We start from the raw sequence: 57671 nt of genomic DNA on the forward strand, positions 1-57671 counted from the left end.
ACTCTTTCCAGAATTATCAATGAACCCCAGTACATGTTATCATTAATTTTCGAAATACTTAACAATTTGAAATTCAAATTTTCAATTATAAGATATTTATTTTCTTCTTTGACATTATCTGAATTGAGTAATTTTTCAATTGACTCTCCCTCTTCATTTCCACCATCTAAATGTAATAAAACTCGTTCAATATACTCATTTATATTTTCTTCAATATTTTCTTTTAACGAAGTACAATCAGATTTATTAATAAAGCTATAAGAGGGACTTATTGAAGTAGAACTATCCATCTTGTTTCCGTCATATTTCTCTAGAAATAGAGATATATTAGACTTGTTAATTTGATACAAGTTATTAGTCATAATTTGATAAATCCAATCATGTAAATGAGTCTTATATTCAATTTTATTAAACATAATCCCTAATGATTTTAACTTATTAAAAACTTCAGTTTTATCTTCACTATTAAAATTCCTAAGTACAAAATCTTCATAATCAACAAGGAAATTTTTAATCTTCTCAGTTTTATTTAAAGATTTAAGTTTCTGTACATTACTATTTTTAAATAAAATATCAAAAATTCTTTTTTTCTCTTCTAAATTAAATTCATCTTTTATATAAATCAATTCCCAGAAGCCATCCCATTGTGAAGAAAAACTATCAATAAATACATAATCTTTACCTTCATCTCTTGAATATATTATATATCTATTTATAAAATCGACTGACTTATCTTTAGTATTAGATATGGTTTTTATGAACTCATTAAATTTATTTTCTACAACTTTGTTATTTCTATAATTTTTTATTAAATAATCGAGAATGTAAAAATTTAAGATTGATTCTTTTTTAAAATTATCAACGACAATCTCTGCAATAAAGTTTTTTGGTCTGTCAATTTTTTCATCGAAAAACGTCTCATTGTTACCAATAATTCTAACCTTCAAATCATTATCCTTTTCAGTTATTGATTCTGGATAAAACAAAGATATATACGTAGAATAATTCTCATCTAAATAACCATTTATAATTAATACTTTAAGAAGATTATAATTTTGGGTTAACTTCGATATTACAGAGTCAATACTTTTCTGCTTGTCTATATCATCTTTAAACTCATCTTTTGAATTCTCTACCACTCCTTCAGCAATATTTTTTATTGCCTTTGAAAAATATTTTTCAGTTTCCTCATTACCTGCCTCAATAATAAGGTCATTCAATGACGAGTTTTTTAAGTTGCTTAATTTGTTTTGAATATTTTTAATTTCAGAATCTATAGATATAATTTTATCATTTTGCTTATCCAAAATTCTCCTCTCCCTATCTCTATAATTAGTTTTTGAATCAATTACATTTTCAATTTCTGTAAAATCAAGACTTTTTGATTTGTAATCTTTAGTATATGATAGTTTACCATTTTCAACAATTTTTGTGAAAATTTCATCTTTAATAAATTCATTAAGCATCACATTTTCATTTTCTAAATAATAGTGTGTAGCTCCAAACGTTTGAATGGAAATTTCAGAAATGTAGATTCGTCGTAATTCGATAATATTTTGCTGTCTTTCAGACGCAATATTTTCTTTATCAGCTCTCAAAAAGCCTAATTCTATTATTAAATTTGTTTCAGTCTCCTTATAAAACTCATTTTTTTTATCAAAAATTTCATAAACAAATCCAACTTTGTTTTGCAAATCTTTGAAATCAATTGGATAAATATTTTTTAAAACAATTAAAGAAAATAGTTTATTAAAATCTATTTTATCATTTTCTTTGTTTTTGATTTTATAGTAGGTTTTAAATTCATTAATAATATTGATTAAGCTCCTCATATCATTTACGAATGGAGAAATATTATATATAATATCTTCTATTAGAATATTTTTATCAATAAAATCACTTTTAAGTCTCTTAATAAATTGAGTGTTAGAATTACTGTAATCAACTACAGGAATAATGGGAATAATTAAATCAAAAAACTTTGTTTTTTCATTGTTCTTACTAAATAATTCGTCTTTTACTGCGTATACAAAAGTTACTTTTTGAAGAATATCTTTTGAATTATTTATTATAATGTTTAATTCTCTTAATTTTATAAAAACCTCTACAGCATCTTCAAACCTATCAATATCTTCAATAAAGACGACCGAAGTTTTTGTTTTTTCAAAAAAGTATATTAATTCATCTACATGTTTGTTTATAATTGAAATATCATTTTCTTTAGGAACAAATTCAGCATCACTAAAACTGATTTTACTTACTTTCAATTTGAAAATTTGTCTAAATAACTTTTTAGCAATAAAGAAAACACCTATTATAAATGTAAACTTCATTAAGTATATGTAATATGAAGTTTCACTCTTGTTTATAAAATAAACCTTTTCGTATATCTTATCAAAAAATAGATAGAGAATTGAAAATACCCAAAATATAAAAAAAACAACTTTGAAAAAGATAAACTTATCGTAATTAATTCTTTCAAACCTCGAATCTCTCAAGTTTTTCTTTTTTTCAAAATAAAGTATTTGCTGAACTATGCTTGTTTCAATATCAACTTCAGTTTGTTTATTTTTTTCTTCAAATTTTCCCAGATTAATATCTAACACTTTAAATTCAGGATTCTTTTTCTTGAATAGATTTAAAATGGTGCTTTTTCCTGTACCAAACGAGCCTGAAACAGCTATATTTTTAACATTTTGATTTAATATTCCCCACTCTAATGATCCAAGATAAGTTTGTAAATTATAATTTTCTTCCTCTTTTTCAGAAATGTAAGGTGTGAGGTCTTCTAAATTATTAATGTTTTTATTGTTTTTTATTAAAAGATTAATTTTCTTAGAGCCAAGAAAAAATATTATCCCTGATAAAAAATTCAAATAATAGTTATTAATTAATGCTTTTAGGTCAATATACTTCTCTTTTAGAATGTTTAATAATTCCTTCATTGTACTAGTTTGATGGCAAATTACAATTTTCAAACTAAAAAAAAAAAAATATAACAATGAACTTCTAGCATTAAATTATAATTTGTTATTACTAGAATTAATATAAATGATTAGAACATCAGAGAATCCAAAGGTTACTCTTGATTGATTTGGCTTTTTCTATATGATTTGAAGAAAACCGCTATCTTCAAAATTGAAAATAGTAGAAACAACATTACTTTTAAGACTGCTATTTTATTTCCAGTGTTGATATAATACTTCCTCCTGAAGCAGATATATTTTCTTGTTGTTTATCTGTTACTATAATATTGTCAATTAATTTTTGAATAGATTGATACTCAATTAATATAACAAAAAGACAGAACTTAATTAATTTCCAAATTGGCAAACATTACGACCATAAAGCTGTTAAGCTCCTATAAACAATATTAATAATACTATTAATTTAATTCAGAATAGGAAGTATCTTTTAATATATATAGCACTTATATATTTAGTTCAGCTACCTATATGAACAACACTCCCCCCTTTTAAATCTAATTTTTAGGTATCCCCCCTGAAAATATCTCTTTATTTATAAGCAATCAAACTGATTAGATAGTTTTGAAATTTATTCTTCATTATACTAAAAAAGCCTTTCTTATAATTTTAAGAAAAGCTTTTAATTTTAATATAAAAAATATTACTTTATGGTATCCGCCCAAGCTTTGTTTAATTCATCAATGGAGTCATCATCAGCAAATTTTACATACCCTTTAAAAACACTGAAATCCTCATGACCTGTAATTTGCATGATTTGAAGGGGTTGCATTCCTCTTTTCAAACATTCAATAATGAAATACCTCCTACCATAATGAAAAGTAATCCATTCATACAATGGTTTCGTAACTGAAACTATATTACCCCTATAATCCTTCTCATTGATAAGAACGTCACTATCTACCTCAGCTTTTATGAGAATTTTTGTTAGATGTTTATTACTCGTTTGGTTGGTGTAACCTTTGCCAATATCATAAAGCTCGTTGTATTGTTTAATATAAGCAACAGCATCTGCTGATAATAAGAGTATATCAGGTCTATTCTTTTTGGTATTTTTAAAATGATACTTACCATCCTTCATATTCTTATAATTTATGTCTAGAACATCCGAATGCCTTAATCCAGTAAGGCAGCTAATACAAAACAATCTACGTGTTATATCTAAATGACCACGATCACTAAGGTCGAGATTAAGTATTTTTTTAAAATCTTTTTCTATAAAATCTACAAACTGCCCCTTTTCATGCTCTCTTTCTAATTTTTCAAAAATTTTATTAGTATGGTGGTTTCTATCATACATAAATTTTAGAAAGGATTTAATATTCTTAATTTGCTTTGACCTTGTATTGGTTTTCTGCTTACAAGTCATTTGCAAATAGTTTATAAAACCATCAAAAAAACTAATATCTAAGTCATCAAACAACAAATCCTTTTTACTCATGGTAACCGAATAAGCCTTTAGATGATTTCTGAGCGTTGTATATGCCTTGACCGTCCCTTCTTTAAGGTTTGATTTTCGTATTTCTAAAAACTTCTCAAATCCTTTGTCTACCGTCAAATTAGTTTCAGAATTTTCAAATTTCCCAGATAGATACTTTCTAACCTCATCAAAAAATTTACCTGTCTCAGACTTATCCTTCTCTATGAAGTTTTTCGTATGTAAATCCAGAATCTTAGATTGAATAGTATTAAGTATTTTATTAAAATTTAATGCGTTTGGAACATTCGATTTAATTCTCTGATTATTTACATTCCAATATTTCGGGTTGATTTTTTGTGTAGTGGAAAATTTTGACCTTTTTCCATTCAGACTAACAGTAACTAAGATTAATGACTCTTTTGTTGAGTTTGGTTCTTTTAAATAGAAATTAATTTTCATAATAATTACATTTAGGGACACTTTGATTTACACTGGGGACACTAAAAGAGACATTATTTTATGAATATAATTGAACAATCTTGAAAGTGAATATACAAAAAAACCCTCGTATTACTTATGAATACAAGGATTTTATGTTTAACTGTGTTCAGTTGTTTTTAACTGATTTCAGTCGTTCGTGGTCCCACCTGGGCTCGAACCAGGGACCACCTGATTATGAGTCAGGTGCTCTAACCAACTGAGCTATAGGACCTCAAAATTTGGTTAAATTTTGTGTTTGCAAAAATAGTAAAATTTATTGCATTACAAAATTTTTTATGCTTTTTCTTGGCAAAGTTCTACCAGTACCCCATTCGTGGACTTGGGATGAAGAAAGACAACTAATTTATTATCAGCACCTTCTTTCAGCTCTTCTGAAATAAATTCGAAACCTTCTTTTTTTAATCTTTTTATTTCTTCAAGGATATTGTCTACCCCAAACGCTAAATGATGGATTCCCTCTCCTCTTTTCTCAATGAATTTAGAGATTGGGCTTTCCGCAGTACTGGCTTCCAGTAGTTCAATCTTGCTTTCGCCCGTCTCATAAAAAGAGGTGGTAACCCCTTCCCTTTCAACGGTTTCATTTTTATAGGATTTTTTCCCTAAAAGCTTTTCAAAAAGTTCGTCAGAAAAACCCAAAGTCTTTACTGCAATGCCGATATGTTCCAGTTTCATAGATAGAATATTGTTTTTAACAGGCCGCTGATCTCAAAGAACCACTCCTTTTTCTCTCAAAAAAAATTGGGCTGCCGGTGATTTCAGGATGCTTTTTGCTTATTTAAGCGTAAATTTGACCGTTTCGTTTATTTTCAAATAAGCAATTCAAACAAAAATAGTAAATTTGCAGAACTTATGGAAAGTAACAGACAAAGAAAAGTAGCACAGATTATACAGGAAGATTTCGCAGAATTGTTCCGCAAGCAATCCGCAGAAAGCAAACAGAGTTTTCTGGTTTCGGTTTCTGATGTGAAAATATCACCGGATCTGGGTGTGGCAAAAATTTATTTAAGCATCTTCCCACAGGAATTCAGAGCGTCAATCATGAAAGAGATTGAGATCAACAAGGCACAGTACAGAAATTTCCTCGGTCAGAAAATGGCGAAGCAGGTGCGTGTGATCCCTCAGCTTAACTTCTACCTTGATACCGCCCTTGACGATGTGGAAAAACTTGAAAAAGAACTCAGAGGCGAAGGCGACAATCCCGTATTGTAATCGATCTTGAAAAACATTGCATTTTACATAGCATCACGCTACCTTCTTTCAAAAAAAGGCAGTACTGCGGTTACGTTCATTACCTGGCTGGCCGTCGGGGCGATGACCGTTGCTGTTGCGGCAATGTTTGTGATCATCTCCGTGTTTTCCGGTCTGGAGGTTTTTAACCAGAATCTTATTTCGAACCTTCATGCTGACCTGACCATCAAAAGCACCTCCGGGAAAACCCTCAGTAACTTTGATAAGATCAAAGGGATTCTGAAAAAAAATCCCGAGATCCGGAACTTCTCCCGGGTGATCGAGGAAAAAGTCTACCTCAATTACAACGGAAAAGGAGACATCGGTTATCTGAGAGGCGTAGATTCCTCTTATACGAAAGTCAATCCGATCGATTCCACGATCTTCTTCGGTAAATATCCCAGCTTCCAGTATTCCAATGAAGTGATCATGGAGCATTCGCTTGAGATGCGGCTGTCGATTCCCGTGGATACCCTGAATAATTTTGCAACGGTTTTCATGCCCAAATCAGGTACAGGAATCATCAATAAGGAAGAAGACATCTATAATAAAAAGAACATCCTGGTCACCGGAATTTTCCCCGGCAATGACCAGCTGAACAATTACATCATCGCACCGATCGAACTGTCCGAAGAACTTCTGAACCTTCCAAAAAATTCAGCGTACCAGATCGTCATCAAACTTAAAAACCCTGATAAAATCGACCAGGTAAAAAAGGATCTGCTTGCCTCCATCGGCAAAGGAATCGAGGTGAAAACCAAACAGGAAGAAAATGCAGCTTTCTGGAAGATGATCAATACAGAAAAACTTTTCATTTATTTAATATTTGCGCTCGTTATTTTTATTACGACCTTCAACCTCGCAGGAGCCATTATCATTCTGCAGCTGGACAAAAAACAGCAGGCAAAATCTTTGATCTCACTGGGGTTCCCTTTAAGCCATTTAAGAAGAACCTACTTCTACACCGGAATCTTAATTGTGGTCTTAGGCGTGATCACAGGGCTGATCCTGGGGACCGCACTCTGTTTCTTCCAGCTGAAAACCGAATTTTTCAAAGCTGTGGAAACCTTACCTTTCCCCGTAAAAATCGTAGCGGAAAATTACCTGATTGTCGCAGCGACGGCATCCCTTTTCGGGATTTCGATCTCCTGGTTTTTCTCAAAGATCAGCAAAGACTATATTACTAAAAGTTAACATAATACATCTCTGTTTTTTTGTAGTTTTGCCTTCCAATTAAAAAAAAATGAAGCGTATTCTACTATCATTTGCATTCAGTATTTTTTTCATTAATGCTTTTGCACAGGCTCCGGCTAATTACTATAACGGTACGGCGGGATTGACAGGGGCGGCTCTTAAAAGCCAGCTCAAAACGATTATTACCAACGGTCATACAGACAATGGCTATGGAGGTTTATGGACAGGTTACCAGACCACAGACCGTGATTATTACTATGAAAACGACGGAACAGTTTTAGATATCTACTCTGAAAAACCAAATGGTCCGGATCCTTACAATTTCACCATCACCTCCAATCAGTGCGGCTCCAGCGGATATGCAAACGAAGGAGACTGCTACAACAGGGAGCACATCGTTCCGCAGAGTTTATTCAACGAAGCTTCTCCGATGAAAAATGACATTCATTTCATCAGGGCTACCGACGGTAAGGTCAACGGAATGAGATCCAATTTTCCTTTCGGAGTAGTAGGAAATGCAACTTATACTTCATTGAACGGATCTAAACTGGGAACTTCAGTTTCTGCAGGGTATTCCGGGACAGTATTCGAACCGATTGATGCCTTTAAAGGAGATGTTGCCAGAATGATCTTTTATTTTGTAACACGATACGAAACTCAGCTTTCCGGTTTTTCTTCCGGTAATATGCTTGGCGGATCTGCTTTCCCCGGATTGCAGACGTGGGAACTTAACCAGTTGCTGGCATGGCACAACGCCGACCCGGTATCTGCCGAAGAAATCGGAAGAAACAATGCCTCTTATGCTTACCAGAACAACAGAAATCCATACATCGACAATCCTTCTTTCGTAGGACAGATCTGGGGAACACCGGTGGTTGACAACCAGCCTCCTACTGCTGCCACGAATCTTGTAGCGAGTAACCCTACCATCAATTCAATCGCTCTGAGCTGGACGGCTGCAACAGACAATACAGCCGTAGCGGTGTACGACATCTACGCTAACGGAGCTTTGAAAACTTCAGTAACGACAACATCGACAACGGTATCAGGCCTAAACCCTGCAACCTTCTATTCTTTTTATGTGATCGCCAAAGACGGTTCAGGAAATTCATCACCTCAGAGTAATGTAGCAAGTGCAACCACCCTTTCAGCACCTGTCGGAGGCGGAGGAAGCTGCGGTTCTGAAGATTTTTCAAACATTCCTGCTCCGGGCACTCCTGCTTACGGAACAAGAACATGGACCAACAACAGCATCACCTGGACCGCAACCGATGCGAGAGTTGATGAAACCATCACCGGCAAAGCCATCACCATCAGAAACGGAAACCTGTCGAGCTCTTCTGTTTCAGGAGGAATCCAGAGTCTTACGGTGACCACTCAGCTGAAATACAGCGGAACAGCCAGCAATCTGGTACTTGAAATCAACGGAGTGAACGTAGGGACGATCCCTTACAGTGATGCAGTAACCACGACAACAATCAGCAACATCAATGTTGCCGGAAACTTCACGATCAAAATCTCTAACCCTGTGAGTGGAAACAGAATTGCCATTGATGATCTGAGCTGGTCTTGTTTAGGTTCTCTAAGCATCAATGAAAATGCAAAAGAAAAATCATTCAGCATCTACCCTAACCCGGTAAGAAACAGTGAGCTTTTTGTAAAAGGGGAAAACGTAAGCAAAATTTCCAAAGCTGAAATTTATGACCTTTCCGGAAAACTGATCAGATCGATCGCCAATCCTTTTAAAACTTCCGGCAGGATCAGTCTTCACGGAATGGCAAAAGGAGTTTATATCCTGAAAACAGACCGTACTTCGTCAAAATTCATCATTGAATAAGTAAACAAAATATAATTCAACTTAAAGACCGATATTTTCGGTCTTTTTTTTATTTTTGATCTATGGATTCCAATAAAAAGCTAGGTCTCATCGGGAGAAACATTTCCTATTCATTTTCAAAGAAATTCTTTGAAGAAAAATTTCAGAAGCAGATGCTTCCCCATCTTACTTACCATATTTTTGACCTTCAGGAAATCGATGAGGTTGAAAACCTTTTTAAAGACCCCGAACTGTCAGGGTTTAATGTGACCATTCCCTACAAAGAAAAAATCATCGCCTACCTGGATGACCTGAGTGATGAAGCCAGAGCCATCGGCGCCGTCAACTGTGTTTTGATTCAAGATGGAAAGAAAACAGGATACAATACCGATGCTTACGGTTTTGAAAAGACCCTGAAAATCCACCGGAAAGCCCATCAGGACACCGCACTGATCTTAGGAAACGGCGGTGCTGCGAAAGCCGTACAGTATGTGCTCGCTCAGAACGGGATTTCATTCAAAACAGTCTCAAGGAATTCTGACCTGAATTTTGAAAATTTAGACCGAGAAACCGTACGGGATCACAAAATCATTGTACAGTGCACCCCTGTCGGAACATTCCCCAATATAGATGCCTGCCTCGACTTCCCCTTTGACGGTCTCTCAAAAGACCACCTGGTTATTGACCTCATTTACAATCCCAATTACTCAAAGTTCATCATCAGATCAGCTGAAAACGGAGCTAAAACCGTGAACGGATATTACATGCTTGAACAACAGGCAGAAAAAGCCTGGGAAATTTGGAATAATAAAAAAAAATAACATAAATTAGTACTTTGTTAGGCTTTTACTACATTTAAGAAATAACGCCACTCACATAAAAGATTTGCTATGACTACAGAAAACAACCTTTCTGAAAACGAAGAAAATAAAATTTCTACGGAGGAAAACCAGCCGGATAAACCGGAAATTACTGTTTCTTCCGAGGAAACTCCCCATGAAGAGGAAGCTGAACATGCAGAAGAACATGTGGATACCGATATTTCTCTGGCCGATGCCCTCAAAGAAATGGAAAGGATCATCAATTCGAAAGATGCAGGAGAAAACTTCAGACAGTTTAATACACTGAAAGAAAAAGCAAATCACGCCATCCATGATGAGATCGAAGACAAAAAGCACGAATATGCCGATGCCGGAAACGCTCCCGAAAATTTCAGCTACGAGCATCCTGCACAGTCTAAACTCTCTGCACTGATCCATATCTATAAAGAAAAACATGACGCTTTCCAGAAAGGTCAGGAAGAAGAGCAGAAAAAAAACCTTGACCACCGTCAGGAACTGATCGACAGGCTGAAGAACCTGTATACCAATTCTGAACCCGGAGTAAATCTTTTCAAGTCAATCCGTGAGATCAAAGAAGAATGGTCGAAAGCAGGACAGGTAGCAAAATCCGAATTTAAGATCCTCAACAATAATTATTTCCACCATCTAAATCAGTTTTATCAGATGCTGGATCTCAACAAAGAATTTCTTGAGCAGGAATACACGCACAATCTTGAAAAAAGACAGCACATTATTGCCCGCGCCAGAGAACTGGAAAATGAGCCGGTGGTACAGAAAGCACTCAACGAACTGCAGTACCTGCACAAACTGTGGAAAGAGGAAGCAGAACCGGTAGCTGAAGAATTCCGTGAAAAGACCTGGGACGAGTTCAAAGAAATTTCGAATAAAATACACGAAAGAAAGTCTGAACTTTCTGCAGCGATCGAAACTGAGCAGAATGCCAATCTGGAAAAGAAAAATGAAATCATCGCAGAGATCAAAAAACTTTCTGAGCCTGCAGACACTCCCAACCACAGCTATTGGCAGAATTCCATCAAAAAAGTGGAAGAACTCCGTTCTGAATTTCTGAAAACAGGAAGCGTACCGAGAAAACTGTCCAATAACAACTGGAATGATTTTAAATCAACCCTCAGAAATTTCAATACAACAAAAAACAATTATTATAAATCCCTCAAAGGGTCTCAGCAGGAAAATCTGGATGAAAAATTAAAGCTGATCCAGACGGCAAAAGACAATATGCTTTCCGAAGACTGGGACATTGCCGTTGCCCTTTTCAAAAAACTCCAGGAAGACTGGAAAAAGATCGGTCACGTTCCCAAAAGTATGACCAATAAGATCTGGGATGAGTTCCGTGAAGCATGTAATACCTTTTTTAATAATTACAGGGAAAAAAGCAGCGCTTCCACCGACAACTGGAAAGAAAATTACAAGCAGAAGAAAGAAATTCTTGAAGAGCTTAAGATCATTTCTGACGAAGAAGGAAGTATTGAGAAGATCGAAAACATCAAGACCTCATGGAATAACATCGGGAAAGTTCCGAGAGATAAGATCGCCATCAATGCTGAATTTAATAAAACCCTGAGAGAAAAGCTGAAGCTAAATAAGATCAACGAGTTTGAACTAAAAGAAGAAGGCTTATCTGAAAACCAGCTGACTGACAAAGCAAGAAAAATCAAGAGCCAGATCTCTGATCTTGAAGCTGAAATCGTCAAACTTGAAAACAATCTTGCATTCTTTAAAAAACCATCAAGAGAAAACCCGATGCTTACCGAAACGTACAATACGATTGACAGTAAAAAGAGTCATCTGGAGAGCTTAAAACAGAATCTTCACACGATTATTTCAGGAGATCAATAAGTAAGAAATTCTTTCCTCAAATCTGTGAAGGAGAAAATTATTTAAAACAATCAATAAAAATAAAGGCGAAGCAAAGAAATTTGTCTTCGCTTTTTTCATATAATGCAGGACGAAATTTATATCAGAAGATGTATCGAACTGGCTTTAAAAGCCCAGGGAGACACTTACCCCAATCCTTTGGTGGGAAGCGTGATTGTGCACAACGGGAAAATCATCGGCGAAGGATATCACCATAAAACAGGTGAAAACCACGCAGAGATCAATGCCATCAATTCCGTTACAGATAAAAGCCTCATTCCGGAATCGACCATTTACGTATCACTCGAACCGTGTGCCCATTATGGAAAAACACCTCCCTGTGCCCTGAAAATCGGTGAATCGGGGTTCAGAAAAGTCGTGATCGGTGCCATGGATGCTCACGATAAGGTCAACGGCAAAGGCAAAAAAATCATTCAGGAGGCAGGGATCGAAGTCATTTCAGGGATCCTCGAAAAAGAATGCACTGAACTGAACAGACGGTTTTTCACCTATCATGAAAAGAAACGTCCTTATATTGTTTTAAAATGGGCTCAATCCGGAAACGGATTTATAGACAGAGATTTTAAACCGACCCAAATCAGCAATTCATTGACGAAACAGTACGTGCATGAACTGAGAAACAATGAACATGCAATTCTCATAGGTACGATGACCGCCCTGCGCGACAATCCGAGTCTGACGACAAGAGAAATGACCGGCAGAAACCCTGTCCGTATTTTGATCGATATCGACCTGAAAGTTCCGGTTCACTATCATATTTATAATGATGAAGCAGAAACTCTAGTATTTAATTCTGTAAAAAATTCTGAAGAAGGCAACATCAGGTTCATCAAAACAGAAAGAGAAGGATTTATTGAAAAACTGATGAAAAAACTGCATGAATTACAGATCCAGTCAGTAATCGTTGAGGGCGGGAACCTGGTTTTACAACAGTTCATTGATTCCGGTCTGTGGGACGAAACAATAGTCATTAAAAACCAAGAACTGATGATAGAAAACGGAACAAAAGCCCCTAAATTCCTCAACAATCCTTCCGCCATTCAAAAATTCAGGGATAATGTGATGGAGTTTCACAAAAACACAAATTAGAGACCGAGCATGCTGCACGAATATAAGACCATAGACCAACCGGTTGAAAATACACTTCTCAAAGAAAAAGGAAGCAAATTTATAGGTTTCGCATTTCCGGTCAATAACGAAAACGAACTTAAAAATGCTCTGGAAAAAGTAAGATCAGAACATCCGAAAGCTACGCATCACTGCTATGCCTTCCGGATGGGACTGAACGGAGAGAACTACCGTGCCAATGACGACGGAGAACCTTCAGGGAGTGCAGGGCTGCCTATCTACAATCAGCTTCTGGCCAACGAAATCACGAACGTCCTGGTCATCAGTGTGCGCTACTATGGCGGAACAAAACTGGGAGTTTCAGGTTTAGTAAAAGCCTATAAAGAATCAGCGAAAATCACTCTGGAAGAATCCCGGATCATTACCCGGGAGCTTGAAACTGAAATTGAAATCAGGTTTCAGTTTAATCAGCAGAACATTATTTTCACTCTCCTTTCAAAGTTTGATGCCAAAGTCCTTCATTTTGATGCCGATGAAAACTGTATCCTGAACGCTTCCCTGAAAACAGCACAAAAAGAAAGCATCTCAGAAAAACTTTCTGAGATGCAGTATATTTCATTTGATTTTAAAGACTGACTACCGTCTGCTGCTCATCAGCACAGATACCCAGTATAATAATTGAGCCAGAGAGCCCAGTGCCGCTACCAGATAGGTTCTTGCCGCCCACGTGAGGCTGTCTTTTACTCCGACAAATTCCTCAGATGTGACGGTTCCTGAATCTTTCAGCCATTTCATCGCCCTGTTGCTGGCATCATATTCCACAGGAAGCGTGATAAAAGCAAACAGTGTCGTTAAAGCAAACATAATAACTCCGATCGTCAAAACCAGCGTATTTCCGTTAGGATTTTCAGTTGATCTTGAAGCAATCATGATCCCGATCCCTGCAATGAGTACAAACTGCATCAGATTTGAACTGATGCTTACCACAGGAACAAGCTTTGATCTTAACTGCAACATAGAATACCCTACAGCATGCTGTACGGCATGCCCGCATTCATGAGCCGCTACTGCCGCAGCAGCCGCATTTCTCTGCATATAAACCCCTTCTGAAAGGTTCACTGTTTTATCGGAAGGATTATAATGGTCTGTGAGCTGTCCCGGAACTGATATCACCTGTACATCATTGATTCCGTTATCTCTCAACATTTTTTCCGCTACTTCCTTCCCTGAAAGTCCGTTTCTTAAATGGACATTTGAATAATACTCGAATTTAGATTTCAATCTTGAGGAAACCAGCCAGCTGACCAGCATCGAGATCCCTATGATAAGATAATAACCTGTCATTTTTTTTATTTTTTTTAGGTAACAATTCACCTACTAGATGTAATAATTGTGCCAAAGTATTGACAATTATTAATTATATTTGTACTGAAATTACCCTAAAATACTATGTCAGAAGTTTCAATTCTTGAAGTAAAAACACCTAACGAATTAAAACAGTTTGTGAAATTCCCGATGGATCTTTACAGAAATAATCCTTATTATGTCCCGTCATTTATCAAAGACGAATTAAATGTATGGAACCCTCAGGAAAACCCTGCCCTGCAGTATTCCGAGGCAAAACAGTATCTGGCATTGAAAGATCAGAAGGTAGTAGGGAGAATTGCAGTGATCATCAATCACAAAGAAGAGAAAGAATTGGGCATCAGGAAAGTACGTTTCGGATGGATTGATTTTATTGACGACCGTGAAGTGTCAAAGGCACTGATTGATACGGTGATCAGCTATGCAAAACAGCAAGGAATTGACAAAATTGAAGGACCGATGGGCTTCACCAACCTTGACAAAGCAGGAATGCTGACTTTCGGATTTGAGAAGATCGCCACTATGATCGGGATCTACAACCACGAATATTACCCTCAGCATATCGAAGACCTTGGGCTTACAAAAGAAAAGGAATGGGTGGAATTTGAAATGAATTTCCCAAAAGTCCTTCCTCCGAAAGTCGAAAAATTCAGCAAGCTGATTGCTGAAAAGTACAATCTGAGAGTTTTAGAGTTCCGGAACAAAGAAGAAATTTTACCGTATGTAAAACCGATGTTCAAACTGCTTGACGAAACGTATAAACATCTTTCTACCTACACCCCGATCTCAGAGGAGCAGATCAAAACGTACAAAGAAAAGTTCTTCCCGATGATTGCCAAAAACTATGTGATCTGTGTCGTTGACGAACATGATGAGCTGGTTTCTTTTGCGGTAACCATGCCGTCCTATTCCAAAGCACTGCAGAAAGCCAAAGGAAAACTTTTTCCTTTCGGATGGTGGCATTTCATGCAGGCACAGAAGAAGAACGACCGCGCCAATTTTTACCTGATCGGAATCCATCCCGAATATCAGCGGAGAGGGGTAACAGCTATTATTTTTAAAGAAATCTTTGTCCGTTTCAACAATATGGGAATCGATTTTGCAGAGACCAATCCGGAACTTGAAGAAAACAAAAGTGTACAGGTACTGTGGCAGGATTACAACCCTGTAAACCATAAAAGAAGAAGAACCTATTCCCTCACATTCTGATATGAAAATACATCTTATCGTTTTCGCCGTTCTCATTGCCGGATTCATCGCTTACAACCTGTTTTTAAAAACAGAAGACGACCGGACCAATACCATCATCAACATTTTGTACGCAAGTATACTTTTCGCCTATATCTCTTTCATGGCATTTTCTCTTCTTAAAAAAATGAAGAAATAATACTATTTTTATTGATTCTAAATTATCGGTTTTTCTCAATTTCATCAGACTTTTAAGTTGATTAATTTCATGCTTTATTGTTTATTGCCTAAATTTGCAACTTGAGATAATAATGTAAAAATGAATTTACCTGAAAGTTATATTCCAATACTCATACAAGCCGGTGTAGCCATTGGTTTTGTTGCCATTTCTTTGCTGGGCGCTCATTTTTTGGGTCCACAACAGAAAAAAGGGGATTCTGTAAAGAACTCAAGCTGGGAATGTGGTGTTCCTGTTGAAGGGAATGCAAGAACTCCGTTCTCCATTAAATATTTCTTAACAGCGGTACTTTTTGTACTGTTCGATATCGAAATCGTATTCTTTTATCCTTACGCAGTCAACTTCAGAGAATTCGGAGTTGAAGGTTTTTTTGCAGTACTGATGTTTGTCGCAATTTTCTTCCTTGCATTTTTCTATGTATGGAAACGGGGCGCACTGGACTGGGATAAATAATCAATCATAATTTTAAATAAGAGATTTAGATAAACACGATTAAATTAAAGTTAACATTAACAGCGATTTAGAATCTAAATTAAAATCTTAAAATCAATCAAATGTCAGATCAAAAACCAATTATAAGAACAGATGCACCCGCTCCCGAAGGATTTGAAGGAGAAGGTTTTTTTGCAACAAAACTGAGCAGCGTAATCGGAATGGCGAGAAAGTTTTCACTTTGGCCTTTACCCTTTGCAACGTCTTGTTGCGGTATCGAATTCATGGCTACGCTTAACCCCACTTATGATGCCTCAAGATTCGGAATGGAAAGAAACTCTTTCTCACCGAGACAGGCAGATATGCTGATGGTATGCGGAACTATTTCTAAAAAATTAGGGCCTGTTTTAAAAGAAGTATACACGCAGATGGCTGAACCGAAATGGGTCGTTGCTGTCGGAGCATGTGCTTCCAGCGGAGGTATTTTTGATACGTATTCTGTTTTACAGGGAATAGACAAAATCATTCCGGTTGATGTGTACGTTCCTGGATGCCCTCCAAGACCTGAGCAGATCATCGAAGGCGTCATGCAGGTTCAGGCACTGGCGGAAAGCGAAAGCATCAGAAGAAGAGACACCCCTGAATATCAGCATTTGTTAGATTCTTACAATATAAGCAACTAAGGAAATGACGAACGAATTTGTACTAGAAGCTTTAACGAGGGAGTTTCCTGAAACAGTAATTTCAAGTTCAGAACCTTATGGGATGCTGACCGTTGAAATAAAAAAAGAAGACATCAAAAAGGTGATCCATTACCTTAAAGATTCATCTCTGGAAATCAACTTCCTTACCGATGTATGCGGAATTCATTATCCTGAATTTCCTGATAAGGAAATAGGTGTGGTTTATCATCTTCAGAACATGGTGACCAATTTCAGATTACGCCTTAAGATTTTCATGTCCAGAGAAAATATTGAAGTTGACTCCCTGACTGAATTATATGCAGGAGCCAACTGGATGGAAAGAGAAACTTTTGATTTCTACGGAATTAAATTTAAGGGACATCCGGATCTCAGACCTATTCTGAATATGGAAGACCTCGGATACCACCCTATGCTGAAAGAATATCGTCTTGAAGACGGCACCAGAACAGACAAGGACGACGCAATGTTCGGAAGATAAAAAAATATAAATGATTAATGATGATTGATGTATGATCAATTATCTTCTATCAATTATCAATTATATATTATGAAAGATAACTCATTATCTAATATACTTAACCAACACGAAAGTAAAGAACAGATTGACGGGCAGTTATATACCCTGAATCTGGGACCTACCCACCCTGCAACACATGGTATTTTCCAGAATGTGCTGACAATGGATGGAGAAAGAATTCTTCATGCTGAGCAGACCGTTGGTTATATCCACAGAGCTTTTGAGAAAATTTCTGAAAGAAGAAACTATTCTCAGATCACGACCCTTACAGACCGTATGAATTACTGTTCTGCCCCTATCAACAATATAGGATGGCACATGACAGTTGAAAAACTGATCGGTATCAAAGTTCCTAAACGCGTGGATTACATGCGTGTTATTTTAATGGAACTGGCAAGGATCGGAGATCACCTGATCTGTAACGGGGTAACCGGAATGGATGCAGGTGCGATTACAGGTCTTACCTATATGTTCATCGAAAGAGAACGTATTTACGATATGTACGAGCAGATCTGTGGAGCAAGAATGACAACAAATATGGGAAGAATCGGAGGTTTTGAAAGAGATTTCACTCCAAAATTCCATGAGCTGCTGAAAGATTTCTTAAAAACATTCCCTGCAAGATTTGCCGAATTCGGCCAGTTACTGGAGAGAAACAGAATCTTTATGGACAGAACCATCGGAGCAGGTGCTATCTCAGCTGAGCGTGCACTGAGCTATGGATTTACAGGTCCCAATCTTCGCGCAGCCGGTGTTGACTATGATGTGAGAGTGGCTGAACCTTATTCTTCCTACGAAGATTTTGATTTCATCATTCCTGTAGGAACTGCAGGAGATACGTACGATAGATTTATGGTTCGCCAGCAGGAAATCTGGGAATCACTGAAGATAATCAACCAGGCATACGATAATCTTCCGGAAGGACCTTTCCACGCAGACGTCCCTGATTTCTATCTTCCTGAAAAGGCAGATGTTTACCAGAAAATGGAAGCGCTGATCTATCACTTCAAAATTGTCATGGGAGAAACCGATGTTCCGAAAGGAGAAGTTTACCACGCTGTTGAAGGAGGAAACGGAGAATTAGGATTCTACCTGGTCAGTGATGGTGGAAGAACTCCTTACAGACTGCATTTCAGAAGACCGTGTTTCATTTATTATCAGGCTTATCCTGAAATGATTACAGGTTCTGTGATTTCTGATGCCATCGTTACGATGTGCAGTATGAACATTATAGCAGGAGAATTAGACGCATAAAAAAGAAGATGTCAGATATCAGATCCCAAGATGTCAGACTCTTCGCTTTATATATAAATTTAAAATCTGATGTCTGAAATATGGCATCTGAAATCTTAGATAAAAATGAGCGAAACAATAGCTTTTAAACCGGAAAGTTTACAGCAGGTCCATAAAATCATGGCAAGATACCCTGAAGGAAGACAAAAATCTGCTCTTCTTCCTGTGCTGCATCTGGCACAGAAGGAATTCGGAGGCTGGTTAGACGTTCCTGTGATGGATTATGTTGCTGAATTATTAAGTATCAAACCCATTGAAGTATATGAAGTGGCAACCTTCTATACCATGTTTAATATGAAGCCGGTAGGTAAATATGTTTTGGAAGTATGCAGAACCGGACCTTGCATGGTTCGCGGAAGCGAAAAAATATTAGACCACATCAGAACTAAGCTGAACATCAAAGACGGTGAAACAACTGCAGACGGAATGTTTACATTAAAACCAGCAGAATGTCTCGGTGCTTGTGGATACGCTCCGATGTTGCAGCTAGGAAAGTTTTATCACGAGAATTTAACCATCGAGAAAGTAGACGAAATCCTTGATCTCTGCAGAGAAGGACAGGTTGATTTGGGCTAAAATAATTTTAAAATAACTTAAAAAAAGCACAAAGCTGTCACACTGAGCTTGTCGAAGTGTAAGAGCCATACGCTAAAAGCATATAAAAATGAGTAAAAAACTTTTACTTAAAGACGCACACGTAGAAGGCATCCGCTACTATGAAACTTACCGCAGACAGGGAGGTTACACCGCAGCAGAAAAAGCCCTGAAAATGGCCCCTGAAGAAATCCTTGAAGAAGTAAAAGTTTCAGGTCTCCGTGGTCGTGGTGGTGCAGGTTTCCCTACGGGAATGAAGTGGAGCTTTCTGGCAAAACCGGAAGGTGTACCAAGACACCTGGTGGTCAATGCAGACGAATCTGAACCGGGAACATTCAAAGACAGATATTTAATGGAATTTCTTCCTCATCTTTTGATTGAGGGAATGCTTATTTCTTCTTTCGTTCTTGGTTCAAATGTTTCTTATATCTATATCCGTGGAGAATATTCATGGATTCCTGATATTCTGGAAGAAGCCATTGAAGAAGCTAAAGCTGCAGGGTTTTTAGGTAAAAACATCTTAGGAACAGGTTTCGACTGTGAAATTTATGTTCAGAGAGGAGGTGGAGCTTACATTTGCGGTGAAGAAACAGCATTGCTTGAATCTCTTGAAGGAAAAAGAGGAAACCCAAGATTAAAACCGCCTTTCCCGGCTGTAAAAGGACTTTGGGAAAGACCAACCGTAGTTAACAACGTTGAATCTATTGCAGCAGTCGTTCCAATTATTGAAATTGGTGGTGCTGAATATGCTAAAATCGGAGTAGGAAGATCTACAGGGACAAAATTAATTTCTGCTTGTGGAAACATCAATAAACCCGGAGTTTACGAAATTGACATGACCATTACGGTGGAAGAATTCATTTACTCTGACGAATATTGTGGTGGAATTCCAAACGGTAAAAAGCTGAAGGCCTGTATTCCGGGTGGAAGTTCAGTACCTATCGTTCCTGCAAATTTATTATTGAAAACAGTAAATGGCGAGCCAAGATATATGAACTACGAATCTCTCGCTGACGGTGGTTTTGCTACCGGAACGATGATGGGTTCAGGAGGTTTCATTGTTTTGGATGAAGACCAGTGTGTTGTAGAACATACCATGACTTTGGCGAGATTTTATCATCACGAAAGTTGCGGACAGTGTACTCCATGCCGTGAAGGAACGGGTTGGATGCACAAGATTTTAAAGAAAATAGAAAAAGGAGAAGGAACAATGGAAGATATCGATCTGCTTTGGGACATCCAGAGAAAAATCGAAGGCAACACCATCTGTCCTTTGGGTGATGCGGCAGCATGGCCTGTGGCAGCAGCGATTCGACATTTCAGAGATGAATTTGAATGGCATGTTAAAAATCCTGAATTAAGTCAAACTCAAAACTACGGATTGGCCAATTATGCAGACCCTATCCCAGTTGCGGCAAGTAATTAATAGAGTCTAAAAAATTGAAAAATACAATCGTTCTTTGGTTACTAATCGGATTCAGTTCCATTAATGTAAAAGGACAACAACAGGAGGAAAACAGCAGGGTTTTCAAAAAAGGAAGCTTTTTGGTGTTTTGGGGATGGAACAATGCAAAATATTCAAAATCAGACATTCGTTTTAAAGGGGATGGATATGATTTTCAATTGGATAATGTAAAGGCCAGTGACCGACAGACTAAATTTGACTGGGGAACCTATTTTAATCCGGGAAGCATAACGATCCCTCAGGTTAATTACAGGATTACCTACTTCCCGAAAGATAATTTTGGAATTACCTTAGGGATGGATCACATGAAATATGTGATGGATCAGAACCAAACCGTCAATATGAAAGGATACATCAATGATCCTGAATATGCAGGAATGGTGAATAATGGACAGGTAGACCTGAACAGTGGAGAATTTTTAACATTCGAACATACAGACGGTCTGAACTATATCAATATCGGAGCTCAGAAATATCACAATGTTTTAGATAAAAAACATATTGCTATTTTTGCCAGTTATGGAGGTGGATTAGGTGCATTACTACCAAAATCTAACGTTCAGTTGATGGGAAATGAAAGAAGCGACAGATTCCACTTGGCAGGATTTGGATTGGATGCGAGAGCAGCGTTGAGTGTTGTAATAATTAAACATATTGTACTTCAGGCAGAAGGAAAGTTTGGATACATCAATATGCCGGACATTAAAACTACCCTGAACAACAAGCCGGATAAAGCTTCTCAGGACTTTGTATATGCCCAGTTCAATTTTGGAATCGGATATACTTTTAACACGACAAAAAGATCAGAGTAATCTGATTTTAATTAATAAAAAGAAACTATTGCTTAGCGCATTATAAAGCGAAAGAATATGAGCGAAGAGGTTAAGAAATTTAAAATAACGATAGACGGACAGACTGCTGAAGTTTTGCCTGGAACTTCTATTTTGGAAGCAGCAAGACAGATCGGCGGAAAATCTGTACCACCAGCCATGTGCTATTACAGCAAACTGGAAACCAGTGGAGGAAGATGCAGAACATGTCTGGTAGAAGTTTCCAAAGGTTCGGAAGCAGATCCGCGTCCGATGCCGAAACTGGTTGCGAGCTGCAGAACAAATGTGATGGACGGAATGGAAGTAAAAAACCTTTCTTCTGAAAAAGCACAGGAAGGACGTAAAGCAGTTACCGAATTTCTTTTGGTAAATCACCCGCTGGATTGCCCGGTTTGTGATCAGGCCGGAGAATGTCATCTTCAGGATTTGGGTTACGAACATGGAAATCTTGAAACCAGAACAGAGTTTAAAAGAAATACGTATGATGCTGATGATTTAGGTCCACACATCAAACTGAATATGAACCGCTGTATCTTGTGTGCAAGATGCGTTTTGGCAGCAAACCAGTTAACAGGTGAGCGTGAGCACGGAATTTTATTCAGAGGAGATCATGCTGAGATTTCCACTTACTTAAACAAAGCTTTGGATAATGACTTCATCGGAAACGTTATCGATGTCTGCCCGGTTGGAGCATTAACAGACAGAACAGCACGTTTTGCAAGCAGAGTTTGGTTTACAAAACCGATGAATGCTTCTTGTAAATGTGATAAGTGTTCAGGAAAAGCTACTGTCTACATGAAAGGAGACGAGATTGTAAGAGTGACCGCAAGAAAAGACCAGTGGGGAGAGGTGGAAGAATTTATCTGCGATACCTGTCGTTTCGAAAGAAAGAATTTATCAGACTGGAACATTGAAGGTCCAAGAAATATTGACAGACATTCAGTTATTTCATTAAACCATTACGAAAAGCCTAAAGACGAATTAAGAGTTTTAGACAATCCGATGGCAAAAGAAATCAGCGAAAAAGACGAAAAATAATTTTTAAAGACGTAAGATTTCAGACATCAGACCTCAGATTTTAAATCTGATATCTGGCATCTGATATCTATTATCTAAATAAATAAAAAATGGATTTACTTACATTTAAATTGATACTTGTACTGGCGCTTTTCCTGCTTTCGCTGACGATCGCAGCCTACTCTACCTGGGCAGAAAGAAAAGTGGCAGCTATTATGCAGGACAGAATCGGACCGAACAGATCAGGACCATTCGGTTTGCTGCAGCCTCTTGCCGATGGTGGTAAATTTTTCTTTAAGGAAGATTTTACCCCACAAAATGCAGAAAGATTTCTCTTTGTACTGGGACCAGCACTGGTGATGTTTATTTCACTGATTACCGGAGCGGTAATTCCGTGGGGTAAAACATTGAATATTGGTGGTGAATCTTTCGATTTACAAGTTGCTAATATTGATGTAGGGGTATTGTTCATTATTGGTATGGCTTCTATCGGAGTTTACGGAATTATGATCGGAGGCTGGGCTTCCAACAACAAATATTCATTACTGGGTGCAATCCGTGCTTCTTCACAGATGATTTCTTATGAATTGGCGATGGGTCTTGCTCTACTTTCTATCATTATGATGACAGGAAGTTTAGATTTAAAAGTGATTACCGAAACTCAGACTTCAGGAAAAATCTGGGGACTTTTTGAGATAGACGGTTTAAACTGGAATATACTCTACCAGCCTTTGGCGTTTTTAATTTTCTTTGTGTCAGCTTTGGCAGAAACCAACCGTCACCCTTTCGATTTACCGGAATGCGAATCGGAACTGGTAACAGGATATTCTACAGAATATTCCTCAATGAAGTTGGGACTATATATGTTTGGTGAATATGTAAACATGTTTATTTCAAACGCTTTTATCGTGGTTCTTTTCTTCGGAGGTTATAACTATCCGGGAATCGAATGGGTAACTCAGAACTGGGGAGAAAATGCAGCGGGAATTTTAAGTATTGTAGCATTTTTAACGAAAACGGTTGTCGGGATTCTGATCTTCATGTGGATCAGATGGACGCTTCCGAGATTCAGATATGACCAGTTGATGCACCTGGGATGGAAAACATTAATTCCATTGGCATTGGTTAACCTGATGATTACAGGAGCTGTAATTTTAGCTTTTGCAAATTAATAAATTGAATATAAATTAAGATAAAAGGCAGGATTGGTCTAAAATCTAATGTCTAACATCTAATATCTATAAATAAATGAAACTTACAAACAGATCAAAAGTTGTTTCGAATAAAGAGATGACCCTTGCTGAGAAAATCTACCTTCCGGCGATTTTCAAAGGAATGGGGATTACTTTTAAGCATGCTGTGAGAACCGTTGTAAAACGCGCTCCCAATGTTTATTCTTATCCGGAAGTACAAAAACCGAGAGCCGATATCTGGAGAGGTCAGCACGTTCTGAAAAGAGATGAGGAAGGCAGAGAAAGATGTACAGCTTGTGGTTTGTGTGCTGTAGCCTGTCCTGCTGAAGCGATTACCATGACGGCTTCTGAAAGAACAAGGGAGGAAAAAGATCTCTACAGAGAAGAAAAATATGCATCCGTCTATGAAATCAATATGCTGAGATGTATCTTCTGCGGAATGTGTGAAGAAGCGTGCCCGAAATCTGCCATTTATCTTACAGACCGTTTGGTGGATGTAGAAACCAACAGAGGTTCTTTCATCTATGGAAAGGATAAATTAGTGGAAAAAATAAATGAAAGGATTGATATTACAGAAAGACAGTCCGAGAAACAAAAAAATGCGGTAAAATAATGGATCAGTTTTTATTTTTCTTGGTGGCGTTTTTAGCAGTGTCAAGTGCAGTTTACTTTGTATTTGCGAGAAATCCTCTCTACGCTATCCTGTCATTAATTGTTACAATGTTTTCAATTGCCGGAATGTACATTCTTCTGAATGCCCAGTTTCTGGCAATCATTCAGATCATCGTTTACGCTGGTGCGATCATGGTTTTATTCCTATACATTTTAATGATGCTTAACCTTAATAAGGAAGACGAAAGTAAGAAGAACAATACTTTAAAGTTTGTCGGTGTTTTTACAGCAGGTCTTTTATTAATTGGGGTTTTGGGCGTTTTCAGAGGTGTTCAGGAACAGCATGTCGTTGTAGAAAACGTAGATAAAGGTGTTGGTCTTACAAAAAATCTGGGAAGACTTTTATTCAACGAATATGTTTTGCCGTTTGAGCTTGCTTCTATCCTGATTTTAGCAGGTATTGTAGGTGCGGTATTAATCGGTAAAAAAGATTTATAAAATTATGGGAGAAGTAAATACTTTTATGCAAAGTGTCCCTCTGGAATATTTCATTATCCTGTCGTCAGTTTTGTTCTGTCTAGGGGTACTGGGAGTATTGCTGAGAAAAAACGCGATTGTAATTCTGGGTTGTGTGGAGCTTATGCTGAATTCTGTAAACCTTCTGTTAGCTGCGTTTTCAGCATACAACGGGAACAGTGACGGACAACTTTTAGTTTTCTTCATTATGGTGGTGGCTGCAGCAGAAGTTGCTGTAGGTCTGGCAATTATTGCGATGCTCTACAGAAATACCCGTTCTGTAGATGTGAGTATATTTAATAAATTAAGAGGATAAAGAATGGAGAATTTAGTCTATGCAATAATACTTTTACCACTTTTAGGTTTTCTCATTAACGGTTTATTCGGAAAAAATCTTCCAAAAATAGTTGTTGGAAGCTTAGCTACCATTGCTGTTTTCGGATCTTTCTGTATTGCGGTCAGCTTATTCCTGAATTTCGATTCTGAAAGCCAGCCCGTCATCGTAAAGGCTTTTGAGTGGTTCAGAGTCAACGGAATTCAGATTAATTTCGGTTTCCAGATCGATCAGCTGTCTTTAATGATGGTAATGGTCATCACAGGAATCGGTTCTCTGATTCACCTCTACTCTATAGGATATATGAGTCATGATAAAGGTTTCTATAAGTTTTTCACTTATTTAAATTTATTTATTTTCTCAATGTTACTGTTGGTCATGGGAAGCAACTACCTGATCTTATTCATCGGATGGGAAGGAGTTGGTTTATGTTCGTACTTATTAATCGGTTTCTGGTACACCAACGAAGAATATGGCAAAGCAGCAAGAAAAGCTTTCATCATGAACAGAATTGGTGACCTTGCATTATTGATCGGAATCTTTATGATCGCCTCTCAGACCAATGCAGTTGATTACTTAACAGTCGCTCAGAACGCAGGGAAATTTGAACTGGACGGCACAATAATCATCTTTATCACAGCAAGTTTATTTATCGGTGCTACCGGAAAATCTGCACAGGTTCCTTTATATACCTGGCTACCGGATGCAATGGCTGGTCCTACTCCTGTTTCTGCATTGATTCACGCTGCCACCATGGTAACGGCAGGAATCTATTTGGTGGTAAGATCTAACTTCTTATTTACGTTGGCTCCTACCGTTCAGGACGGTATTTTATTAATCGGATTCTTAACCGCAGCATTGGCCGGCTTCTATGCACTTCGTCAGAACGACATCAAAAAAGTACTGGCCTATTCTACAGTTTCACAATTAGGTTTCATGTTTATCGCTTTAGGTTTGGGAGCTTATACTACAGCCATGTTCCACGTAATGACGCATGCTTTCTTTAAAGCTCTGTTATTCCTGGGTGCTGGTTCTGTAATCCACGCCATGAGCAACGAACAGGATATGCGTTTCATGGGAGGTCTGAAAAAGTACATTCCAATTACCCACGCAACTTTCCTGATCGGAACGTTAGCCATTTCAGGATTCCCTTTATTATCAGGGATGATCTCAAAAGACGAAATTTTAGTCGCTGCTTATGCTAAAAACCCGGTTTACTGGGTGATGCTCTTCATCTTAGCAGCAGTTACTGCAACATACATGTTCAGACTGTATTACCTGACTTTCCACGGAGATTTCAGAGGTACGGAAGACCAGAAACATCATTTACATGAAAGCCCGCTGAACATGACTTTACCGTTAATCGTTCTGGCAGTACTTTCAGTAGTCGGAGGTTTTATCAACCTTCCTCACTTTATCGGTCACGGTCATTATGCTAAATTAATGGAGTGGCTGAAACCTGTACTGACAGAAGAAAGCTACAACCAAATGGAAACTACGCTTTCAGGAGTTGATTTCAATACTGAAATGATCCTTTTGGGAGCAACAGTTCTGATGTTCTTCTCAGTCTGGTTTATCGTGAAAAACACTTATGTAAATAAGAAAAAGAGAGCTATCGCTGAAGACGATTATACAGGATGGGAAAAACTATCTGCTAAGAAACTGTACGTTGACGAACTTTACAATGCTTTGATTGTAAAAACTGTCGAAGGACTGGGACGTGGCGGAAAAATGTTTGACAAAGGCGTCCTTGACCGTTTTGTGGACTACGTGGGAGAAGGCGCTGAAGACAGCGGAAGATCAATGAAGCGTATACAGAACGGAAATGTAGAAAACTACATTCTGATCATGTCTTTAGCTGTGGGAATTATACTGATTGTTAACTTTATATTACAATAATGTCTTATTTACTATTAACATTATTACTTTTACCTCTAGTAGGTTCGGGATTGGTTTTTGCATGGAAGAATACTTCCAGCAGATACCTGGCGTTGGGAATTGCTTTGATTCAGATGCTGCTTACATTTTACGTTGTATCGGATTTTGATTTTAATCTGACCGTAGACAGTAAACTGCAGTACGAAATCACCTATCCCTGGTCACAATTTATAAAAAGTACACTTCATTTCGGCATTGACGGGATGAGCCTGCTTCTCCTATTGTTGACCAATATTTTGATGCCGATCATTATTCTTTCATCTTTTAATGAAAATGTAAGCTATAAAAATTCTTTCTACGGTCTGATTTTGCTGATGCAGTTCGGATTAGTTGGAGTTTTCACCGCTTTAGACGGTTTACTGTTCTATATTTTCTGGGAAGTAACTCTGATTCCGATCTGGTTTATTGCCGCTCTTTGGGGACAGGAAAACAAAAGACTGGAGTTCACCACAAAATTCTTTGTGTACACCTTCGTAGGATCTCTGTTTATGCTGGCAGGTTTGATTTATGTATACAATCATTCAGCTTCATTTGCTTTAACTGATTTATACAATGCAAATCTTGGTGAAACTCAGCAGATCGTTGTTTTCTGGTTTATTTTCTTTGCCTTTGCAGTTAAACTTCCGGTTTTCCCGTTCCACACCTGGCAGCCGGACACCTATACGTACTCTCCAACTCAGGGATCGATGTTGTTATCAGGGATTATGCTTAAGATGGCAATCTACGGTGTGCTTCGTTATCTGATCCCGATCACGCCGACCGCAATTTTCGGAATTTCCGGACAGATTGTAATCATCCTGGCGATTGTTGGAATTGTTCACGGAGCATTAATCGCAATCATCCAGACCGATATGAAGCGAATTATCGCCTATTCATCTTTCTCACACGTTGGATTGATGGTAGCAGGTATTTTCTCATCAGCAGTTCTTACTTTAAGAGGAACATTTACGATTGAAGGAGCAGAGGGTGCTTTGGTACAGACATTTGCTCACGGGATCAACGTGGCAGGTTTATTTTTCTGTGCTGATATTTTATACAAAAGATTCAAATCAAGAGACATCAGACAGATGGGAGGTTTAGCGAAAGTGGCTCCGAAGTTTGCTGTGCTCTTTTTGATTATCATATTAGGTTCAATGGGTGTTCCTTTGACCAATGGTTTCATCGGAGAATTTATCCTGATCAAATCGGTCTTTGACTTTAATGTTCTGGCATCCGTAATCGCCGGTCTTACTGTTATTCTCTGTGCAGTGTATCTATTGAGATTCTATGGAAAAGCAATGTTCGGACAGGGAGATGAAGCGGTATTGAGTACAGCAAAAGATTTATCAGCAGTAGAATTTTCGGTATTGGCAAGTATTGCCGTTTTTGTGATTGTATTGGGTATTTTCCCGCAGCCGGTAATCGATATGGTAAGTAGTTCATTGCAGTTCATCTATACTTCAATGATCAATTAAGATTTAAAAATTTAAAGATTAAAAGATTTAAAAATTGAGAAATTAGAAATGAGAAATTAGAAGTACAATTTGAGCCCTCTCAAATCTGATATCTACAATCTCGAATCTATTATCTCGAATCTCAAATATAAATTATGAGTGTTTTAATTATTGTTTTCCTAACTGCAGTTGCTGCATTATTTTCAGGAGTTTTTGAGCAGGGAAAATTCGCAAGATACATTGGGATTTTCGGATTAATCATTGCCCTGTATGTAAGTTTCCTGCCTGAAGCATCATTCTTCGAGCAGTACAGACTTATGTATGATTACAGCGCCAATACAGCGTTGTTCACAAAAATATCTATTGTAACGACTTTACTGTTATTTTTCCTTGGAGGTTTTGCATTCAGTAACCACAGAAGCCATCAGTCTGAATTGTATGCATTGATGCTTTTCGCTCTTTGTGGTGGAATTATCCTTTTCGGATTCCAGAATCTGGTGACTCTGTTCCTGGGAATCGAAATCCTTTCCATTCCGCTGTATGTAATGGCCGGAGCAAATAAAACAGATTTGAGATCGAACGAAGCTTCGATTAAATATTTCCTGATGGGTGCATTTGCAACAGGTTTCTTACTGTTTGGAATTGCGTTTATTTATGGAAGTACAGGAACTTTTGATTTATACAGAATTCAGGACTTCAGCATAGCCAATCCTAAAAACATCATGTTCATCTTAGGGGTTATCCTGATGCTTTGTGCGATGTCGTTCAAGGTAGCATTGGCACCGTTTCACATGTGGAGTCCGGATGTTTATGCAGGTTCGCCTTCACTGATTACTGCCTTCATGGCGAGTGTAGTGAAAATCTCCGGTTTTTTTGCATTATTCAGACTGATGACCATCGGATTCTCCGGTGTAACTGCTGAATGGATCAACATTCTTGGAGTATTCCTGATTATCACTTTAGTTCTTGCGAATGTAATGGGTCTTGCGCAGACCAATGCAAAGAGAATGCTGGCATACTCTTCAGTTTCTCACGCAGGATATATCGGCTTGGTATTCTTTGGTATGAATACCCTTTCGACTTATACCTTAGGATTTTACCTATTTGCCTATTCACTTTCTACTGTAGGTGTTTTCATGTGTCTGATCTGGGTGGAAAAAATCAAAAGGGAAACATCATTCGGAGCGTTTAAAGGCCTGGCAAAAACAGAACCCTTACTAGCTGTTGTAGCAACGATCTCTCTTTTATCAATGGCTGGAATTCCGTTAACAGCAGGTTTTATGGGTAAATTCTCATTATTTGCTCAGGCACTGACAAAGGATGACAATACCTTTTTAGTCATTGTGGCTGTTTTAGGTTCAGCGATTTCCATTGCGTATTATTTAAGACTTATTATTGCAATGTTCTTTTTTAAAGAATCCACTTTTAAGACTTCAGAAAAAGTAACCGTTACTTACAATATTGTAGCGGTTGTTATTATTGCATCGCTGGTTGTTCTGGGAGTTTTTCCTGATCTGTTTGCAAAGCAGTTTGGTTTATAAAAAATCAATTTAAATATTAAAAAGCACAACCCTTGAGTTGTGCTTTTTTTATACCTTTACTCCTACAATTTTATTCATATTTTGGGAAGTTTTTATAAGAAAGAAAGTCCGTTTCAGGTTTTTATCTCATTCAAAAAGTATTTGGACGTATTGGAGCACATCCGGTATAATGACCGTCTGGAATACCGCGCTTCCTATGCAGAATCAATCATAGAAAAGATCAGGAATTTTCCTGAACTCAGGAATGGTTTTCAGGATCTTTCTCTGTTTGAAAAGCACAAGGACCTTATCAGGCTTCTCCTCGCAGATCTCTTCCCTACAGGATTAACAAAAAATGAAATTAAAGCAGCCGGAATCCCACTGACCAACGTAACGTTCAACTACACAGAAAGATTCCAGAATATACTCAACGAAGCCGGAAAAGATTTTGAAATAGAATTCAGGGATATCAGTGATGACGAATATTATGTTTTCTGCTGCTGCCTTATTTTGCAGACTTATCTTCAAAAGGACATTAAGGTCACCCTCCCCTTTTATTATGACATTCCTGATAAAAAGGGAATCATGAGACATTACAAGATTACGGTTAACTCGGATTTCAGTGATGTCTATCCTGCAGAAGGAACAAAGATACCCTCTGATGAGATTTTAGACATGCTGTTGGAAAACCTGGATGATATACAGTTGTGGAAAAAATACTTCCAGCCTGAGTCGTGGATCTTAAATGGTTTCAGTATTATTTCTCTCATTGACTGTACTTCGGAAGTTGCCCTGTCAGACCTTAAATCAAGCATGATCAAAATTGATATTGACCATCCGTCACCGGATGGAAATCTCAAAGAAATTTTCAAATCTTATTTTGAAGTTGCTGAGCTTAATTTTGGACTGATGCTTTTCAATACGAAAAACAAAAGGCTTGAAAAACTTCCTATCTACGAAAATGTGTTCACCAATTATCTCCTTGATTTCTGGATCAATACTTTTGATGAAGAACTACGGAAAACAGCTTTTGAAAACATCACTTACAATTCTAAACCGGTTGTCGTTTCCAATGTCAGCAATCTTGATTACGAGATCAAAAAACATCCTTCTTTCAGTATTTTGAAAGATAACGGCATCAATAGTTTCATGGTTATCCCCATCATGAAAGACAACGAACTTCTTGCAATCATGGAGTTTACCTCCCCTTTACCGAACAGTCTGAATGGTTTAAAACTGAAAAAGCTTGAGTTTGTTGCTGATATGATTATTTTCTCCCTCAACAGGTTTTCGTATGAAAAAAACAATCAGATAGAAGCCATCATTCAGCGTGAATACACTACCATCCATAACAGTGTGATCTGGAAATTCAGAAATGAAGCTGAACGGTATTTCAATGCTTATTTATCAAAAAAAATATATACTTTAAAGGAGATTTCTTTTAGAAACCTTACCCCGTTATTTAGTTTTTCAGATATCAGATCTTCATCGGAAAAACGTTTTCATCTGATGCTTGAAGATCTTAATCAGCAGATCGAAGAACTGCATGAAGCAATGAACCTTCTGAATTCTTCAGATACTGAAAAATATTCTCTAGCCCTGGATATTTTTGAAAATGAACTTAATAACGAAATAAAAGCAGATACAGAACAGCGATTTCAGAGACTTTTGCGGGAAGAAATTCATCCGTATCTGCAAGGTCAGCTTGAGGTAAAAAGTGAAGAGAATATTAAGGATAAGATAAAAATTTATTTTGGCCAGGTTTTCTCACAGAATGATCTGTTTTATGCCAACAGAAAAAATTTAGATGATTCCATTACGCTTCTCAACCGTAAACTAGCTGATATTTTAGACCAGAAGCAAATAATGGCTCAGGAAATATTCCCTCATTATTTTGAAAGGTTTAAATCAGATGGTGTTGAACATAATCTCTATATCGGCTCCAATATTGCACCGGAATTACCTTATTCTGCCAAGGTTGTTCACGAACTGAGATATTGGCAGCTGGAAACGATCTGTATGATGGAACATGAATTTCATCTATTTAAAAAGGACCTTCCCATTTCATTGGACATTGCTTCGTTGATTTTTGTTTATAATGAAAAGATCGACATTCGATTCCGGATGGATGAAAAGCGCTTTGATGTTGACGGAGCGTTTAATTCAAATTTTGAAATCATCAAAAAAAGATTGGAAAAAGCACGTGTAAAAGATTCTGATGAAAGAATTACCTGCCCCGGGAAAATAACAATCGTCTATTTCGGAATGGAAAATCAGCGTGAATATTTACAGTATATCAACAGACTCCAAAAGCAGGATGTTCTGAAATCTGATGTTGAATTTTTACGGGTTGAAGATCTGCAGGGGATTACGGGATTACTGGCGATAAGAGTTTCTTTTAACTGAATTTTCATACTCTACAGCGTTAAAAAAGCATACGCAAAAGCAAGTACAGAGGAAATAATTCCGGTCATAAAAATCGTGTAAGTAATGGACAGCAATTTATATTTTCTGTCTAAAACTTTCCCTAAGTAATATAAATCTTTTACCATAGAATCGTAAATATAATCCCTGTCTTTAATCAGATCATGCATCGAACTCAGATAATCGTTAAACTGCATCTGATGGAAATTTCCGAAGAATAAAAGATTCACTTTCCTGTCAGCAACATCCTGTTTCGTAAAATGGATTTTGGTAACATTAGGCTTCGTAGAGAGAATAGCGAAAATGATCGTCAGAACACTTGATAAAAGCAGAAAGAATGTAGGGATAATAAGATGGGTGTTTTTGGGAGCATCCAATTTAGGAACCAAAACAGAAAGACAAACCGAAATAATGATCGCATTGACAGATAATAATATATTAGCCTTGCTGTCTGCAATATCACTTAGTCTTGTATGATTATTTAAAGTAACCCTGAAAAGGGTATCAACACTTCTGTCCGATTTTTGATCTTTATCATTTTTTGAGTCAGATTTTTCCTTTTTGGGCTTATCTTCCTTATCCATCTTCTTTTCGAGTTTTTTCACGTTTTTAAGTTTCAGAGGCTCCCAGTTTTTTTTGGCATAATCTGTAAAATAGGTATGCCTGTTTTTCAGGAAATCCACATTCATTACATTCCATTCCTCATTAGAAAAACACATCTGACCAGTGAGTTCCCACTCTTTACGCAAAGCCTCAGCAGAATCATGATAAAACGGACTGGCAAAGTGACTGAAATCTGCATCTTTCATCACTTCTTCCAGAAAATTCTGAGGCTGATGATGTTTTTCAGTAGCAAGAATCAGTTTTGCAACCTCATCTATATATTCCCGTGAGGCATTTTCATGCAAAAGAAATTCTGTTACAATTTCTACTCCTTTTTTCTCGTGTCCTTCTCCGTTACAGTCTGTAAAGCCTACATCATGAAACCATAGTGCCAGCAGTACTTTCTCACGGTCTGCTGTAGAAATTTCAGAATGGCTCATAATCTCTTCGGCCTTGTTGACAGCGTATGTGGTATGGATAAAATTATGGTAAAAATATACAGAAGATAACTTATCTTTGAATAAGTTTTCTACATAATCTTTTGCTTTGTTTAAAACGCTCATTTCTGAATTTTTCTTAATGTAAATGTATGAATTTATCCTTTAAATCCTATCGAAAAATATTCTCTGCCGGTGCGGCAACAGCCCTTCTTTCAGGATTTCTGTTATCGTGTGCAACCTATAACGTGCAAAAAGGAAAAAACTTGCATGAAATACAGAATTCTACTGTTAAAACTGAAAATGATTTCAAAATTTTCCTTGTCGGAGATGCCGGAAATGCAGATGAACCGCAGGCACAGCAAACTTTAAATTTCATTAAAAATAAATTAGACTCTGCTGATCAAAACTCAATGCTTCTCTTTCTGGGAGATAACATTTATCCGTTGGGAATGCCAAAGGAAACCGACAAAGGTTATGCTTTGGCAAGACAAAAACTGGAAAACCAGTTGGCAATCACCAAAAATTTCAAGGGAAAAACGTTAGTCATTCCCGGAAATCACGATTGGTATCACGGTTTGGAAGGCTTGAAAGCTCAGGAAGAATTCGTAAAATCTTATTTGAATGATAAAAAGGCTTTTTTACCCAAAAACTCTTGTCCGATTGATGATATTAATTTAACTAAAGACATCAAGCTCATCGTTCTTGATTCTGAATGGGCTTTAATTAATTGGGACAACTATCCCGGAATTAACAAAGGTTGCGACATTAAGACGACAGCAGATTTTTATGCAGAATTTAAAGATTTAATTACAAAAAATCAGGATAAGAGAATTATTGTAGCCCTGCACCATCCGGTGATCAGTTCAGGTGTTCATGCCGGTTTTAACTCTGCCAAATCACACTTATCCTCTTTTCAGGGTAAACTTCCGGTTCCGGGAGTTGCAAGTTTAATTAATGTGTTGCGAAGTTCATCAGGAGCCAGTATGGAAGACATCACCAATGTACATTATGCAGAATTTGCCAACAGGATCAAAAGTATCATCCAGGATAAAGAAAATGTGATTTTGGTTTCCGGTCACGATCATAATCTGCAGTATCACGCGGACAGAAATATCAGACAGATTATCAGCGGCGCAGGTTCTAAAACAGATCCGGCAACAATTGCCACGAAAACAGATTTCTCGTATGGCGGAAGTGGTTTTGCCGTTTTAAACATCAGGAAAGATTTAAGCTCAGATGTTGAATATTTTTCCACTAAAAACAATACTCTTAAAAAACTGACCCAGATTGCGGTCATTTCAAAACCTGAAGAATTTAAAAATAATTACCCAGATACTTTTCCTGCAACCGTAACCACAACAATTTACCCTGAAAAACAGGTAAAAGCAGGAAAATTCTATACCTGGCTTTGGGGAAGTCATTACAGAAAATACTATGGACTTCCCATTGAAGTCAAAACCAAAAATCTCTCAGACATGGATCCCGGATACTCTCCTTTCAGAGAAGGTGGCGGAAACCAGTCAAACAGTCTGAGGCTGAAAGATAAGGACGGACAGGAATTTGTGATGCGCGGAATTAAAAAAAGTGCAGTTCGATTTCTTAATGCACAGGCTTTTAAGAAAAACAGTTTTGGAAGCGAGCTGAACAATACGTTTCCGGAAAGATTTTTACTCGATTTCTATACAACCAGTCATCCTTTCACCGGTTTTGCAGTTAATAATATGATTGACAAACTGGGTATTTTTCACAGCAATCCCGAATTATTTTATATTCCGAAGCAAAAATCTCTGGGACGCTACAACCAAAATTATGGTGACGAACTGTATATGATTGAAGAACGTTTTTCATCTGATCCCAAAACTTTACAGTCACTTGATAATGCTTCAGACATTGTATCGACGTCAGATATTCTTAAAAACATGCGCAAAGACGGTAAATATTCCGTTGACCGGGATCTTTACATCAGGGCAAGAATTTTTGATATGCTGATCGGCGATTGGGACAGACACGAAGATCAATGGAAATGGGCAGAATATAAAATCGGGGATCAGGTCGTTTACAAACCAATTCCCCGGGACAGAGATCAGGCATTCAGCAATTACGACGGAGCAGCTTTTAAAGTGCTGATGAATATCCCTGCAATCCGTCACATGAAAACGTTTAAAGATGACATTAAAAGCGTACGGTGGATGAATATGGAGCCCTATCCTCTGGATTTAATTTTATTAAAAACAGCAAATCAGGAAGACTGGACGGCACAGGCAAAATATATTCAGCAGAATTTAACCGATGCTGATATCGACCGTGCTTTTGACAATTTACCTAAAGAAGTTCAGGACGAAACCATAACGGATATTCAGAGAAAACTGAAGTTGAGAAAAGGTAAACTGGAAGATTATGCTTCGAGGTATTTCCATGTTTTACAGGAAAAAGTTCCTCTGACAGGAACTGTCAACAAAGATAAATTTGTCATTATCAAAAATGGGAATACAGTCGAGATAAAACAGTACCAGTTACATAAAAATAAAGGAGAGGAACTGGTTTTTGAAAAGAAATACGATGACACCAAAACGAAAGAACTCTGGATTTATGGTCTGGAAGACGATGATATTTATGAAGTGTCCGGTGAAGGAAAACCTAAGATCAATATCCGCTTAATTGGAGGCTACAATCACGACATTTACAATGTAGAGAACAGTAGTAAAGTAAAAATCTATGATTTTAAATCGCAGAAAAACACCTACAATGCAAAATCTGCGGTAAAGCGTATTACTAATGATTATGACATCAATACCTACAATTGGAAACATCCGAAGTATAATTTTTTTGCAGGGTATCCAATGGCTAATTTCAATCCTGATGACGGAGTGATTCTGGGAGTAGTGGCGAATTACACTGTGAATAATTTCATCCGTGATCCCTTTACCCAAAAACATATTCTGAGTGCTAATTATTATACTTCTACAGGTGGGTTTAATCTCGGTTACAAAGGAATTTTCAAGAAAGCCATTGCAGGCTGGGATGCAGGAATTGATGCAACTTACACCACTCCGTTTTTTGCACGGACATTCTTTGGTTTGGGGAATGAAACATTGTATGAAAAAGATGAAGTAGAAAGAGATTACAACAGAGTAAGGATTTCCCAGTTTAAATTTGCCCCTTCTGTTTCCACTACAAGCTGGCTGAATCTGAAACATCAGTTCCAGTTGAATTTTGAGCATTCAAAAGTGGAGCTCAATGAAGACCGTTTTGTCGCTGCTTCTCCTGAAGTAAGCCCTGAAGTCTTCAAAGGGCAGCAGTTTGCAGGAGGAAACTACACATTTAGTTTTAAAAACTTAGATAACAAAGCATTTCCCACCTTAGGATTGGAAATGATCTTAAATGCCGGATGGAAATTTAATATTTCGGAATTTAATCAAAACTTTGCCTCTTTTAACGGAACCTTAAACCTTTTCCACAGAATTGACAAACAGGGAAAATTTGTTTTTGCCAACTCAAGCAATGCCATGATTATCAACAACAATAATTTTGAGTTTTATCAGGCTGCAGCGATCGGAGGAAACAATGGAATGCGTGCCTACAGAAATGAGAGATTTGCAGGAAAATCATACTTCGTCAACAATTCTGAAATCCGCTGGGATTTTGGACGTGTAAAAAACAACATTGTTCCCACCAACATGGGAATCCTGTTTGGTTATGATCTGGGAAGGGTCTGGACAGACCGTGAAAAGTCTGACAAATGGCATCAGGGAGTCGGGGCAGGATTCTGGCTGAACATCCTTGAAATGTTTTCCGCAAGAGTGGATTATTTTATCGGTGAAGATGGAGGCAGAATTTCCGGAGGTGTGGGATTGAGTTTTTAAAAATAAATTTCTTCGTCTTGAAATCAAAGATTCAACGAATTCAAACAATCCGGAAACTTCGGCTAATGCTTAGATTCTTCAGCTAAAAAATTAATCCTTTTAGTTAAAAATTACAAACTTGCACGAATTGAAAATTGGTTTTTAATTTAAAATTTCTCCTGCGCTTTCGAACATAGGAATTTTCTTCATAGCATAGGATTAAGAAATCATGCCTGATCAATAGTACGGGCTCACGCAACCTAACTTAATAAAGAAAACTCAGCTATTTATGAGAATCTGATGTTATTTTAAAGAAAACTGATACACATTACCGCCCGTTTTCTTATCCTTTTCATCGGCAATCAATACTGTTTTATCATCAACAAAAACTATAGCTTCTTTTTGTGAATTGTGATTCAATGATATTTTCTGAATTTTAGCTGAATTAAAATCATTTGCTGTAAATCCAGAAAGTACATGAATGTTTTTATGTGTCAGTAAGACAATTTGATTTTTTGAATTGATTGTCGCAGAAGTAATCGCCGCATCGTTGTAACCTCCTTCTAACTTTAATTTCCCAATTAATTTCGCTTCAAAATCCCCTTCTTTATTTGGAATTTGGAACACTAAAAAAGTTCCGTCAAAACCTTTACTCCTGTTCTTGGTAAAAAGATAAAAACTACCGTCCTGTTCTACAAAAGCCTCACAGTCGTATAGTAAATTTGATTTTTTCGGTGGAAATTCCGTTTGCCCCTGATAATGAAATTTCGTGGTCTGAATGACCTTCGCCGACTTCTGAGACTCATTTTTTAAGTCTAATTTTAGAATCGACAGGTTCTGTCTTTCATTGTCATTATTCCCGAAGTCCCCAATGTAAATACTTCCGTCCGCATCTTTTGTTATGTCTTCCCAATCATGGTTTTCAGCATTTTCAACAAGAACATTTGCGACCAATGCACCCTGTCGGTTCAGCCCATACACCACATTTTTGTTCCCCGCATCTTCAATCACCCAGATCATTTTCTGATCCTGTGAAAGCGCAATTCCGGAAACCTCTTTAAGTTTTTTGGGCAGGGCAAATTCAGTTGTAAGATCTTCCTGTGTTTTTGATGCTGAATCCTGAGCTTTTGGATTGCAGCTTAATAAAAAGAAAGCCAATATCGTAGTAATGCGCATAATTTTATTTTTTTAATTTTTTAAACTGAAAAAAAGAATACCTGATATTCTTCTCAAGCCGGTTGATGATTTGCTGATGATGCAGAAAAAATCCTGCTGCCAGTCCCATCAGACTTCCGATAACAGTATCCAATAACCTTGCCTCCATCAGATTTTCTACAGAATGGTGAATCGGACTTCCTGCTTCAATCAAAAGCAGGGTAAGCGGAGTAATAAAGATAACCGCAAGACCGTAATTCCTCACGATCATCAGCTCAACAATAAACTGTAAAACTACAATGATGGCAATCATTATAATTTTTTCAGGATCAAAAAGAAGAATGAGCCATGCTAATCCCAAACCGATGAAGGTTCCGAAAATGCGGTGTGTATTTCTCTGACGTACATGCTCAAAACTGCGTCCCTGAATGACAGCAACAGTAGAAATGGAGATCCAGTACGTATTCTGGAATTTAAGAAGATGGCCGACAATCAGCGTCAGCATCATAAACAAACCTATTAACGTACTTTCGACAAACTTTGTATACCTTTTCTTTTTAAATATTCTCCGCGGTACATTCACCACTTCACTTTTCTCCACAAAAACGGAGTAGATAAATGCTAATGAACACGATAAAATCGCTCCCATCGCCACTAAACCTACTCTTGTCGGAATCATCTCCGGATCAAACATATAAGTACTTGCCATTGCAGCAAGCATGATAAAGAAGAAATTTCCGGGTGGTGGGATTTTAAAAAAGGAGGTAATAAAATGTGACAGGAAAGAAACAATCCCGAAAGATAAAGCGGCCATGTAGATATTAAAACTGAAAAAGAGACTGACCGTAAAGGAAAATACAATACCGAAAGCACACACAGCAAGATGAATCATTCTCTGACTGATCGGCGCGGTCGTGAAATACAATATGGTTAAAGCTCCCAGACTTGAAAGGCTCCCGTAATTTGGTTTTCCGGAAAACCAACCCAACAGAAGCGGAGTACCGATACACAAAGCAGCAAGAAACGGAAAATGCCATTTCCTCTCTGTTTTTTTTATTTCAATCAGGTACTGAAATCTTTTTCGGGCAGGATGATCAGTCTTCATTTATTCAAAAAGTTTTGCTTTCTCCCATAAAACATCCATTTCTTCAAGATACATTTCACCCAGTTTTAAATTTTCCTGTAACGCCAAATTCTCCATTTTCTGAAATCTTGAGATAAATTTCAGATTGGTTCTTTCCAAAGCAGAATCCGGGTTCAATCCTGAAATTCTTGCATAATTGATTAAAGAGAAAAATACATCGCCCAGCTCCTGTTCTTTTTTATCGGAATCGGTTTCATGATGAAACTCCTGAATTTCTTCATCCACTTTCTTCCAGGCATCTTCAGCGTCCTGAAATTCAAAACCAATTCCCTTTACCTTATCCTGGATCCTGTACGCTTTTACCATACTCGGCAGACCTTTAGGAACTCCGCCTAAAATAGAAGTATTTCCTTCCTTCAGTTTGAGCTTTTCCCAATTCTGTTTTACCTCTTCTTCATCTTTCACTTCAACATCGCCGTAAATATGAGGATGACGGAAAATCAGTTTTTCGTTTAACGAATTGATAACATCAGCAATATCAAAACTCTGTTTTTCAGAGCCTATTTTAGCGTAAAAAACCAAATGAAGGAGCACATCACCCAGCTCTTTTTTAATTTCCGTCAGATCTTCCTGTAAAAGCGCATCAGAAAGCTCATACGTTTCTTCAAGCGTCAGATGACGCAATGTCTGAAGCGTCTGCTTCTGATCCCACGGACATTTTTCACGAAGATCATCCATAATGTCTAAAAGTCTTCCAAAAGCTTCGAGTTTTTCCTGTCTGGTGTTCATAATTTAAGAATTAAAAAGTGGTACAAATTTAATTATAATAAAGCTTCTTTAAGGTCTGTTCAAAATAAAAATCAATTTATTTCCCCAACTCTAAAATGGAGTAAATTGATTCTTAGGCAACACGTTTGAATATAATTTTCGTCCTCCCTTTAGGCTTGGCATAAGAAGAAATTTTGGAGAATTAATGAAAACAAAAAACCTTATCATCGCTGATAAGGTTCGTATAAATTGAGATCAATAAGATTATCCCATTTTTCTGTGTGTACTTTTCGTCGCTGCTTTTGCTCCTGTACTTGCTTTTACTTTTGGAGTTGCAGGCTTGTCTGCTTTTGGAGCTGCTTTCTTAGGAGCTGCTTTGTCTGCAGTGATGTCACCTTCAGCACTTTCTCCTTCTAAAGTTTCAGGCTCAGCTTTTACGAAGCTTTCCGGAGTGATGTATCCTGCTTTGTGAAGGATATTGTACCATTGAGCCAGTTTTTTGATGTCAGAAAAATAAACTCTCTCTGTATCGTAATTCGGAAGAGATGCCCCCATAAATTCTTTCAGCTCATCTTCAGTAGATTTGTGAGAGATTGTTTCTTTATATTCGTAGTTTTTTGCAATATTTTCAAAAACTTCAAACAAAGGAACTTCTTTTTCGAATGTAAACATGGCGATATTATCCAACAGGCTCACCTGGCTTGAGTTACCGATGCTTACTTTCTTTTTTGTTGTAACGTCTTCAATAATAAATCCGTTTTTCAATTGCGAAACTAATTTGTAAAGACCTGGTTTACCAGAAATCGAAATTATTTTTTCTAACAGCATAATCTTAATTTTTTTTAAATTTTAGCAATTTGCTGAAGACAAACTGCGCTTTATTGTTTATTTATTTTCTATTTATTTATTTTGGAAATCTCATTTTATAGCTGATTGATACATCACCCTGAGAGATCTTTACCAATTTACCTTTTACCAGCTTTTTCTTTAAAGAGCTTAGGTGATCGGTAAATAATGTACCTTCAATATGATCATATTCATGCTGAATTACGCGGGCTCTAATATCGGAAAAAGTTTCTTTATGCTTCACAAAATTTTCGTCATAATATTCTATAACGATCGTACTCTTTCTTTTTACATCTTCCCTCACATCAGGAATAGAAAGGCAGCCTTCATTAAACTTCCATTCTTCACCCGATTCTTCAAGAATCTGAGCATTGATGAAGACTCTTTTAAAGTCTTTCAACTCTTCAGCAATATCTTCATAATCTTCATCTTCAGCAAGAGGTGTCACATCTACAATAAACATCCTGATGTCTAAACCAATCTGCGGTGCTGCGAGACCAATACCGTTGGCACTGTACATCGTCTCAAACATATTGTCGATAAGTTCCTGCAAACCAGGATAATCTTTATCTATATCTTTTCCCACTTTTCTCAAAACAGGATCTCCAAAGGCTCTAATTGGTAAAATCATCTTGTTCTTTGTTCTAAAAAATTCTGCAATATAATGGTTGCACTTACTTTATCTATTAATCCTTTCTCCTCTCTCTTTTTTTTGCTTTTCCCACTTTGGGAAATAAAAAATGAAGCCATCTTAGACGTAAACCTCTCATCCATACGGTGGACCTGAATATCCGGAAATTCTTTACTGAAAAGCTCTATAAATTTCAGAATATCCTCTTCCACTGCAGAAAGATTCCCCCTTAAATCCACCGGCAGCCCTACAACAATGTCTTCAACTTTGTTTTCACTGAAATATTTTTTTAAAAATTCCATCAAAAACCTGGTCTCTACCGTCGGCAGGCCACTGGCTATAATCCTCATATCATCGGTCACTGCAAGGCCGCAGCGAGCCTTCCCGTAGTCTATTGCAAGGATTTGTCCCATAAGTCTGCAAATTTAAGAAATTTTAATGATTTTATTCACATGTAGATTTCCATTGTTTAAGGTCATCCGATATCGCCAATATTTATAAATTAATGGTATTTTAGGTCATTATAATTTCATAACGCAGTTTTTTTTATAAAATGATATCGCATTCACCATTTTTTTTTATAATTTTATTTATCCAAACTCAAAACTATGAAGAAACTCATCTTGGTAAGACATGCAAAAAGCGACTGGCCGGAAGAAACCGAAGACTTTGACAGACCTCTGGCAGACAAAGGGTTACAGGATGCTTTGAAGATGTCTAAATTTTTAAAGAACAGCAGTGTACCCATTGAATATATGGTTTCAAGTCCCGCAGTGCGGGCTCTGAATACCTGCAAAATCTTCAATCAAACGTACAGGCTTAACTACATTACCAGTGAAAAATTATATAATCCGTCAGAAAATAATTTCCAGTCGGTCATTTATGATTTAAATGATGAGGTGAATTCTGTTGCATTATTTTCGCACAATAACGGTATTTCCAATTTTGCCAATTCGATTTCAGAAGATATTTTTCATTTTCCGACTTGCGGTGTTGCGGGTTTTGAGATCAACTGTGATTCATGGTCTCATTTTGATGGGGCTGATAAAAAGCTCTTGTTTTTCTACGAGCCCAATAAGATTAATTAGATTACAATTCTGAGAATATCCTCCCGCGGAGGAGTATGGAAAATGCTTATAGATTTTTTGGGTAGTTATAAAATCTTACCAATTTTATCATACCTAACTACTCCATTCAAGATAAAAAAACAGATTTAAGTCCATTTTTTTGATCAGGAATCCCTTAAATTTCGCTCTACCACATTCTTCTTCTAATCTAAATAGGTAGAGAGTATAAACTTCTGTTTTTTAATCCTGTAAAAAATTTAACTCGTCAAATTTTTTCAGGTTTTTCAGCAATAATCCTATAGGTAAGACATCTTGTCTGTAGCGCTGGAAAACCCTTCAAGCGTTTGAACGCTGGAAGGGTTGTGCGTGGATAAAAAGTAAAAACACTGAGATTACATTCTATTCTCACTAATAAGTCTTACGTGATATTAGACTTGTGTTTTTCATAATATTGAATTAAACACAGTACCTTTTTCAAGTCTCTCAGCAGTATTCCTGCCTGTAAGGCATCTTTCTGTTGCGTCGGAAAACCCTTCCAGCGTTCTAAACGGTGAAAGGGTTGTGCGTGGATAAAAGTAAATACCAATAAAAAATGAACAGTCCCCTCAAACTAAAAAAGCTGCCCGAAAAGCAGGACAGCCTATTATTGATCAGAATTCCATTAATTTATAAGATTCCATTCTTATAAGTAATCCTGTATTTCAAAGTTTTGTTAATTCTATTTTCTTTTCAGATCCAGGTCATCAAAATCAAAACTGAAATCTGTGATATCTGAAATTGGTTTTATTTTCGCTGATTCTGCCTTACCATTTTCATCATAACTGAAGATAATGTAGGCATCTGCATCGTAGCTTCTGTCATCCCATTTGATGATAAAAGAATTGTTTGAATAAGGAAGCAGTTCACCTTTTAATCTCGGAGAATTTTTGCACGAAATTCTGTACGTATTTCCCTGCTGGGCAATTTCTACATCTCCAAACCAGATGTCATTGTATTTTCCTGTAAACTGTTCCGCTTTGGGCTGAAGGTTTTTATCTTTTTTAAAAACTTCTGATTTTGCGAATGCTTCTTTTTTCTGTTTTTCATATTCATCATTTGCTTTTGACATTCTGTCGCCGTAAGTTTTCAGCCAGTTTCTGTCAGCTATTCCAAGATAAGAATCTTTAACCGTATTGGTAATCGTATTGAAGGCAGCACCTGACTGTTGATTTGTCAGCACTACAATTCCTAATTTCATATCCGGAATCAAAGTAAACTGAGTCACTGTTCCGATCAGGCCTCCTGTATGCTGTACCTGTTTATGACCCTTCACATCACTAAGAAACCAACCCAGCCCATAACCATAAAAACCAGTATCATAAGGGCTTTTCATTGCCACCGGGCTTGCAATCTGTAAATTCCACAACTGCTGAACCTGCTTATCTGAAACTAATTTCTTTCCGTCTTTCGTTGTGAATCCATCCAGAAGAAACGCTGCCCAAGTAGTCATGTCTTTGATATTGCTCATGATTCCGCCTGCAGCGTTGGCTGTCTCATTCCAGTCATGAGGAACAGCGATCACTTTTCCGTCCGCAGGTGCGTGAGCATCAATCTTATTAGCTACTGCTTTGGCTCTGCTGTAACTTCCGAAACTTGAGGTCATTCCTACAGGTTTCATGATTCTCTGCTCAATAAATTCTGCCCATGTCAGCCCTGAAACCCTGTGAATCACTTCCCCAGCAACGATAAACATGATGTTATTATAATCCAAAGTGGTCCTGAAAGGATTTTCAGGTTTTAAATATCTTACATTGTGTACAATATCATTCACCGTCAGGCTTCCGCCTTCAGGGAAGAACATTAAATCCCCCTGTCCCAAACCCAATCCGGCTCTGTGGGTGACCAGATCCCTGATCGTTACATGCTGAGAAACATAGGCATCATTCATCTGAAATTCAGGAATGTATTTTGAAACATTGTCATCCCAGTTCAGCTTACCTTCATCGGCTAAAATTGCCAGAGCCGTACAGGTAAACGCTTTAGAGTTGGAAGCAATCCCCACTAAAGTAGTGTCATCCATCGGTTGCTTAGATGTTAATGAGCGAACACCGAAACCTTTCGAATAAATAATTTTACCGTCCTTAATGATTCCGACAGACATTCCGGGAACTTCAAAAGTTTTTAAGGTATTCTGAATGAGTTCATCCAGTTTTTTCTCTTCAACCTGACCGAAGGCAATGAAAGAGACAAAAACAAATAATAGAGAGAGCTTTTGCTGCATTTTTAAATTTTTTCAAAGTTAATCAATTCGGTATTATTGAGTAAATTTGCATGGTAAAGAAATCATGATTGACAATGACTAAAATTCTCCTCCTCTCCGATTCACACTCCTATATTGATGACAGAATCTTAGATTATGCTCATCAGGCTGATGAAATCTGGCATTGCGGAGATTTCGGGAGTTTTGAAATCATTGAACAGCTTGAAAAAATAAAGCCTTTAAAAGGCGTCTGGGGAAATATTGACGGAGCAAAAATCCGTTCCGAATTTCCTGAGGTGAATCGTTTTTTCTGTGAAAAGGTTGAAGTCCTTATGATTCATATTGGTGGGTATCCCGGGAAATATACGCCACTGGCTCATAAAGAAATTGCAGAGAAGGCACCGAAGTTATTTATTTCGGGACATTCACATATTTTGAAAGCAATGTATGATCAGAAAAACAGTTTGCTTCATCTCAATCCCGGAGCCTGCGGAAAGCAGGGATGGCATAAAATGAGAACGATGATGCGGTTTGTCGTTGACGGCGAAGAGATCAAAGACCTGGAAGTAATTGAACTGGGAGCAAAGGTCTGAGGTTTTGATTAGAATTTGCCCTTTACCGGAGGGATATCAAAAATTCTAAAGAATTTTGTAGAATTGCCTAGCCCCGATAGAAACGGTTACCCCACAGCAGGCGCAGGCAAAAGCCCAGGCGCGAGGAGTATGAGTGGATAGCGGGAAACAGCTCCTTAAAAACAGAAAATGCATCTGTTCCTCAGGATGTGACAGAAGAAAAAGATTTATGAAAATTAGTGATAAAGTTTCGGTGGTAGATGAAGATTTAAGCGGAGTCATTACTTCGGTGAATGGAAACATGGTTGTCTTCAAAGATGAGTATGGTTTTACCTATCAGTATGCGAAAGAAAAACTGGTCCCTAAGAATGCTTCTATTTACGAAAATATACAAGTAGTCAGAAAGGCTGAACCCAGAAAAACAGTTTCTAAAAAACATGATAAAAATCCTTTGATCCTTGATTTGCATTTTCATCATCTGGTTAAAAATCCCAATGACTATGACAGTTTTGAAAGACTGTTCATGCAAAAAGAAAAACTGGTTCAGACGATTGCCTTCTGCAGGAAAAATCATCTGAAAAAGCTTGAAATAGTCCATGGAATTGGTGATGGGGTTCTTCAGACTTTAGTCTGGGACGTACTTGAAAGTCAAACCGGTCTGGATTTTTACAACAAAGAAATACTTCACCATCAATCGGGTGCGGTAATGGTAGAATTTCACTAAATTTGCATCAATTGCTATATGAACGTACTTAATTTACTTTTTACCAAAGACGGACTGATCTATCAGATTTCCAAAAACAAAAGTGTTTTGGAAGAAAAGTCTTATCTCGTGAATGAAGAATCCCCTGCCAACTTTCTTTCTGAAAAACTGGAAGAAGCTTTGCTCAAACAGAGATATGATGAAGTTTCTGTAATTTCTGCACTGAATCATTTTACGCTGATGCCTGAAGGTTTCGCAGAACATGATGCCGGATATGACCTGATCGCCTACAATGCACCTGTTGACAAAGAAAATGAAGAACTGATGCTTTCCATAAACAAGAAATTTCAGTTACAGTTTTACTATACGTTTCCGAAGGATTTTTATAAAAAAATTAAAGACCTTTCAATTCCCGTGAAATTTAATTTTTCGGGTGAAAAGTTTCTCAATTCAATACATAATAAAACAAATAAGGAAATTCACATCAATCTCTATCACAACCAGTGTGAGTTTTTTGCAATTGCCGGTAAAAAAGTGATCTTATACAATAACCTTGATGTAAACTCGGAAGTTGATTTCCTTTATTTTGTGATGTTCACATTAAGTAAAATCGGTTTTGGCATCAATGACACCAATTTTTTTGTCTATGGCGAAACGACAGAAAATGAAACTTTTATTTCAGAGCTTCAGAAGTTTGTTAAAAATCTGAAAATTGTTTTTGATAATATACCGAACAGGAATTTTGTATTGATGTAGGAAGCTGTATGGCTTAAAAGAGCGTAATTACAAAGTTACAGACCATGCCGTAATGAGGATCAAGTTTGCGAAAGCTTCCGCTTTACAGCAGATCATATCCTAAATATCAACAGGAAGAGGTATCTTCAATCGTTTATAATTATATAGTGTTGACATAAACACCCAACTTCTAACAACCCAATAAAATGTACAGAATAATTGCCGGTAAATGGAAAGCAAAAAAAATTGCGGCTCCGAAAAACTTTGATGTAAGACCAACCACAGACTTTGCCAAGGAAGCTTTGTTCAGTATCATTGAAAATAAATATGACATGCAGGCGAGTGCCGTGCTGGATCTTTTTGCAGGGATTGGCTCCATTACTTTTGAATTCGCTTCAAGAGGCTGCAAAGATGTAACTTCGGTAGAATTAAACCCTAAGCATACTTCATTTTTAAACTCTACCGCATCAGAACTGGGATTTAGTCTTAACGTAAGTGTACAGCGCGGTGATGTTTTTGACTGGCTGAAAAAATTCAGAAATAAAAAATCTTACGAGATTGTTTTCTCTGATGCACCATTCGAAACAGAAGAAAAGAAATACATGGAATTAATTTCTCTTGTTCTGAATAACAAATACCTGAAGCCTAACGGAATTTTTATCGTAGAGCATCAAAGCAGAATGAAGCTTGATCACCCCAATTTGATTGACAGCAGAAAATACGGAAATATAACATTCAGTTTTTTCGAACCTAACCAGGAGGAAGCAACAATGACAGAAGAAAAAGACAATCAGGAAATTTAATTCCTGATTTTTTTTGTTTAAATTAGTTACTGTAAAATGAATTATGATGAGTTTTTTAGAAAAGATGAAAAACAGGTATACTGTTAAAAAGTATAATCTTCAGGCAGAAATCAGTCAGGAAAAAGTAGATGAGCTAAAAGCAATACTTAATTTAAGTCCGTCTTCCATTAACAGCCAGCCCTGGAATTTTGTGTTTATCAAATCACAGGCGACCAAAGAACAGTTGTCTGAATTTTCTTTTCATAATAGACAGAAAGTCATCGACTGCAGTTATATTATCGTATTTCAGGTGCTTAAAAGTTCTGAACATTTTGAGAAGCATATGCATGAATACCTTAATGAGGTAGGAATTAATTATTACAATACGCTGATCAAACCGAAAGGTGAAGAATCTGTTAAATCGTGGATGACCCACCAGGTATATCTTGCACTTGGTGTCCTGCTGTCCGCCTGTGCCGAAATGGAAATTGATTCTACTCCCATGGAAGGCATTGAGCCTGATCAGTATGATGCGATCATCAATAATGCCGGTTACGAGTCTGTTTTTGCAGTAGCCATTGGCGAAAAGTCTGAGACTGATAATAATCAGTTAAAAATCACTCCAAAAAGAAGATTAGATTCTGAAAAGATTATTGTAGAGATCTGAAAAAATTAAGATTTGGCTCATGCCAATGTATTGAATTCTGTAAAAAACGGGTTGAAGCCTGTTTCTCTTTAAATTTTACAATACCTTTAATTCTAAATCGATACTTTTCCCAAAGAATTTTTTTGAAATCTTCTCAAAGTTTTTCGTGATATCTGACAGATAAAAATGGTAGGTAGCCTTTGGATTGCCGGAATTCAGAAGATGGTATTTGTCCAATATGATATTCAGATGGTTGGCAACAATATTCGGAGAATCGATAACCCGGACACGGTTTCCGTAATACTGCTTGATCTCATCAATCAGTAATGGATAATGCGTACAGCCCAATATCAATGTTTCAATATTTTTCAGTTTCGCATTACTCAGGTAATTATAAATAATTGAATGCGTAATCGGATGATTTTTAAATCCTTCTTCAATGGCAGGAACCAATAACGGCGTTGCCAGTTCGTCAACTTTAATAAACTTATTGTGCTTACGGATGCTTTTCTTATACAGCCCTGAATTTACCGTAGCTTTCGTCGCAATCACCCCTACATTGGTATGTATTTCATACGCCACTTTTTCCGCCACAGGATTGATCACATCAATAACAGGAACTTTCCCGGCAACAGACTGCATCACTTCATTCAGAGCATTGGCCGTAGCGGTATTGCATGCGATAACAATCGCCTTGCAGTTTTGTTCCAATAAAAAATTGGTGATTTTCGTAGAATATTCTATAATCGCTTCCTTGGATTTTTCGCCGTAGGGTAAATGCTTGGTATCTCCGAAATAGATAAGGTCTTCATGCGGAAGAAGTCTCTTGATTTCCTTTGCGACTGTCAAACCACCTACGCCACTATCAAAGATACCGATAGGCTGCTTAGGTGAAAGATGCGGATAATCCTGTTTTTTAGTTTTCAAACGAAATGAAATTTAGTGCAAAAATAGTGAATAGAATTGTAATTAGTTAAGATTACTCACCGAAAAATCTTTTGGATACCTTACCTTATAACTGATTCTCAATTTCTTTGTTTCAGAGGGAGAAATTTTTATGTTCCAGGTCAAATATCCTTTCTCCTTATCTATTTCCGCACCGTCTGTCTGCAGTAATTCAATCTTTATGCTTTCATCTTTACTGAGAGGAAACTGATCTTTAATTTCTATATCTACAGCTTCCTTTTTATTGTTTCTTATCACAATATCATAAGTAATTGTTTTTTCCTGATAAGAGGAAAAGAATTTTACGCTTGATTTATCATCAATTACTTCTTTTCTGATATTAATTTTCTTATCATCTCCCAATGTAATATTTAGTTCATCAATTGTCTGATTGGGTTTAATCATTGTTTCGCCAATAAACATATTTTCAAAAATAATATTCGCTGGAGCAGATATGAGATCATACTTGTTAAAATCTTTTATTTTTGCAATTAAGAACGCATCTGTATTATATTTAGGAGCAGCAAAGTATTTGTAACTTGCCGGAATTTTTATTTGCTTAAGATTAACGAAGTTCTCCTGATTATTTGACAGAATATCATAAGGAATATCTACCTCAAAACTAATATTAAATTGATTTTCAACAGATGTAAAACCAACTCCTGTTACCACTACTTCTTCAATCTGTTTCTCTTTAACGATCGTATCTGCAATTCTGCCAGAACTCATTACCTGAACATCCTGCTGTCTGTAAGATTCTAAAAACCAAGGATTCAAAACCGGCGCAGTGTTATTTCTTCCTGACCTTCCGTTAATCAGAGATAACTTTACTCCTTTCCAGTCAAGACCTGTCTCCTGTCGTATCTTTGCTTTAAAAATAACATCTAAAGGCTCTGAAATTTTGGTTCCTCTTACTTCGTAAAAAGGCTCCCAGGATGCATTTTCAGCTAAATAATTAATATCAGCTTTTACAGTTCCTGCAGCAGAACTCAAAATCTTCACAATTAAAACTCCGTCTGAAGATGCTTCTTCCATTGCAGAATTGATTTTCAGACTGTTTCTCAGTCGATTCATTTTTCGTTGTAGATCAGAAGTCTTTTTGTTGATTTGAGATATTGTACTGCTGATTTCGATCCTTTTGGTTTTATAATAATCTGCAAGCTGCATCAGCTGTGCTACATTTGACATATTGCTACCTACCAGAACGGTTTGATTTTTATCTAACAGTTCTAATGTTTTATTATTGGCATCAAGTTCAATATTCGCTTTATTAACAAGATCTTCGAGCAATGTAATACTGTCGGTAACCTTTTTAATGCGGGGATTTGTTCTGTCCATATCATATTCGGAAGTATAATCATCGGTATATTGAACTGATAAGACAGTAACCTCCTTATTACTGATGCGCACCTGTAAAGACTTTTCTAAAATTTCATCAGAAATATTGGTTATAATTACTTCAGAAGCGCCCATTGGCAAAGAAAAACTTGCTGTATTTTGCAGCTCAGCAGAACTCCTGTAAACATTAACGGCATTAACTTTTGCTTTAACAAAAATAGGCTTTTGTGAATAATGTAAAACTCCAAGAAATAGTAAGAGCAGTAATAAATTTTTCTTCATTGGTTATTCTATTTAATCCAAATATACACTAATGGCTTTAAACCTGAAACAGATCTGATGCAATTCCGTCAGCCATAAACCAATGCTTTTCAGGAATTTTAAGGTGATTGTTGTCTTCAATTAAAATACCGTCTTCAATTTTCTGTTGAATTTCTTTATGAAACTGATCCAGAATATCTTCTTTAAATTTATTCCTTACATCACTAAGATCTACTCCCCAGGTTGTTCTGAGTCCGATCATAATCATTTCATTGAACTGATCTTTAGATGAAAGAATTTCTGTTTCTTTTGCCAGAAGATTAGAATTTAATTTTTTAATGTACTGTTGATTGTTGGCGATATTCCAGCTTCTGGCATCAAACCCGTTATACGAATGGGCAGACGGACCAATGCCAAGATATTCCTGATACTTCCAATAGGCTGAGTTATGTCTCGAATGAAAACCTGCCTTTGCAAAATTGGAAATCTCATAATGCTCAAAACCGTGGTCTTTCAGGAAATCAATCATGTAATAAAACTCCCTGCTCTGCTCTTCTTCCTTCGGTTGTGAAACCCTTCCGTTGGCAATCCAGTTTTCTAGAGCAGTTTTAGGTTCTACAGTCAAAGCATAGGATGAAATATGCGGAACTTCAAGCGCTATTGTTTTATTTAAATTCTGTTTCCAGACTTCTAAACTGGAAGTTGGCGATCCATAAATTAAATCAATACTCAGGTTTTCAAACCCAAAATCCTGCGCTCTTTTGATTGAACCTTCAGCATCAGAAGCATTATGTGCCCGATTCATAAGTATAAGATCTTCATCAAAAAAACTTTGCGTTCCGATGGACAACCGGTTAACAGCAGAATTTGAAAGCTGTTTTAAAAAATTCCGGTCCAGATCATCTGGATTTGCTTCTAAAGTCACTTCAATATCTGAACTGAAAGTAAAATATTTCAAAACTTCATCGATCAAAGACCTGATTTCATCTCCGGAAAGGATCGAAGGAGTGCCTCCACCGAAATAAAGTGACTTCAGATCTTTATTTTGAAGTTCATCCTTCCGGAGAAATATTTCTTTTTTTATTGCTGCAATCATCTCATCTTTAAACTGTAAAGAGGTTGAAAAATGAAAGTTGCAGTAGCTGCACTTCTGTTTGCAGAAAGGTATGTGAATGTACATCATAAAAAAGCCCTGAAAAATTCAGAGCTCAAATTTATTTAAATTAAATAAGATTAGTATCTAAATCCTCTATGATTGATAAAGTTATCAAAGTTGTAACCCAAACCAAGCATAAAGCTGTTTCCACCGTACTCCTGAATGTCAGACATTCCCAGGTTATATGTTGCTCCAACCATAAATTTGTTGAATCTTACCTTTACAATTGGTGAAATACTAAGCTGCTGATTGTCAAATCTATTCTGTACACCTCTGTAACTTACACCGAAAGAGAATGCATTAATATCATTGGAAAAAGTAGCCATCAGGTTTAAATCCATCATTCTGGTAGAATTGGTATTTAAATTGATTAGAGCGGAAGGAGTAATTGCAATATTGTCTGCAATTTTCCAGTCGTATCCTAAGTTTAAGAAGAATTTGATCGGTGATGGCTCGTAATTGTTTACGATAGACTCGTCATTGCTTAAGGCAATATCATTCACAGAGATACCTCCGAATAAACCTTTATATGTTGCAGCCAAACCAAAGTTGGCATAAGCCATAAAGATATTACTTTCATTTCCCTGCAATAATGGGTCATACCCGTCTTCCGTATTAATTTTAGAATAATCAAAATTCATATTATAAAAATTAACACTGGTACCAAAAGAAAACTGATCTTTTCTTTCTCCATCACTGCTTAAAGGAATGAAGTAAGATGCTCCTGCTGTAATACCTCCTGCAGAAATAGGACCGTTGCTGTCTCTGAAAACGGAAATACCCGCTCCCACTCTATCAAAAATATTAGCATTGATCCCCACAGACTGAACGTTTGGAGATTCGCTAAATTTTGAAAATTGTTGTTGATAGTTTAGATTGAGCTGTACATAGTCCGTTTTACCATATTGTGCAGGGTTGAACAGGAATTCACCATCCAAAAGATATTGCTGATAGTATGGTAATGATTCTTGTGCTTTGTATGCATTAGACAAAAGAGCTAAACATACGATAGCATATAGTTTTCTCATAACAAATCTTGATTTCAATTCAACAAATATAAAAAAATTCTCAATATATTTTTAGTTTTCTAAATAATTTCTCCATTTTTTTACGGCATCCGTCATATCTTGGGGCATTGGGCTCTCAAAATACAATTCCTTTTTAGTGGTTGGATGTATAAATCCTAAAGTGTGTGCATGAAGGGCATGTCTGGGTAAAATTTCGAAAACATTTTTCACAAACTGCTTATACTTAGGGAGATTAACTCCACGAAGGGCAATATTCCCTTCATATCTCTCATCATTAAAGAGGGTATGCCCAATGTGTTTGAAATGTGCACGGATCTGGTGGGTTCTGCCGGTTTCTAATTTACATTCTACCCATGTCATATATTTAAATCTTTCCAAAACTTTATAATGGGTTACAGCGTGCTTTCCCTGGCTTCCGTCAACATAAGTGTACATCTGCATCCTGTTCTTTGGATGCCTCCCAATATGACCTGTTATAGTGCCTGTATCTTCTTTTACATTTCCCCAGACAAAAGCCCAGTAAAGCCTTTTGGTTTTTCTTTCGAAAAACTGTTTTGCCAGAAAGCTCAAAGCATATTCATTTTTAGCAATCACGAGAAGTCCTGAAGTGTCTTTATCGATTCTGTGTACAAGGCCAACCCTGTCAAGATCAGATTTCTCACCTTTCTTATCGAAATGAAAAGCCAATGCATTCACCAATGTGCCGTCCCAATTTCCGAATCCCGGATGAACAACCATTCCCGGTTCTTTATCTACCACGACCAAATCATCATCTTCATAAACAATATTAATGGGAATATCCTGTGGAATGATCACATTCAGTCTTGGAGGGTGAGCAAGTAAAAGGGAAATCTGATCTCCGGGCTTTACCCGGTAGTTTTGTTTTACAGGATTCCCATTGACAACAACGTTACCGGCCCTGCAGGTTTGTGAAATTTTATTTCTGGAAGAATTCTGACGGAAATTCAAAAGGAATTTATCAATTCTCAAAGGTTCCTGCTTACCGTCAACAGTGATATTCACATGTTCGTATAAACCTTTATTTTCCTCATCAATATCGATATTATTAGCATCTAATAATTCTTCGTCTAAAAATTCTTCATTATCTTCTGTCATGATCTTCTTTTTTACATAAAAGGCCCCAACATGTTAAAGTTGAAGCCTGAATCTTATTATAAAGCTATCCCTTAATTAATGATAACCTTTTTAGCTTTTGGCTTATCCGCAACCGTGGTCGTTGGCGGTTTCGCAGAGTTGTCCGTAGAATTTACCTTTGCCTTTGTATCTGCATTTTTACTATTGCTTACCGGCTTAGAAACTGTGGCCGCAGAAGGTTTTGGACTTGCAGACTTTGGAGCCACTGCTGGTGGAGGAACCGTATTTACCGGTTCATCCTGAAAGTTAGGAACCTCTTCATATCTGATTGGCGGAAGAGTTGTATCAATTTTCATCCTATATGTAGAATTCAACTGATCGATCCTGTCACGCAGTTCTGCAGGGGTTTTCTTACTCGCCCACAGATCGATCTGCATTCCCTGGTCCCTGGCATCTCCTGCAGCAGGATCCTGGTAATAGACAATATCAGATTCGTCCTTCCCGCCATCCTCATGTTCTACAATTCCTACTTCAAAAAGGTTTCTTGCAATATATGCTCTGGCTTCCTTAACAGTAAGGCCTACTACATTCGGAATGGTAATATTTCTCATTGGACCTGTTCCCACAACCACGTCAATGACTGAGAATCGTGGAATTTTAGTTCCTGGCTGAACAGCATTTCCTTTAAATAAAATCCTTAAAACAGCATCTTTCTGGATACTCGGTTCATAAATAGTATCAGCAACTTTCAATCCTACCTGTTCCAGCCTCTGGAATGCCAGCCCTGAATATTTATTAATCACATCAGGTACAGCAACAGGAGCCCAGCTTTTAGGATTCACCATTAACTGAATAGCCCGGCCGTCTTTTACCCGTGATCCCGGAGAAGGATAAACTTTTAGAACCTGAAGGGGTCTGAATTTTGGATTAAATGCAGCACTGTCTACTTCGTAATCAAGCCCGTTATCCTCTAATATTTTGACAGCGTCATGTACAGATTTATTAACAACGTTGGGGACAGGAATTTCCTGACCATGGTTGGTATGGTACTCCAACCAGCGGAATGTAAGCCACACCAATCCCAGAAAAACTGCGATTGCCACGACTAAATTAACTAAGACTTTCCAATTGAAAAGTGATTTAAGCATACTTGAAAATACTTGAATTATAACCGCAAATATAACTAATAATTTTTGAATGCCCTTTTTATTTAACAGAATTAGCATTTGTTTCAAATTTTCTTAAATTCAATTCCTGCGTGATATAATTTCATTAAATTTGCCTTAAATGATACAAACGGATATGAGCAAAAAACACGTTGCTGTAGTGATGGGAGGTTATTCTGACGAATATAAAGTCTCCATGAAAAGCGGACAGCTGATCTATGATTCCTTAGACAGAGACCTTTATAATGTATACAAAATCATTATTCTGAAAGATGAATGGTATTTTCTGGATGAAAAAGAAAACAAGCTTCCGATCAGCAAAGGAGACTTTTCTGTCCGTATCAATGGTGATGAAACTTTAAAATTCGATGTATGCTTTAATATCATCCACGGAACTCCGGGCGAAAACGGCATCCTGCAGGCCTACTGGGATGCTATCGGGCAAACCTATACAGGATGTGATTTTTATCAAAGTGCTCTGACATTCAATAAAAAAGATACACTTGCTGTTTTATCCAAATATGGAATTCCGTCTGCCAAAAGTGTATATTTACGAAAAGGTGAAGAAATCAATGTTGATGAGATCATTCAGGATCTTGGTCTTCCGCTGTTTGTAAAACCTAATCAGTCAGGTTCATCACTTGGAATTTCTAAAGTAAAAGATCCGTTTGAACTGATTGCTGCTACCGAAACTGCATTTAAAGAAGATGATGAGATTTTAATTGAAAGCTTTTTAGACGGAATGGAAGTCTCTGTTGGAGTCATTGATTATCAAGGCGAAACAATTGTTTTGGGAATTACGGAAATTGTTCCACAAAATGAATTTTTCGACTATGAAGCCAAATACGAAGGAGCGTCTGAAGAGATTACTCCTGCAAGAATTGACGCAGAAACCACAAAAAAAGTTGAAGAGATTGCAAAAAGAGCCTACAACTCATTAGGGATGAGTGGTTTTTCAAGAAGCGAATTTATTTTGATGGACGGCGTTCCTTACATGCTTGAAATCAATACAAACCCGGGATTCTCCCCTGCCAGTATTCTCCCTCAACAGGCAAAAATTTATGGAATTTCCATTAAAGACCTGTGCGGAAACGAAGTTGAAAAAGCACTGACTAAAAATAAGTAGCGTCAGAAAATAATAATTTTAAATTTAAGGGTCAGAATCTTGCTTTAAAATTCAGAATTCAAGCCCCCAAACTCAAAACTGTTTACGCATGAAAATTGCTGTTTTTCCTGGATCTTTTGATCCTATCACCTTAGGACATTACGATATTATAGAGAGAGCTGCGGCACTTTTTGACAAAGTCATCATTGCCATCGGTCAGAATTCTCAGAAGAAATATATGTTCCCCCTTGAAAAAAGAATGGAATTTATACAAAATTCAGTAGCCGAATTTCCTAATGTGGAAGTCGACCATTTTGAAGGTTTAACGGTGGATTACTGCTTTGAAAAAAACGCTCAGTTTATCCTGAGAGGACTGAGAAATCCCGCAGACTTTGAATTTGAAAAAGCCATAGCCCACACCAACCGCACTTTAGCTCATAAAAAGCTGGAAACCGTGTTCTTACTGACCTCATCAGGGAAATCATTCATCAGCAGCAGCATCGTGAGAGAGATCATTAATCATGGCGGCGAGTACGAATTGCTGGTGCCGGATGCGGTGAGAGTTGAAAAATAAATAATAGATGATAAGAGATAAATGATTTCGCCATTAAATATTTTATCAATTATAAACTATCAATCATCATTTATAAATAATGCACGAACAGCTCAATCTTATTATAGAGATCCTCGGTACCATATCATTTTCGATGTCGGGAAGTTTTGCAGCAATGCAGAAACGGCTTGATCCTTTCGGAGTACTGATCATTGCCTTTGTAACTTCTGTCGGCGGCGGAACAGTAAGGGATTTGCTTCTCGATATCCCGGTCTTTTGGATGCACGATCTCCTGATGTGCAGCCTCATTCTGATAACAAGTTTTTTCTCTATGGTCTTCAAATCTGTTG

The 57671-nt window shown here is 37.2% G+C and carries 53 protein-coding genes and 1 tRNA gene (2 of these 54 cut by a window edge); 35 read left to right on the forward strand and 19 right to left on the reverse strand.

Going from position 1 to position 57671, the window contains the following annotated elements; all coding sequences use genetic code 11:
* The 4 genes from AC2A07_RS07560 to mce all read right to left on the reverse strand — a co-directional run.
* A protein-coding gene (locus AC2A07_RS07560) for a YobI family P-loop NTPase (RefSeq protein ID WP_484049912.1) crosses the window boundary here: on the reverse strand, positions 1–2945 show its 5' portion. 850 nt of this gene lie to the left of the window's left edge; only the first 2945 of its 3795 coding nucleotides appear in the window; its start codon is at positions 2943–2945; the stop codon falls past the left edge of the window.
* Between the two features lie 682 nt (positions 2946–3627).
* Positions 3628–4863 carry a phage integrase SAM-like domain-containing protein gene (locus AC2A07_RS07565; RefSeq protein WP_484049913.1) on the reverse strand — a complete coding sequence of 412 codons (1236 nt, stop codon included), beginning with the start codon at positions 4861–4863 and terminating at the stop codon, positions 3628–3630.
* A 179-nt stretch (positions 4864–5042) separates the two neighbouring features.
* Positions 5043–5116 (reverse strand) — tRNA-Ile (locus AC2A07_RS07570).
* 62 nt (positions 5117–5178) lie between these two features.
* Positions 5179–5577, reverse strand: a complete 399-nt coding sequence (gene mce / locus AC2A07_RS07575; RefSeq protein WP_484049914.1) for a methylmalonyl-CoA epimerase — start codon at positions 5575–5577, stop codon at positions 5179–5181.
* 177 nt (positions 5578–5754) lie between these two features.
* Here mce and rbfA point away from each other — a divergent pair, with 177 nt between their 5' ends.
* The 7 genes from rbfA (at position 5755) to AC2A07_RS07610 (ending at position 13584) form a co-directional block, all read left to right on the forward strand.
* Entirely contained in the window at positions 5755–6114 is a 360-nt protein-coding gene (gene rbfA, locus AC2A07_RS07580; RefSeq protein WP_314496778.1) for a 30S ribosome-binding factor RbfA, read from the forward strand.
* Between the two features lie 6 nt (positions 6115–6120).
* Positions 6121–7326 (forward strand): ABC transporter permease, encoded by a 1206-nt coding sequence (locus tag AC2A07_RS07585; RefSeq protein ID WP_484049915.1) that lies wholly within the window; start codon positions 6121–6123, stop codon positions 7324–7326.
* 49 nt (positions 7327–7375) lie between these two features.
* A complete protein-coding gene (locus AC2A07_RS07590) occupies positions 7376–9163 on the forward strand; it encodes an endonuclease (RefSeq protein ID WP_484049916.1) in 1788 nt (595 codons plus the stop codon).
* 62 nt (positions 9164–9225) lie between these two features.
* Positions 9226–9963: a shikimate dehydrogenase family protein gene (locus AC2A07_RS07595; RefSeq protein WP_484049917.1), complete on the forward strand. Its 738-nt coding sequence runs from the start codon at positions 9226–9228 to the stop codon at positions 9961–9963.
* A gap of 69 nt (positions 9964–10032) precedes the next feature.
* Positions 10033–11841, forward strand: coding sequence for a DUF349 domain-containing protein (locus tag AC2A07_RS07600; protein ID WP_484049918.1), 1809 nt, complete (start codon positions 10033–10035; stop codon positions 11839–11841).
* Positions 11842–11943: 102 nt separating this feature from the next.
* Positions 11944–12969 carry a bifunctional diaminohydroxyphosphoribosylaminopyrimidine deaminase/5-amino-6-(5-phosphoribosylamino)uracil reductase RibD gene (gene ribD / locus AC2A07_RS07605; protein ID WP_484049919.1) on the forward strand — a complete coding sequence of 342 codons (1026 nt, stop codon included), beginning with the start codon at positions 11944–11946 and terminating at the stop codon, positions 12967–12969.
* A 9-nt stretch (positions 12970–12978) separates the two neighbouring features.
* Positions 12979–13584: a YigZ family protein gene (locus AC2A07_RS07610; RefSeq protein WP_314496762.1), complete on the forward strand. Its 606-nt coding sequence runs from the start codon at positions 12979–12981 to the stop codon at positions 13582–13584.
* On the opposite strand, the gene AC2A07_RS07615 is transcribed toward AC2A07_RS07610, so the two are convergent.
* A complete protein-coding gene (locus tag AC2A07_RS07615) occupies positions 13585–14292 on the reverse strand; it encodes a zinc metallopeptidase (protein ID WP_484049920.1) in 708 nt (235 codons plus the stop codon).
* A 105-nt stretch (positions 14293–14397) separates the two neighbouring features.
* Between AC2A07_RS07615 and AC2A07_RS07620 the strand changes: the two genes are divergently transcribed.
* From AC2A07_RS07620 to AC2A07_RS07705, 18 genes are all read left to right on the forward strand, one after another.
* A complete protein-coding gene (locus AC2A07_RS07620; protein WP_484049921.1) occupies positions 14398–15522 on the forward strand; it encodes a GTP cyclohydrolase in 1125 nt (374 codons plus the stop codon).
* Position 15523: 1 nt separating this feature from the next.
* Positions 15524–15700 (forward strand): hypothetical protein, encoded by a 177-nt coding sequence (locus tag AC2A07_RS07625; protein WP_484049922.1) that lies wholly within the window; start codon positions 15524–15526, stop codon positions 15698–15700.
* 120 nt (positions 15701–15820) lie between these two features.
* On the forward strand, positions 15821–16192 hold the full coding sequence (locus AC2A07_RS07630) for an NADH-quinone oxidoreductase subunit A (RefSeq protein ID WP_314496753.1): 372 nt from the start codon (positions 15821–15823) through the stop codon (positions 16190–16192).
* Positions 16193–16293: 101 nt separating this feature from the next.
* On the forward strand, positions 16294–16854 hold the full coding sequence (locus tag AC2A07_RS07635; RefSeq protein ID WP_314496750.1) for an NADH-quinone oxidoreductase subunit B: 561 nt from the start codon (positions 16294–16296) through the stop codon (positions 16852–16854).
* A gap of 4 nt (positions 16855–16858) precedes the next feature.
* A complete protein-coding gene (locus AC2A07_RS07640) occupies positions 16859–17353 on the forward strand; it encodes an NADH-quinone oxidoreductase subunit C (RefSeq protein WP_314496748.1) in 495 nt (164 codons plus the stop codon).
* 69 nt (positions 17354–17422) lie between these two features.
* A complete protein-coding gene (gene nuoD, locus AC2A07_RS07645; RefSeq protein WP_484049923.1) occupies positions 17423–18646 on the forward strand; it encodes an NADH dehydrogenase (quinone) subunit D in 1224 nt (407 codons plus the stop codon).
* A 105-nt stretch (positions 18647–18751) separates the two neighbouring features.
* Positions 18752–19261: an NADH-quinone oxidoreductase subunit NuoE family protein gene (locus AC2A07_RS07650; RefSeq protein ID WP_050379261.1), complete on the forward strand. Its 510-nt coding sequence runs from the start codon at positions 18752–18754 to the stop codon at positions 19259–19261.
* Between the two features lie 88 nt (positions 19262–19349).
* On the forward strand, positions 19350–20705 hold the full coding sequence (gene nuoF / locus AC2A07_RS07655; protein ID WP_314496740.1) for an NADH-quinone oxidoreductase subunit NuoF: 1356 nt from the start codon (positions 19350–19352) through the stop codon (positions 20703–20705).
* Between the two features lie 14 nt (positions 20706–20719).
* Positions 20720–21556 carry a hypothetical protein gene (locus AC2A07_RS07660; RefSeq protein ID WP_484049924.1) on the forward strand — a complete coding sequence of 279 codons (837 nt, stop codon included), beginning with the start codon at positions 20720–20722 and terminating at the stop codon, positions 21554–21556.
* Positions 21557–21613: 57 nt separating this feature from the next.
* Positions 21614–22612, forward strand: a complete 999-nt coding sequence (locus AC2A07_RS07665) for an NADH-quinone oxidoreductase subunit G (RefSeq protein ID WP_314496734.1) — start codon at positions 21614–21616, stop codon at positions 22610–22612.
* A gap of 89 nt (positions 22613–22701) precedes the next feature.
* The gene (nuoH, locus tag AC2A07_RS07670; RefSeq protein WP_314496731.1) at positions 22702–23763 is read left to right on the forward strand and encodes an NADH-quinone oxidoreductase subunit NuoH; all 1062 of its coding nucleotides are present in this window, start codon (positions 22702–22704) and stop codon (positions 23761–23763) included.
* Between the two features lie 76 nt (positions 23764–23839).
* Positions 23840–24397, forward strand: a complete 558-nt coding sequence (locus tag AC2A07_RS07675) for a NuoI/complex I 23 kDa subunit family protein (RefSeq protein WP_047447230.1) — start codon at positions 23840–23842, stop codon at positions 24395–24397.
* Positions 24397–24894: an NADH-quinone oxidoreductase subunit J family protein gene (locus tag AC2A07_RS07680; protein ID WP_047447235.1), complete on the forward strand. Its 498-nt coding sequence runs from the start codon at positions 24397–24399 to the stop codon at positions 24892–24894. The genes AC2A07_RS07675 and AC2A07_RS07680 overlap by 1 nt, the downstream gene beginning before the upstream one ends.
* Before the next feature lie 4 nt (positions 24895–24898).
* Entirely contained in the window at positions 24899–25228 is a 330-nt protein-coding gene (nuoK, locus tag AC2A07_RS07685; protein WP_047447237.1) for an NADH-quinone oxidoreductase subunit NuoK, read from the forward strand.
* 3 nt (positions 25229–25231) lie between these two features.
* Positions 25232–27145 (forward strand): NADH-quinone oxidoreductase subunit L, encoded by a 1914-nt coding sequence (nuoL, locus tag AC2A07_RS07690; protein WP_314496721.1) that lies wholly within the window; start codon positions 25232–25234, stop codon positions 27143–27145.
* Entirely contained in the window at positions 27145–28638 is a 1494-nt protein-coding gene (locus AC2A07_RS07695) for a complex I subunit 4 family protein (protein WP_484049925.1), read from the forward strand. Before nuoL ends, AC2A07_RS07695 begins: the two co-directional genes overlap by 1 nt.
* Positions 28639–28772: 134 nt before the next feature.
* Entirely contained in the window at positions 28773–30158 is a 1386-nt protein-coding gene (locus tag AC2A07_RS07700; protein WP_484049926.1) for an NADH-quinone oxidoreductase subunit N, read from the forward strand.
* 39 nt (positions 30159–30197) lie between these two features.
* Complete coding sequence (locus AC2A07_RS07705; protein WP_484049927.1) at positions 30198–32543, forward strand: GAF domain-containing protein; 2346 nt, start codon at positions 30198–30200, stop codon at positions 32541–32543.
* A gap of 11 nt (positions 32544–32554) precedes the next feature.
* Here the strand turns inward: AC2A07_RS07705 and AC2A07_RS07710 are convergent, their stop codons facing one another.
* Positions 32555–33727 (reverse strand): Pycsar system effector family protein, encoded by a 1173-nt coding sequence (locus tag AC2A07_RS07710; RefSeq protein WP_314496709.1) that lies wholly within the window; start codon positions 33725–33727, stop codon positions 32555–32557.
* Positions 33728–33753: 26 nt separating this feature from the next.
* On the opposite strand from AC2A07_RS07710, the gene AC2A07_RS07715 reads away from it, so the two are divergent.
* Positions 33754–37467, forward strand: coding sequence for a metallophosphoesterase (locus AC2A07_RS07715; RefSeq protein ID WP_484049928.1), 3714 nt, complete (start codon positions 33754–33756; stop codon positions 37465–37467).
* 282 nt (positions 37468–37749) lie between these two features.
* Here the strand turns inward: AC2A07_RS07715 and AC2A07_RS07720 are convergent, their stop codons facing one another.
* From AC2A07_RS07720 to ruvX, 6 genes are all read right to left on the reverse strand, one after another.
* Positions 37750–38622: a hypothetical protein gene (locus AC2A07_RS07720; RefSeq protein WP_484049929.1), complete on the reverse strand. Its 873-nt coding sequence runs from the start codon at positions 38620–38622 to the stop codon at positions 37750–37752.
* 4 nt (positions 38623–38626) lie between these two features.
* Entirely contained in the window at positions 38627–39706 is a 1080-nt protein-coding gene (locus AC2A07_RS07725) for an FUSC family protein (RefSeq protein WP_484049930.1), read from the reverse strand.
* Positions 39707–40474, reverse strand: a complete 768-nt coding sequence (mazG, locus tag AC2A07_RS07730) for a nucleoside triphosphate pyrophosphohydrolase (RefSeq protein WP_484049931.1) — start codon at positions 40472–40474, stop codon at positions 39707–39709.
* 243 nt (positions 40475–40717) lie between these two features.
* On the reverse strand, positions 40718–41281 hold the full coding sequence (locus tag AC2A07_RS07735) for a DUF5606 family protein (RefSeq protein WP_314496696.1): 564 nt from the start codon (positions 41279–41281) through the stop codon (positions 40718–40720).
* 76 nt (positions 41282–41357) lie between these two features.
* On the reverse strand, positions 41358–41930 hold the full coding sequence (gene def / locus AC2A07_RS07740) for a peptide deformylase (RefSeq protein ID WP_484049932.1): 573 nt from the start codon (positions 41928–41930) through the stop codon (positions 41358–41360).
* Entirely contained in the window at positions 41927–42343 is a 417-nt protein-coding gene (ruvX, locus tag AC2A07_RS07745) for a Holliday junction resolvase RuvX (RefSeq protein WP_484049933.1), read from the reverse strand. Before ruvX ends, def begins: the two co-directional genes overlap by 4 nt.
* A gap of 195 nt (positions 42344–42538) precedes the next feature.
* Between ruvX and AC2A07_RS07750 the strand changes: the two genes are divergently transcribed.
* Entirely contained in the window at positions 42539–43018 is a 480-nt protein-coding gene (locus AC2A07_RS07750; protein WP_314496687.1) for a SixA phosphatase family protein, read from the forward strand.
* Between the two features lie 697 nt (positions 43019–43715).
* Here AC2A07_RS07750 and AC2A07_RS07755 read toward each other — a convergent pair.
* Positions 43716–45257, reverse strand: a complete 1542-nt coding sequence (locus tag AC2A07_RS07755) for a serine hydrolase (protein WP_484049934.1) — start codon at positions 45255–45257, stop codon at positions 43716–43718.
* A 74-nt stretch (positions 45258–45331) separates the two neighbouring features.
* On the opposite strand from AC2A07_RS07755, the gene AC2A07_RS07760 reads away from it, so the two are divergent.
* The 5 genes from AC2A07_RS07760 (at position 45332) to AC2A07_RS07780 (ending at position 48695) form a co-directional block, all read left to right on the forward strand.
* Positions 45332–45829, forward strand: coding sequence for a metallophosphoesterase family protein (locus AC2A07_RS07760; protein WP_484049935.1), 498 nt, complete (start codon positions 45332–45334; stop codon positions 45827–45829).
* Between the two features lie 208 nt (positions 45830–46037).
* Positions 46038–46532, forward strand: coding sequence for a Smr/MutS family protein (locus AC2A07_RS07765; protein WP_484049936.1), 495 nt, complete (start codon positions 46038–46040; stop codon positions 46530–46532).
* Between the two features lie 18 nt (positions 46533–46550).
* Complete coding sequence (locus tag AC2A07_RS07770) at positions 46551–47267, forward strand: DUF3822 family protein (protein WP_314496677.1); 717 nt, start codon at positions 46551–46553, stop codon at positions 47265–47267.
* Positions 47268–47452: 185 nt separating this feature from the next.
* Positions 47453–48049 (forward strand): RsmD family RNA methyltransferase, encoded by a 597-nt coding sequence (locus tag AC2A07_RS07775; RefSeq protein WP_484049937.1) that lies wholly within the window; start codon positions 47453–47455, stop codon positions 48047–48049.
* Between the two features lie 43 nt (positions 48050–48092).
* A complete protein-coding gene (locus tag AC2A07_RS07780; RefSeq protein ID WP_484049938.1) occupies positions 48093–48695 on the forward strand; it encodes a nitroreductase family protein in 603 nt (200 codons plus the stop codon).
* A gap of 75 nt (positions 48696–48770) precedes the next feature.
* Here AC2A07_RS07780 and murI read toward each other — a convergent pair whose 3' ends face one another.
* The 6 genes from murI to AC2A07_RS07810 all read right to left on the reverse strand — a co-directional run bounded on the left by murI (position 48771) and on the right by AC2A07_RS07810 (position 55645).
* Positions 48771–49601, reverse strand: a complete 831-nt coding sequence (murI, locus tag AC2A07_RS07785; protein ID WP_314496668.1) for a glutamate racemase — start codon at positions 49599–49601, stop codon at positions 48771–48773.
* Positions 49602–49643: 42 nt separating this feature from the next.
* Complete coding sequence (locus AC2A07_RS07790) at positions 49644–51239, reverse strand: DUF4139 domain-containing protein (protein ID WP_484049939.1); 1596 nt, start codon at positions 51237–51239, stop codon at positions 49644–49646.
* Between the two features lie 37 nt (positions 51240–51276).
* Positions 51277–52386, reverse strand: a complete 1110-nt coding sequence (gene hemW / locus AC2A07_RS07795) for a radical SAM family heme chaperone HemW (protein ID WP_484049973.1) — start codon at positions 52384–52386, stop codon at positions 51277–51279.
* A 65-nt stretch (positions 52387–52451) separates the two neighbouring features.
* On the reverse strand, positions 52452–53402 hold the full coding sequence (locus AC2A07_RS07800; RefSeq protein ID WP_484049940.1) for a PorP/SprF family type IX secretion system membrane protein: 951 nt from the start codon (positions 53400–53402) through the stop codon (positions 52452–52454).
* 51 nt (positions 53403–53453) lie between these two features.
* Positions 53454–54518: an RluA family pseudouridine synthase gene (locus tag AC2A07_RS07805; protein WP_484049941.1), complete on the reverse strand. Its 1065-nt coding sequence runs from the start codon at positions 54516–54518 to the stop codon at positions 53454–53456.
* 71 nt (positions 54519–54589) lie between these two features.
* On the reverse strand, positions 54590–55645 hold the full coding sequence (locus AC2A07_RS07810; protein ID WP_484049942.1) for a PASTA domain-containing protein: 1056 nt from the start codon (positions 55643–55645) through the stop codon (positions 54590–54592).
* 154 nt (positions 55646–55799) lie between these two features.
* Between AC2A07_RS07810 and AC2A07_RS07815 the strand changes: the two genes are divergently transcribed.
* The 3 genes from AC2A07_RS07815 to AC2A07_RS07825 all read left to right on the forward strand — a co-directional run.
* Positions 55800–56789, forward strand: coding sequence for a D-alanine--D-alanine ligase (locus tag AC2A07_RS07815; RefSeq protein ID WP_484049943.1), 990 nt, complete (start codon positions 55800–55802; stop codon positions 56787–56789).
* 88 nt (positions 56790–56877) lie between these two features.
* Positions 56878–57342: a pantetheine-phosphate adenylyltransferase gene (gene coaD, locus AC2A07_RS07820; RefSeq protein WP_047447322.1), complete on the forward strand. Its 465-nt coding sequence runs from the start codon at positions 56878–56880 to the stop codon at positions 57340–57342.
* Between the two features lie 79 nt (positions 57343–57421).
* Positions 57422–57671, forward strand: the 5' end (the start) of a protein-coding gene (locus tag AC2A07_RS07825; protein ID WP_314496646.1) for a trimeric intracellular cation channel family protein. The gene runs 383 nt beyond the window's last position; the window shows 250 of its 633 coding nt (coding positions 1–250); the start codon lies at positions 57422–57424; its stop codon lies off the right edge, out of view.

The organism is Chryseobacterium sp. HNCC26DJ238 (assembly GCF_057180465.1).

Excerpts from the sequence above, each read along its gene's own strand:
- AC2A07_RS07680 (WP_047447235.1), top strand. The coding sequence starts at position 24,397 with ATGGATCAGTTTTTATTTTTCTTGGTGGCGTTTTTAGCAGTGTCAAGT.
- AC2A07_RS07780 (WP_484049938.1), top strand. The coding sequence starts at position 48,093 with ATGATGAGTTTTTTAGAAAAGATGAAAAACAGGTATACTGTTAAAAAG.
- def (WP_484049932.1), bottom strand. The coding sequence starts at position 41,930 with ATGATTTTACCAATTAGAGCCTTTGGAGATCCTGTTTTGAGAAAAGTG.
- AC2A07_RS07815 (WP_484049943.1), top strand. The coding sequence starts at position 55,800 with ATGAGCAAAAAACACGTTGCTGTAGTGATGGGAGGTTATTCTGACGAA.
- coaD (WP_047447322.1), top strand. The coding sequence starts at position 56,878 with ATGAAAATTGCTGTTTTTCCTGGATCTTTTGATCCTATCACCTTAGGA.
- AC2A07_RS07720 (WP_484049929.1), bottom strand. The coding sequence starts at position 38,622 with ATGCGCATTACTACGATATTGGCTTTCTTTTTATTAAGCTGCAATCCA.
- AC2A07_RS07595 (WP_484049917.1), top strand. The coding sequence starts at position 9,226 with ATGGATTCCAATAAAAAGCTAGGTCTCATCGGGAGAAACATTTCCTAT.
- nuoD (WP_484049923.1), top strand. The coding sequence starts at position 17,423 with ATGAAAGATAACTCATTATCTAATATACTTAACCAACACGAAAGTAAA.
- AC2A07_RS07760 (WP_484049935.1), top strand. The coding sequence starts at position 45,332 with ATGACTAAAATTCTCCTCCTCTCCGATTCACACTCCTATATTGATGAC.
- AC2A07_RS07800 (WP_484049940.1), bottom strand. The coding sequence starts at position 53,402 with ATGAGAAAACTATATGCTATCGTATGTTTAGCTCTTTTGTCTAATGCA.
- AC2A07_RS07715 (WP_484049928.1), top strand. The coding sequence starts at position 33,754 with ATGAATTTATCCTTTAAATCCTATCGAAAAATATTCTCTGCCGGTGCG.
- AC2A07_RS07590 (WP_484049916.1), top strand. The coding sequence starts at position 7,376 with ATGAAGCGTATTCTACTATCATTTGCATTCAGTATTTTTTTCATTAAT.
- AC2A07_RS07765 (WP_484049936.1), top strand. The coding sequence starts at position 46,038 with ATGAAAATTAGTGATAAAGTTTCGGTGGTAGATGAAGATTTAAGCGGA.
- ruvX (WP_484049933.1), bottom strand. The coding sequence starts at position 42,343 with ATGGGACAAATCCTTGCAATAGACTACGGGAAGGCTCGCTGCGGCCTT.
- AC2A07_RS07565 (WP_484049913.1), bottom strand. The coding sequence starts at position 4,863 with ATGAAAATTAATTTCTATTTAAAAGAACCAAACTCAACAAAAGAGTCA.
- ribD (WP_484049919.1), top strand. The coding sequence starts at position 11,944 with ATGCAGGACGAAATTTATATCAGAAGATGTATCGAACTGGCTTTAAAA.
- AC2A07_RS07630 (WP_314496753.1), top strand. The coding sequence starts at position 15,821 with ATGAATTTACCTGAAAGTTATATTCCAATACTCATACAAGCCGGTGTA.
- AC2A07_RS07650 (WP_050379261.1), top strand. The coding sequence starts at position 18,752 with ATGAGCGAAACAATAGCTTTTAAACCGGAAAGTTTACAGCAGGTCCAT.
- rbfA (WP_314496778.1), top strand. The coding sequence starts at position 5,755 with ATGGAAAGTAACAGACAAAGAAAAGTAGCACAGATTATACAGGAAGAT.
- mazG (WP_484049931.1), bottom strand. The coding sequence starts at position 40,474 with ATGAACACCAGACAGGAAAAACTCGAAGCTTTTGGAAGACTTTTAGAC.
- AC2A07_RS07805 (WP_484049941.1), bottom strand. The coding sequence starts at position 54,518 with ATGACAGAAGATAATGAAGAATTTTTAGACGAAGAATTATTAGATGCT.
- AC2A07_RS07665 (WP_314496734.1), top strand. The coding sequence starts at position 21,614 with ATGAGCGAAGAGGTTAAGAAATTTAAAATAACGATAGACGGACAGACT.
- AC2A07_RS07735 (WP_314496696.1), bottom strand. The coding sequence starts at position 41,281 with ATGCTGTTAGAAAAAATAATTTCGATTTCTGGTAAACCAGGTCTTTAC.
- AC2A07_RS07675 (WP_047447230.1), top strand. The coding sequence starts at position 23,840 with ATGAAACTTACAAACAGATCAAAAGTTGTTTCGAATAAAGAGATGACC.
- AC2A07_RS07810 (WP_484049942.1), bottom strand. The coding sequence starts at position 55,645 with ATGCTTAAATCACTTTTCAATTGGAAAGTCTTAGTTAATTTAGTCGTG.
- AC2A07_RS07615 (WP_484049920.1), bottom strand. The coding sequence starts at position 14,292 with ATGACAGGTTATTATCTTATCATAGGGATCTCGATGCTGGTCAGCTGG.
- nuoH (WP_314496731.1), top strand. The coding sequence starts at position 22,702 with ATGGATTTACTTACATTTAAATTGATACTTGTACTGGCGCTTTTCCTG.
- mce (WP_484049914.1), bottom strand. The coding sequence starts at position 5,577 with ATGAAACTGGAACATATCGGCATTGCAGTAAAGACTTTGGGTTTTTCT.
- AC2A07_RS07770 (WP_314496677.1), top strand. The coding sequence starts at position 46,551 with ATGAACGTACTTAATTTACTTTTTACCAAAGACGGACTGATCTATCAG.
- AC2A07_RS07775 (WP_484049937.1), top strand. The coding sequence starts at position 47,453 with ATGTACAGAATAATTGCCGGTAAATGGAAAGCAAAAAAAATTGCGGCT.
- nuoL (WP_314496721.1), top strand. The coding sequence starts at position 25,232 with ATGGAGAATTTAGTCTATGCAATAATACTTTTACCACTTTTAGGTTTT.
- AC2A07_RS07610 (WP_314496762.1), top strand. The coding sequence starts at position 12,979 with ATGCTGCACGAATATAAGACCATAGACCAACCGGTTGAAAATACACTT.
- AC2A07_RS07700 (WP_484049926.1), top strand. The coding sequence starts at position 28,773 with ATGAGTGTTTTAATTATTGTTTTCCTAACTGCAGTTGCTGCATTATTT.
- AC2A07_RS07750 (WP_314496687.1), top strand. The coding sequence starts at position 42,539 with ATGAAGAAACTCATCTTGGTAAGACATGCAAAAAGCGACTGGCCGGAA.
- AC2A07_RS07755 (WP_484049934.1), bottom strand. The coding sequence starts at position 45,257 with ATGCAGCAAAAGCTCTCTCTATTATTTGTTTTTGTCTCTTTCATTGCC.
- AC2A07_RS07625 (WP_484049922.1), top strand. The coding sequence starts at position 15,524 with ATGAAAATACATCTTATCGTTTTCGCCGTTCTCATTGCCGGATTCATC.
- AC2A07_RS07600 (WP_484049918.1), top strand. The coding sequence starts at position 10,033 with ATGACTACAGAAAACAACCTTTCTGAAAACGAAGAAAATAAAATTTCT.
- AC2A07_RS07790 (WP_484049939.1), bottom strand. The coding sequence starts at position 51,239 with ATGAAGAAAAATTTATTACTGCTCTTACTATTTCTTGGAGTTTTACAT.
- AC2A07_RS07695 (WP_484049925.1), top strand. The coding sequence starts at position 27,145 with ATGTCTTATTTACTATTAACATTATTACTTTTACCTCTAGTAGGTTCG.
- nuoK (WP_047447237.1), top strand. The coding sequence starts at position 24,899 with ATGGGAGAAGTAAATACTTTTATGCAAAGTGTCCCTCTGGAATATTTC.
- AC2A07_RS07620 (WP_484049921.1), top strand. The coding sequence starts at position 14,398 with ATGTCAGAAGTTTCAATTCTTGAAGTAAAAACACCTAACGAATTAAAA.
- AC2A07_RS07640 (WP_314496748.1), top strand. The coding sequence starts at position 16,859 with ATGACGAACGAATTTGTACTAGAAGCTTTAACGAGGGAGTTTCCTGAA.
- nuoF (WP_314496740.1), top strand. The coding sequence starts at position 19,350 with ATGAGTAAAAAACTTTTACTTAAAGACGCACACGTAGAAGGCATCCGC.
- AC2A07_RS07635 (WP_314496750.1), top strand. The coding sequence starts at position 16,294 with ATGTCAGATCAAAAACCAATTATAAGAACAGATGCACCCGCTCCCGAA.
- AC2A07_RS07725 (WP_484049930.1), bottom strand. The coding sequence starts at position 39,706 with ATGAAGACTGATCATCCTGCCCGAAAAAGATTTCAGTACCTGATTGAA.
- AC2A07_RS07710 (WP_314496709.1), bottom strand. The coding sequence starts at position 33,727 with ATGAGCGTTTTAAACAAAGCAAAAGATTATGTAGAAAACTTATTCAAA.